Source organism: Bacillus sp. BS3(2021) (genome assembly GCF_021043345.1).
Taxonomy (GTDB): Bacteria; Bacillota; Bacilli; order Bacillales; family Bacillaceae; genus Bacillus; species Bacillus paralicheniformis.
The window spans coordinates 921316-978986 of sequence record NZ_JAJNDM010000001.1 but is presented as its reverse complement, the minus strand read 5'-3'; the positions used below and the strand labels follow the sequence as shown (position 1 = coordinate 978986).

The following is a 57671-nucleotide window of genomic DNA, read 5'->3' as shown; positions in this document are numbered from 1 at the left end:
GTAGGCGCCCACCTGATCGCAAGGGCCGCCTATAACACCGGCGTAAAAATGGAAAAGAAAAGCGTACAGGACGATTATGAAGGCTACAGAAATTTTCTGATTAAAAAGAAGGAAGATTCCTATTTATAAAAAGAAAACTCGCCCTAAAAGGCGAGTTTTTTTGGTTTACGATGAAGGGCGGCTGATGACCGCCATCGTGCACCTGGACGTGCAAATCAGGCTGTCTTGCTCATCGCGTATTTCAATTTGAAACACCATTGTTGATTTCCCTACATGCAGAGGCGTTGCGACCGCTTTAACCGTTCCGTCTTTCACCGATTTTAAATGGTTGGCGTTGATCTCAAGCCCGAAGCATGCCTGCTCTTTTGGATCGATATGCTGATATGCCCCGATGCTTGCCACCGTTTCAGCAAGCGCAACGGACGCACCTCCATGCAGATAACCGAATGGCTGACGCGTTCTTTCGTCGACAGGCATGACCGCAACACACCGCTCTTTGCTGCATTCCTTCAACTCGATTCCCAACGCTTCAAGAAGTGTATGTTTCGTTTCCATCACAATCGTCCCTTCATCAAAGTACGCCTTCAGATTTCGCGATTAAAACAGCCTCTGTCCGTGATCCTACATTCAGTTTGCTGAATACGGAAGTCAGACTGTATTCGATCGACCGCTTGCTTAAATGAAGCGCATCAGCGATTTCCTGATTTGTATAGCCTTTTTCGACTTCTTTTAAGATCAGGCATTCCCTTTCAGTCAAAAGATCGTGCTGGGTCTGCTGGCTGTTTGACTTCGATTTTTGCTGTGTAATCAGCTGCTTGAAATAATCATAATCGACGACAATTTTATTATCCAGTACCTGATATATGTACTCTATAATCTTTTCCTTCGATTCCGTTTTGCTGATGGCGCCGTGCATGCCGGAACGAATCGCCTCTTCAAAATAATCTTCGACTTCATAGCCTGTGTAAACGATAATTTTGCATGATGAACACGTCTCAAGGATTTTCTTAGATAGGTCCATGCCGTTGATTTCACCCAAATTTAAATCCATTAAGATCAGGTCATACGCAGAAAAATCATGCTTCTTGAGAAATTGTTCGCTGGCTTCAGGGCTGAGGCAATCGACAACAAAGTCCTGGTTCGTTTCAAGAATTGCCTTCGTCCCCTCCATGACAGCCGGATGATCATCGATCACAAGTAATCTTCTCATAATTTCCTCCCTTTTGCGTAACCTTGCCCTATCACCATTTTATAGAAAAAACTTGGCGGATGCCAAGCAAAAATGTTAACTAAACATTACAATTCCATTTCAATGGCGACCCTGAAGCCTTTCCCTTCTGCTGTCTGTATATCCAGACTGCCGTTCAGCGCGCGGACTCGCTCGCGAATACCCGACAGCCCCATGCTTGCGCTGTTTTGATAAAGCTTGTCCGGATCAAAACCGATGCCGTCATCTTCATAATGAAGAACAACTTTTTCTTTTATGCAGACAAGCATAATCAAAACCTCATTAGCTTTCGAGTGTTTAACCGCATTGCTTAAAAGCTCCTGCACAATTCTGTACAAATTCAGCTGCGTGTCCAGGTCGAGCACCTTTGAGAACCTTTCCGTATTGAGGCGGATCTTATCGATCGATGAGGACTCCTGATGCTGTGCCGCCAGTTTCGAAAGGGCTTTGACCAGTCCGAGATCGTACAACAGCTGCGGCCTCAGCTCCTGACACGTTTCCCTTGTCGTCTGGATGACGGTGGACATTTGCTCATTCATATTGATGAGCCTTTGCCTGATTTGATTCGTACAGACTTTATCTTTTTCAAAATCAGCCAGAAACATCTCGCTTTGATGCTTCAAGGAAATCATGTCCTGCAGCACAGAATCATGAAGATCACGGGCCAAATCAGATCTCTGCTTCTCTTCAATCGCAAACATCAATTTATTCAGCCACGCCGGATTCGGCCCTTCTTTTTTCACATGTTCCAGATGCTCCATCAGCTCGCCGATTTTCAAGACGTTTTCTAGGGAAACACTCGTATAAAACGCCAGCGTCTCAAGCCACGAAATCTCATCGCGCGTCAGCCTAGGCGTATTTAAAACCGACAAACACAGCATGACATAAGAAGTCCCGCCCCGTTCACCGATCTTAATCAAAAATCCGCGGTCGACTTCGACGATTTTGCCGATGTCGGTGATGACCTTGGTTACTTCTTGTTCGTACGGGATCCACGGTTTTTCTTCTGCATCATTCTCTAGCATCGATACCGATCCATCGTTTTTTACTTTGAGCATATAAATATTATTAACAAGAAGCACGTCCAAAACGATTTGTTTTAACTCCATTAAAACTTGATTTAAAGACGTAAATGTTCGAATGGTTTGAGTAAATTTAAAAATACTATCCTGGTAGTTAAATTTTTCTGAAAAGCGCTTTAGCCGAAAGCGGAAATCAATAATTTCTTTTAAATAGAAAACGCCTACCATGATAAGATATGTAAAGATTGTAACCTGTACTGTGAAAAATTCTCCTTCTTGATGCTTAACAATGGCTAAAATAGTAATAATTAAAGAAGTTGGAATTATCGCTAAAAAACTATAATATTTCAATCGACCAATTAAAAATTCAATATCATATATTTTATTAGACATAAATTGATATACCAAAGATAAAGGAATCAGCAACAGAAACGGGGACACAACAATGGCCGAGAAAATATAATCGCCAAAGACCAGCATAGGAAGTACATAGAAAAACAAAAAAGGTACCAATGCAATGAAGTTCATCAACATTAATATTTTCAATAAGTAGGACTGTTGAGAATACTTGAATTTAATTAAGGCATATGTAATCAGAATAAAAACAATGACCGTCGAAATAAAGAACGACAATAAGTTAATGCTTTTTAGAATACTTCCCTCAAATTCAAATAAGTATAAACCAGCTTCAAGTATGAGGTTTATAAATGGTATTAAATAAAGTAAAAAAACTTTATTACTGAAAAATGTTTTCCCTATCTCTTTAAAGTATCGATAAATAAAATGTAAGTAGCTAGTTGGAACAGCTAAAAAAGTAAGTATATTTACAAATCTACTGAAAGTGTCACCTCTTGCAACTGCGCCTGCACTAACATAAGCTATAGAAGTAATAAGCAGAAATAGGACTAATAAAAATGCTGAGAAAAGATTTTTAGATTTGTTTACTTTAAAAATAAAATACACACAAATTAAACATAAAAAGTAAAAGATCAACGGAATGATAAATATAAAAAAACTGTCATAACTGACTAAATCCAAATATATCAGAGAATCATTCTCAAATACTTTCCCATTTCTTTCAATTGTTAACGTTAAAACGTTTGACAATGTATATTCCTTATCTTTTTTAAATGGAACCTGCTGCCCATTTATTCTATGAATGATATCTCCTTCTTTTAATTCTGCATAATCAGCGGCTAAAGTGTGTTTTTTCACTTCCACAACTTCAAGACTGTATTCATCAAGATTTTTCACCTTTAACCCAACTAGATTATTATTAAAACTAAGATAGCAAACATAGAGAACATAAATAAAACTTAACAATATGAGAACTAGTGAAACCTTGTTATAATATGACTTCATTTAGAAATCCCTACTATTCATTATTTGAACCATAAATTAGGGTAAGGACCCCAACCTGCTTCAATTCTTTTAAAACCTTCAATTAAACTGAAAACTTGGTCTTTATCAACACCTATAAGACTGGCTTTGCCAGCAATAACCTGTTCCAACACTTCCGGGTGTTCAACCAAAAAACTCACGATCTCCTGCATAATACTCTCCTCGTAAAGACTCGTTTAAAAGCGCAGACATCAAACGTTCTTTCTCCATATCCCCCAACTGCAGCTCCCCAATTCCCTTTTTAAATTTCTGAATAGCGAGCTGATTCATAACATACATATACTGAGTGACGCCTGCTGCTTTCAATTTCTCTTTATAGCATTTTATTTCTTTATCGGCAATTTTATCCTCAGTTTCAAATGTTTTTAACAAATCAATCGATGGCTGGTTAAATTTTCTTGACAAATATAAGTACGCAAGCGTCCGCTTTTTCTTGGCGATATCGCTTTTTGAATCATAAAAAAGTGCTTTATAATCATTTTCGATTTGTGAAGCAATGCCCAGCTGATATGCGTACTTCTCCACCGCCGGGTCAAATTTGCCCGTGGCAAGCATCGCCCCAAGCACGCATGGCAGAGCCGTCAGCGCCCCGGACTTACGCTTGATCATGTCAAGGCATTCATCTTCAGTGGCAGGCCGGTTGCTGAGATCGTCATGCTGTCCCTGCATCGATTGAAGTATATATTCCATCAGTTTTTCAAAAAACACCGGTTCTTTCGACACCGAACTGATCACTTTAATGCTTATTGTATAAAGCGCAGTCGCCGCATTCATTGCGACTGAACGGTTTATTTTCATCCAAGGTTCATCGGGGCTGTCTTCATCCTCTAAATCATCGAATATATCAAACGCAAGAATCAAAAGTTCTATGCCCGCTCCAAGCGTTTCCGCCGCATCAGCGTCCGTGCCGCCGAAACTTTGGTAATGATAAAAAGCAAGCTCGCTGAAATGCAACTGGTCCTTTGCATCTAGAAAAGCGTGCAGCGTCCGATTTAAGTCCGCGTTGGGAATCTCAACGTCTATAAAATGATTCATTCTTTGCTTGATTTTACTGTGATCTAGACAAAAAAGCTTAGAGATGGTGCTCCCTCCTTTCTTAATATTTTACTAAATCAAATTCCCGATTGACAGAGCAATTTTTTTATTTAACAATTATATAATAATATATCCTTTTTTTGGATTTGTTTACAAAAAAAAAAAGACTTGTCTGAAACAAGTCTTTTTACGAGGTTTTTAGATATGTGTACTTATCGTATTGATCAATGCTTTTGTTAATCTTGCGCAAGGAGTCCTTTGTTTCTCTGATTTCATTCTCTAGCCGCCAAAGCAGTTGTTTTAATTCTTCAATTTGTTGCTTTTCCACCGATTCCACACTCCTTTTGGAAGATCAATCAATTTGTGTATAGTGAACGAGTCATAGGTATTTGATCTGTTAATACAAGTTTAAAGGGAATTGGTCTCTTTTTCACCGAAAAGTTGCATATAAATTCATGCGTTACACCGCAAACTTTAAATAGACCATAACACCCATTCTACACGACTTGCGATTAGTTCTCAATTCCTAATGAAACATAAAATTTTAGTTTGTTTTTAAAGGGATCAAATAAAGATCACTAATAAACCCCTTTAGCACCGCAAGTTCAGTTATTTTTTGTTCGTTTTGCGACATTGAGTCTAAAGTAATAACTAGCGGGGAATAGAAAAACTTGATTGTTCAAGGAACGCAGATCGGGTATGCACCACCGAAAAACACGCAATAGACCGACACGCATTTCGGCCCTTAAAAAAAACCGACCCTTCGCCTTACACCGCAAAAACCGCAATTTGACCCGTAAAAATTGAAACGAGGTGTTCATATTGCTTCCTTCTCATTGCTTTTGGATGCATCCATACCAACATATCCGCTGCCGGCAGGTCTATCCGGAAGTTGAAGCCAGCGCCTTTTCGCGTTCGGCAAAAGAAGCGGAGGGCTTGATGGCTGACGGACAAAGAATTTTAAGCAGGCTTTCAGCATCGCGTGCTTTGGCTCACCAAATCATGACGGCTGCCCAAAGCAACCAAAAAAATACCGTCCTTGCCCTGCTCAGACAAACCGGCGTCCGCAGCCAGCTTGATGCCTCTTTCGATCCCGACGGCATCCGCATCATGCTTATCAGCCCCCGCAGCAGAATATTCCTCCTCCTGCGTTGGTCTTAGCGCAAAAAAAATTCCGGTCCCTAAAAAGGAGCCGGAATTTTTTTATAAAAGTTTTTGACACCAATCAACGGCTTCAAGATAGCATTGATACGCTTCATCTTTTGTTAAGCCTTCTGTTTCTGGCGTGCTGTCTTCCCATTCGTTTCGTTCGATCGATTTTGCAAGCCGCAAGATTTTTCGATAATCGTTTTCTTTGCCGAGCAGTGCTTGTCCTACTTCGTCCGTCAGCGGCAGTTCGCTGATGACTTCCGCCAGTTCTTTGTGAAGCAGTGTATCGATAAATGAAAACATGCCTGTCAGCATATAAGAAGCCGGCTGAGGACGATTCGTTTTTTTCGCCAGCAATTCGCAAAGCTTCGCGCGGATCAGCGAAATCTTGACGACTTCGTTCTTGCTGGAGTTTTGTTTTTTCGTTAAATCCTTAAATGAGAGGATGAAGATCCACCTTTTGATTTCTTTAAATCCGAGAAGCACGATAGCCTGGCGGATGCTTTTAATCTTTTGAATCGGCCGATTGGCCGGAGAATTCAACAGCTTCAGCAGCTGGTAGGAAAGCGACAAATCGCGTTCTATAATATTTGTGACGTTTTCAATATCAGGCTGATCTTCGCTTAATTCATGCAGCAGCTCATAATAAGCATGGAAATGATATGTAATGTCCTGACCGTCAATCACAGCGGGCTCGCTGAAGAAATAGCCTTGAAACAGTTGAAATCCGTCTTTTGCAGCCTGCTCATAATCCTTTCGCGTCTCCACTTTTTCAGCGAGGAACGTCAGACGGTGGTTCCGGCATGATCGAAGGATGCTCTGTCTTTCCTGCCGCGTCGTTTTGAAAAAATCGATCTTCAAAATATCAATGGATGCCAAAAGCTGATGGAGCAAGTCCCTCTCCACGCGATGCTTTAAACAAAAATCATCAAGGGCAATCGTGTAGCCGAGGCTTTTCAAATGCCTGCACCTTTCGATAAGCTCAGGGGTGATCGGCACATCTTCAAGGATTTCTACAACGAGCTGGTCCGGATCAAAATAAGTCGGCAGCCCTGATGCCAAAAGACCTTCGGTAAAATTCACGTAATACCTTTTGCCTTCTGTCAATTTATCGATTCCAATGTTTAAAAAGCTGTTAATCATCAATTCTGTTGTCGCTTGATCACCGTCAATACCGGAAAAAAAGTTTTTCTCGCTTTCTCTGTATAAAAGCTCGTATGCGACAACTTGTTCTTTTCTGTTGAATATTGGCTGTCTGGCAACGAATACCCTCATTCTTTTTCCCCCTAGCGACTGAGGTGCCTTCGCTTTTAAGTATATCAATTAAATGAGCAAATCCCGTCCGCTTAAAAAATCCGCCCAAATATTGAACTTAATATTGAAAAACAGATAATCCCCGAAGAAATTATCTGTTTCAATCCCCAGTTATATTAAAAACTATCGTTTACAGAGTCAACCTTGATCCAGACCTTTTTTCGCCTTGATTTTTGCTTCGTGAATTTGCTGCATCTTGTTGTTCCAGCAAGCTTCGCTTAAATCGACAGGATATTCTTCGGGCTTGCTGATCCGCTTATACTCTTCCCAAAGCAAACTGAGATTTTCTTGAACATACCGCTTAATATCCTGAATGCTCGGATTCTCATAAACAAGCTCGCCTTTTTCAAAGATCGGCTGGTGAAGGTCTTTCGCATCAAAATTCGTCACAAACTTGCTGATAAACGTATGAACGGGGTGAAACATCTTCAGCCGCTCCTGTTCATTGACCTTTTCATAGTCCAAAGCGATATAATCGCCTTCTGAATGATGGTTCAGCTGATTGATGATTCTGTACACCTTTTTCAAGCCTGGAGTCGTCACTTTTTCCGGATTCGAAGAAATTTTAATCGTGTCTGCCATTTTTCCGTCTTCTTCGATGGAAACGAGTTTGTAAACCGCGCCGAGAGCCGGCTGATCATAAGCGGTAATCAGCTTTGTGCCGACGCCCCAGACGTCGATTTTTGCGCCCTGGGCTTTCAGGTTCATAATCGTATACTCATCAAGATCGCTTGAGGCGACGACTTTTGTATCTGTAAATCCGGCTTCATCCAGCATGGCTCTCGCTTTCTTGGACAAATAGGCGAGGTCTCCGCTGTCCAGGCGGATTCCCGAAAATTCAATTTGATCACCGAATTCCTTCGCCACTTTGATTGCATTTGGAATGCCGGAACGCACCGTATCATATGTATCGACCAAAAAGACACATTTTTTATGGGTTTCCGCATATTTTTTAAATGCCGTGTATTCGTCGCGGTAGGCTTGAACAAGCGCATGGGCGTGCGTGCCCGATACCGGAATGTCAAAACGTTTGCCGGCGCGGACATTGCTTGTCGCATCGAACCCGCCGATAATCGCGGCCCTTGCTCCCCACATCGCCGCGTCCATTTCATGCGCGCGCCTTGTTCCAAATTCGAGCGCCGTCTCATCTCCGATCACACTTTTGATTCTCGCGGCTTTTGTCGCGATCAATGTTTGGTAATTCACAATGTTGAGCAGAGCCGTTTCAATCAGCTGCGCTTCGGCCAAAGGCGCTTCGATCCTCATGATCGGTTCGTTTCCAAACACGATTTCGCCTTCCTGCATGGAATAAAGCGAACCGGTGAATCTCATATCTTTTAAAAAGCTGAGAAACTCATCTTTGAAGCCCAGCTCTTCTTTTAAATAAACTAAATCGCTTTCAGTAAATCTGAAATCCCGCAAAAACTCAATCGCTTTTTCAAGACCGGCAAAAACGGCAAAACCGCTGTCAAAAGGGAGCTTTCTGAAAAACAGTTCAAAAACGGCTTTCTTTTGATCAATGCCGTCGCGCCAATACGTTTCCGCCATATTAATTTGATATAGGTCTGTGTGTAGTGCTAGACTGTCGTCTGTAAAACGGTGTTCCAACCTTCATTTCTCCTTCCTCAATCTGACACTGAGGCTCCCAGGGTGTTTGCAAAATGAGAAAGAGCCCAGTCGTGCCCGTCCGGGTTAAAGCTAGCCACTGCGTTTTGATGAATGACAAGATTAAACCCTTTATTATAAGCGTCTACTGCGGTATGGAGCACGCATATATCTGTGCATACGCCAACGAGGTGCAGTTCTTTAATATCCCTTTCACGAAGCTTCAGCTCGAGGTTTGTCCCGGCAAAAGCAGAGTACCTTGTTTTTTCCATGTAATAGACATTCTGATCATGTTCGTGTTTTCGATAAAGCGCTTCAAGCCTTCCGTATAAATCCTGTCCTGATGTACCTTTTATATTATGTGGAGGAAACAAACGGGTTTCCGGATGATGCGAATCGCCGGCCTCGTGTGAATCGACTGCAAATACGACGTAATCGCCGTTTTGAATAAACGTTTCCGCGAGACGCGTCACGGCGTCTTCGATTTCCCGGCCTGGTTCTCCGCACGTCAGCTTTCCGTCAGCTGCGACAAAGTCATTTGTATAATCTATACATATAAGAGCTTTTTTCATTGCCGCCCTCCCCGCCTTTTGTATGATAGGTAACATTATAACTTATCTAAACGGACAAGTGAATGGCGAATCAAGCGGATATGGCTGCAAAGCCGCGCCAGCAGCGGGTTTTTTCTTTTTCAGAAAAAAACAAAAACCGCGGGTTTTCGCACGCCCTGTGGAAGACGCGTGCGAAAACCCGTGCCTCATCTCTTGTTTAAAACCGACTGCTCAAAGATGTCGTCCTGAACATAAATCGATTCTTTCTCTACAGCCTCGCGCGCTGCGAGGACAAGTCCAAGGGGAGTATCCGATTGCTGGTCGGACACGATGGAAAAAGGAACACCTTGTTTATTGGACTCCTTGATGTAAGGAGATAAATGAGAGTAGTCGATTTCACCGTTCAGCAATAATGTCGCATCCGCTTTTGAGCCAAGCGCATCAATGACTTCGCGGTATGCCTGCGGACGCAGCACTTGTCCTTTCGTCAATGCGATGATAACCCGTTCCCTCAGCGAGCCTAAAAACAGTCTGCGTTCATCCGGCTTCGTTTCGCGTGGTCCATACATTCCCTGCTGTAAATATTGATCCATTGATTGGTCGCTCACGTCTTAGACCCTCCAGTTTATCTTGCTGGCAGCTTGTTTTAAGCTGCGTTTTTTTATCAGTATGCCCATGAAAACAGCGGGCATGAGCCCGGGCTACATTTCGGTCACCCATTGTACAATCTTTTTGGACAGCTCCTCGGCCGCATCCGCTTCAGCCACTTTCGACAATGACCGGTCAAGCTTTTCGGCGAGCTCTGCTTTTTCTTCCTCATAAGAAATCAGCTTACTCCACTCCAGTTGCGGCACAGCCACAAGCGTATGAAATTCCTTTTTATTTTCATGGAGGTAAACGTCTGTGATCATCTGATCTTTGTTCAAGATGTTTGCCTTCCTTATTTTCATCTTTGTCACCTGCCTTATCTATCTTTTTTCCCATTATACTATAAAAAAGAAACAGCCTCTTTAAAAGAGGCTGTCACAGGTTCAATGACTTGAAACCGTCGATCACATCCGCATCTGTGAAGGATGTTTTATTGCTATTGTTTTGAATCAAACCGTAGTCCCCTGTTAAAAATGTACCCGCTCCTCCTCCGGAAACATCCGTGCACTTCGGGGAAATGGCAAACACATCTCCAAAGAAGGCTGCGCTGTCATCAACGACTTGCCTGATAAAAATCGGTCCGACGATCGCCGGCATCTTCACACCTCCGCCATTCAATTTATTAGCATCATATGTGAAAATGGGCAAAACGTTCAGACTTCAGCATTTTCCGCCGTTTCTTTTTTATACCTCTGCCTTAAACGGACAAGGCGGACGATATTCAATGTAAAAGCCTTGAGCAGGGCATAAGCCGGAACGGCCAGGATCATGCCGAGAATGCCTCCGAAGCTTCCGGCGCCGATTAATAAAAGGATGATCGTCAGCGGATGCGTATTCAGGCGGCGGCCGATAATCAGCGGCGACAGCAGATTTCCGTCAGTCTGCTGAACGGCAACGACGATGATCAGCGCGATGAGTGCTTTCGTCGGCGAGTCGAGAAAAGCGATAATGACAGCCGGTGTCGCTCCAAGAAACGGTCCGACATATGGAATAATATTCGTCACGGCAATAATCACGCCGAGAATCAGCGCGTATTTCACACCGGCGATCCAAAAACCGATGAAGCAAGCCGTTCCGACAAACATACAAACGATCAACTGTCCTTGAATGTAAGCCGCCAGCGTCTCATACAAATCCTTAAAAATTTTCAGTCCTTCATTTTTGTACTTGTCAGGCAGAATCTTGACAGCCAAATTCGGGAAACGGTTGCCGTCCTTCAGCATATAAAACAGGATGAACGGCACGGTAACAGCCGTGATCGCAATGTTGGTCACAACACCGAATACAGAAGACAGGCTCCCTGTAATATTCTCAGGCAGGCTCGTCAGATATTCGCCGATTGAGCTTTCGATTTTGGCAACCGATACGAAGTCCTGATTCATCATCCAAGTGAACCACTGCGAATTCGACATTTGCTTAATGAAAATCTGGATCTGTTTCACATAGGACGGGATGCTGTTAAACAGATCGGTCACCTGCTTTGTAAACACAGGACCGACAGCTGACAGCACAAACCCGATGAATGCCACAAACACTAAATAGATCAGCAGAATGGACAGCGTTCTCGGCAGCTTTTTCTCAAGAAACCGCACGATCGGATTGAATATAAAATACAAGATTCCCGCAATTAAAATCGGAGTAAATAAAGTCGATGCAAATACAATGATCGGTTCGAAAAGAAAAGACACTTTTGTCGACACATAAATAATAAGAAGAACCAATAAAATTTGCAGCGTCCAAAAATGGGTTTTTGATTTAAACAAGCTTTGTTTCCTCCCGGCTTTTTTCATTAATCTAAAAACTACTATTCCCACTAACGTCTGTCAACTGTTTTCCTTCCATTCATACGAAAAAGCTTTGACAGGGTTTCATTTCAACACCTTTTTGAGCAAAAAAGATTGACAGCTTCACCCGTTGTAAATACAATAATTACAACGGAAGGGTGATTTGATGAAGATCAGCAGCAGATTTACGATAGCCGTACATATGTTATCCTTGATGCAAGTCCGAAGCGACCATTTGACATCAGAGCAAATCGCAGACAGCGTCAATACCAATCCGGTCATCATCCGCCAAATCAGCAGATTGCTGAAAAAAGCGGGCTTGATTGAAGTAAAGCGCGGCACAGGCGGCGCGCACTTATTACGGGATGCCGGCGCCATTTCTTTGTATGATGTCTATAAAGCCGTCGAAGTTGTCGGTGAAGGCGAACTGTTTCACACTCACGAAAATCCCAATCCTGATTGCTGGGTTGGCGCGAATATCCACCAGGTTCTTGAGCTTATTTTATTAAAAGCGCAAACAGCCATGGAGACTATACTCAAAGAAATTTCTATAAAAGAATTGACTGATCTGATTATCCAAAAAAAGAATGCTTCTCAATGAGGCATGATTTTTTCCACCTTGTTGTAACACCCACGCTTACAACAGGCGTCTTGCATTATATTTTTTCGCCTCGTTGTAATATTGTTCATTACAACGGTGGGTACCATGTGATCAACACAGGCGAATTCGGATTTTCAACACATTAAGGGAGGACTTAACATGACGAATCATATAAAAGAAATCAACTGGGAGCAAAACACCAACTCTTACATTCAGCTCATACCGAATATTGAGTACACAAAAGTGAAAGACACTTCTTTGACATTACATTTGCTGGTGCGCCGCAATCCAATGGATGCGTTATTTAACCGGGAAGGCAATCAAGAAACATACCCGCTGATTATTTATCTGCAAGGGTGCGGATGGGGGTGGACAAAACAGGATACATCCGCCTTTATCCCCCAGCTGGTTCCATTTGTCGAGCAAGGCTATGTCGTGGCAAGCGTTCAATACAGAGGCAGCGGAGAGGCGGTGTTTCCGGCTCAGCTTCATGATGTGAAAACAGCTGTCCGCTTTTTAAAAGCAAATGCCGACCGCTATAACATCGATCCTGATAGAGTGGGAGTCTGGGGGGATTCTTCAGGCGGCCATTTGGCTCTTTTGCTTGGATTGACCGAAGGAATTGAAGAATTAGAAGGCCAGGACGAACACCGTCATGTATCGAGCAAAGTCGATGCGGTTGCGGACTGGTTCGGCCCGGTTGATCTTCTGTCCATGAGCAAGTATCCGTCCATCTTCGACCATGATTCACCCAATTCACCGGAATCCAAGCTGATCGGCGGACCTGTTCAAGAAAACAGAGAACAGGCGAAACAAGCGAGTCCGATAAGCTATGTTCACAGGGACGCGCCCCCCATTCTGATCATGCACGGGGATCAGGACGATGTCGTCCCTTATGAACAAAGCGTCCAATTGTTTGAAGCCTTAATAAAAGAAGGCCATGAAGCCCTTATGTATAAAATAAACGGGGCCGGACATAACGGTTTTACCCAGGCTCATACCCTTGACATCGTCAAATCGTTCTTCCGCAAACATTTAAAACATGGAAAAGCATGAACATTGAAGGCCGGATATCCGGCCTTTCAGTGTATATTCCTATCTTTTATGAATATTTTCTAAATTTTTTTCAGTATATCGGTATAAAGTTCACCTTCAGAAAATAAGATGAAAACGCTTACAACAAAACCATGAGGTGAACAACGATGAAAAAACTGGTACTGCTCATGCTTGTTTTGCTGGTCGTGTATCCGCATGTATCGAAAGCGGGAGGATTTAAAGGAGGAGGAGGCGATCCGGGTCACTGGTTCGCGGGAGACCCTGTTGAACATCCTGATCCCGCAAAACCGCCGATTGTATTTGTCCATGGATTAAACGGCTCTTCAAGCGCTTGGTTTGACGAAAATGACATGGCGGAGCAGGCGTGGAAAAACGGATATGATGCGGCTTTTATCGATCTCCACCCCGATAAAGACATGCAGGATAACGGAGCGATGCTGGCCGCGAAACTGCGCGAAATCTACCAGCATTTCGGCCGCAAGGTCATTCTCGTTTCCTACAGCAAAGGCGGAATTGACAGTCAGTCGGCGCTGATTCATCACAACGCATACCATTATGTCGAGCGCTTGATTACGCTCGGAACCCCCCATCACGGTTCGCAGCTGGCAGACCTTGCCTACAGCAGCTGGGCAGGATGGCTCGCCGATATTTTAGGCCAGAAAAATGACGCCGTTTACTCTCTCCAAACAGGGTTTATGAAATCGTTCCGCGATCAGACCGACAATCATCCCAATCGATCGAAAACCAAATATTTCACCTTGGCAGGCAATAAAATCGGCGGGTTCGGCAGCGTTTTATTTTTTGGAGGCGTCTATTTAAACATGTTTGGCGAAAATGACGGAGCCGTCACCGAAAAAAATGCGAGACTCCCTTACGCCACAAACCTGAATACAGGGAAGTGGGATCACTTCTCGATTATTAAAGGAAACCTCACATTTCCTGTATTTATGCCTTTATTGACGGTTCAGGCATATGCAAATGAAACAGCGGCCATCAAGGAAAACCTATCGTACCCTTTCATCAGAGGAGGGGAAAATCATGGATTGAGAGAAGAGGAATTCGCCGTTGAAAAAGGCGTCAAGGAAATAACCGTTCACTGGCTGAGCAATCATTCCTCGGGAAATATCAAATTGACAGATCCGCACGGCAAGCCGCTCAAAGATTTTTCAATAGCAAAGACGGCGGATGTTTTTGAAGGGGGATTCGTCCATTCCGCTGCCATTAAAAATCCGGCAGCAGGTACATGGAAGATCGCATCATCTGTCAAACAAAAAGAGGCGTTTTTGTTCATTGTGACGTTCGATTCTCCTCTGAACCAGCAAATTAAAAACGCAGTCACCAGGGAATCGGCAAATCTTGCGAATGTTAAGGCGTCCGTTCGTTCTATCCGCTATAAAAACGGAAAACAGGCCGAGAAAAAGTCGCTGAAACCAGCTTCCATCAATGCGCTGCAAAACAGCCTGTCATTCAAAAAAGCGGGCTTGTATTCGGTGACGATCGACCTTTCAGGAAAAACGGCAGACAACTCGCCGTTTAACAGGACGATCATCCGCTCTATTTATGTAAATGACAAAGGGGAGAAGTTTGAAAACAGCCCTTTGTCCGATTAAACCGTTCTTTTCATGGGAGATAAAGATTCATCGACCATGCGGTCAAGTTTTCTGATCTTTTCAAGCGCCAGCTTATGATCAATTTTGCGGTAATGGTGGTTTCCGCCCGGCTCTTCATCCAGCTCATCCGCTTTTTTGACGATTTCCTGCAGCTTGTTTTTATCGAGGTCCCCTTCTGGCAAATAGGAATCCGTATGAAGCAAAATCGCCAAAGCAATCTCTTTTGCCGCTTTCCGATCTTCGCCGAGGCGGATCAGCAGCTTGTGAGCGCGCTCGGCACCCTTTATCGCGTGAATGTCGTTTTGCTTGTATTTTTCATAATCCCATTCCCCGTCGGTATACCATTCATAATGACCGATATCGTGCAGCAAAGCCGCTTTTGTCGCGATATCAGGGTCTACTCCCGCTCGCACCGCCAGGCGGTATGCGTGGTAAGCGCAGGCTACGGCATGAGCTACACCGGAGCGTGTTAAATATTTTTGTGCGATTGGATGGGTGAATACATCCACTAATGTTACGTTTCTCATGTAAACCCCTCCTTTATATATTTTTAGAATCCTAACATATTTTCATGTAAATCTCAATTGATCTGACACATCATATTTAAAATTCCGCTATATGAGCCGGCGCCATAATAAAATAAAAACAAGCACAATCGATTTGATGTGCTTGTTTTTTTATTTTTCACAAAAACTCTTTAATGTCATACACTCTGCCGTTTTCAAAGTCGGTCTCAAGCAGATCGAGCAGAACGCCGGCGACGTAAGGCGTGCTTCTCAGCTTTCCTTCTGTTTGATAGGTTTTGAATCGTTCAATTTCATGAAAGTCTTTTTTCGATGATGAACGTATTACCTCTTGCATGCCGGTATCCATGATCCCCGGTGAGAAAGAAATCATTTTCACCGGATCAGATTGATCTTCCTGTTCAAAGCCGAATGTTTTCGTGAACATATCGAGCCCCGCTTTTGAACTGCAGTAGGCGCTCCATCCTTTATAAGGGTTTTTGGCCGCACCTGATGATATATTGACAATCGATTTTTTGCCTTTGTATGGCTTGAGCCATTTGGTAAACAGCTGGCTGAGAATCACCGGAGCTAACAAATTCAAGTCATAATGCAGCCTCAGCTCTTCCGGTTCAGCTTCACCGGCGCGCTTGATCGGCGTCACCATACCCGCATTGTTGATCAAGGTGATCGAAGTAAAATCGCGGGCTTGGACAGATTCTGTCAATTGCCGAAACCACTTTTCTGTTTCGGCGAGCTGTGTCAGATCAGCCTCATGCCGGATCAGCCTCTCATGACTGACTTCAGACTTGGTCCTTGAGACAGCGTGAACAATATGGCCTTTTTGCAAAAGCCCTTCGGCAATCGCGGCGCCAAGCCCTTTTGACGCTCCGGTAACAATGGATAAATGCATACGGCGTCCCTCCTTATCCATTATTGTACTGATTCATCAGCCTGCTTCTCAAGTGCAGCGGTTTTCTGTTCCGGAAGAAACGCGGCGAGCACGTAAAAAACCGCCGTCAGTAAACTGAACCATTCGAACACAATCAGCTGGAGAGCTGCCCCAAAAACAAGCAGACCTTGCGTCCATGAACCGCATTTCCCTTTTAAAATGCGAATCAAAGCAAAGATCATGATGGCGAGTGCTACACCCGAGCCTAGCAAGCCATAACCGTAGTGGACAAAGTCCGCCATTGCCTGATCGTGTCCCTCCCTCATCGATGGGTATATCAGTAAAATGATGCCTAATGTGCAGATGACCACAATGTAATAGAAAATGGATTCTAATATGAGCAGCCCGTGTACTGCCACAAGCATTAATAACCAAATCGACGCCAATGCAAAAGCTAACCATGCAGATAGCACCTTATAGAACCTCGGATTTTTCATTGTTGAGCGCTCCTATTTTTTCTGCTGTCCGCTGACTTTCGGAATCAAAAAGAACAGACCTGCGATGCATAAGAGGATCAGCAGACCGTATAAGATGGGCAGGAAGATGGATTGCCGACTTTCCGCAGCGTCATCTTCCCGTCCCGATAAGGACGGGTTTGCCGAGAATGACAGGTCAAGCTGCTTCAGCTTTGACGCCACGGAATTGCTTTCATTCGTGAAGCTTCCGGACAGGCTTTTCAGCTTTTCGATGGCATCTTCTTTTTTCGAATCTGTAAATGAGAATTCCTTCAGTTCTTCTGGAATTGATATTTCTTCCTTGTATTCCGTCTCTTCTTCCTGAAGATAGTCCGTCTCGATTTTAATATCCTGCTTTTCATACTCGTTTGGCTTTACATCGACTTTATCGGTTTCCTCCGCCTTCACGAACGGAGTGAAAAGAAAGAAGGAGAGCATGACTGCCATGATCCCCTTCTTTCCCCATTTCGCATTAAGCATCATGGTCAGTCTCGCTTTCTTCTGTTCTTGATTTTGCAAAATCGATAATAAAAGGAACAGCAATCGCGATGATCGTGATTAAAATTAATGCTCCGATTCCGAGTGCAAACTGGCTTCCAGTTCCGTACTGAATCGACATATATACGGTTGATACCGGATTGTTAAAGCTGAAGTTCGGCATCGCCAAGTCAAGCAGCGGCGCTACATAGAACAGCACCATAGCGGCTGTTGCGATTCCGCCTGCGATCGATCCCAGCATAAACGCCGTCCGGATGATGGCTGAACTTGCGACCAGCAGCAAGATCGTAAAGACCGACCACATGACAGCCTGATCGTCTGCGAGTGAGTAAATGTTCAAACCGAACAGACTGATCATCAGTCCGACAATAATATTCAAAATGCCAAACAGCGCGCCTCTGACTAAGAGCGGAGCATTTTGATAATGGTGGCTGAAATATCCGATCAGCAAGCTGGAAAGCATCACAATCACGAGAATGACGACCGGCGGTACGTTTTGCGCTTTCGACTCTGGAACATCCCCGCTGATTTTCACCGGACTTGCCAGATGATCGTATACATATCCGTCGTTTCCTCCGAACGCATTGCCGAGAATGCCGTACACGTCTCCGCGGATCAGCTTTGTCGTCGCGACATTTTGGCCCCAATTTGAATTCAGGGTATCCGCTTTTTTCTGAACATCGTTCACACTTTCCTGAATATTGCCCGTGTACTCGATGACGCCTGATTGCGTTTCCGACAAGGAACCGAGCATGTTAGACAGCTGCAAAATGTCATTTCCGAGCGTATCCTGCATGCTGATGACCATCGTTCCATCTGTCGCGTCTCCCTGCATGACCGTTGTTCCGGCGCCTTCCGGATTGCGCAGCTGTTCAGATACGGCATTTGCTCGTTCTGAAATCGTGCTGAGTTCATTCAGCACGTCAGTCTGCTTCTCACTAATGAAATCGCCGTAGCTTTTGACGAAATCGGTCATGTCTGTTGTGTAATTTTCAATGTCTTCATTTGTAGACAGCATATTATTTTTTAAATTGCTCCATTTTTCCGCTTCGGTTTCACCGATTTTAAGGACGGTATCCACGCTGTCTTTTTGCGCGGAGATAACATTGCTCTTAATTGAATAATCTACTGATCCGTATAGCGTTGTTCTATATACAGACAACGTATTATGATATCTGAGAAGGTCGCGGACATCTCTTGTATTGATTTTAGAAGCAAAAGCCTCTTTTAATGCTTCTTTTCTCTCAGTACCCATCGGGTAGCTTAATATTTCGTTTTCAAGTGTTTCGATTTGACTGTAAATCGTCTTAAAGTCTTCATTCTGGCTCTCTTCAAGCTTTGTAATTCGCCCGTTCAGCTTTTCGACATTTTGATTTAAGTCTTTAATCGTATTCGTTAATTCAGCGACTTTATCATCAAATTTTTCTAGCTGTTTTTTCAACTCTTCATTATGCGTTTCCTGTTTTTCGCGAAGATCTGTTTCCACCTTTTCAATTCTAGCGGCGGCTTCATTGAGCTGTGCTTTTAACTTGGTAATTTCGTCTTCAGGCTCGTCTCCCGGGTTCTCCGTTTGGCCGTCTTCGCCTGTTCCCTTATCGCCTGCATCATCTGCAGAAGTTGAACCGTCCTGCTGACCGTTTTCCCCGGTTTCAGGAGAAGGTTCTTGACCCTGATTCGGCTCTCCGGCAGATGGTTCTTGATCTCCTGAATTGCCGCCATCATTCCCTGAGGAATCCTTTAGCCCGTCCGATAATTCTTTAAGATCAGCCGCAATGTTCTTCAATTCATCTTGCTGTTCTTGAAGATCGATTTTTAAATCTTTCGGCTGTTCTTCGTCGTCATTTTGATCTTCATCATCGTTATCTTGATCATCACCAGGATTTGTGGTGCCTGGATCTTCCTGTGGAACGGTTAACACTGAGCGCCTCTCTATTAATTTAGGTTGAAGCACGCTCAGATTATAGCTTCTCGTTTGGGCCTGATAATCATCGATCAACTCATTCTGAATCCTGTCAATTCCGCTCATTTGTAACGGCACCTGATTTTCACGCGTCGTTTGCAGGTTTTGAAAAGAGTTCGCAGTCAGGCTGAATTGATTTTGCAAACCGTTGAATGAAGCGGCCATGCCGCTCATTTGTTCATTGAAACGGCTCGTTGCGCTGGACTGCTTTTCCTTAATCACCGTAAGGCCGTCTTGAATTTGCTTTTCACTGTCCGCTTGTGCAGCTTGAAGCAGTTCCGACTGCTTTTCTTGATATTGTTTGTACTGATTGACGTTGTCGACGAAGCTGTCCAATTGTTTTTTGGATTCTTCTACGCCTGCGTTGCGCTCTTTTGATGTGCCTTCTGTTTCATTGATCGATTCTTTTAGCCTGTCGATCATCTCTTTTTGTCTTTCTACTTCGCCCGCTAAATTGTTGGAGCTCGGCTTGTAAAAATTGTACATCGCGTTTTGGAACTCTGATTCTTTGTTTACGATGCTGTCAAACTCTTTTCTGACCTTTTTGACTCCCTGTTTGACAAAGCGCCAATACAGGGAAGACATTTTTTTGCTCACCGTTTTTTGCGCGTCTTGAAGTTCGCGCTGGACTTTTTCCTTGTTGACGGCGTCAAGCTGGTCCTGAATTTTAAATTCCAGCTCCGCTTTTTGTGGACGCTCATGGTTGTAGCTTAAAATGTTTTGCGAAAAGTCCGACGGAATGTAGACAATCGCATCGTATTGCTTCTCCGAAAGTCCGCTTTCTGCTGCGCTCCGGTTGACGACCGTCCATTTATAGTCCGGACGGTCAACCAGGGAAGCCGAGATTTCGTTCCCCAGCAGCGCATCTTCATCAACGGTTCCGTCATCTTTCAAAATGCCGGTATCTTCATTGACGACAGCGATTTCCCTTGTCGCGTTCGATACCTTTTTCGTCGGGTTCTCACCGATGAAATGAAAGAACAAGACGGGCAGCAAGATGATCGTGACGAAGGCGCTGATAATTTTCAGCGTGCTTTTTTGTTGTTCCGTCATTTCGTTTTCTTCCTTTCTACGGCACATAAAGGAATTTGAATTTTCCTCTCTTTGCCGTTTTCAACGATATAGCCAAAGCCCGGGAGAATTTCCGGCTCCTGGCGTTCATATGGGAGCTGAATCAAATTCTGCTCGGATTTTTTCATCAATAGCATGGCGTGTCTGACCTGCTTGACTTCGCTTGTCAGCGAATCATAGCCTTTTGTGAACTCGCTGTGATTTCCGGCAGGTATAAAGTGGAAGCCTAAATGGGCGTATGACTTCATAAACATCGCCATTTTATCCTGAATAGATGCGTCGATCGTCTGCTGGAACCGTGAAAGTCCGTCGACGATAAAGACCATCGGTGAAAAATCAAGGTTGGCGATTTCGCCTTGTTTAACGGCTTCCAAATACATCGCTTCTCTTGTCCGGCAAATTTCTTCCGTCTCAGCCAGCCAGAGCATAATGTCGTCTTTTGTTTCAAGATAGCTGATTTGATCCTCTGTCGCATATTGAGAAAGCCCTCTGTCTATCGAATCAAACACGGCAATTTTTTTCGTGTCATGGTCAAGCAGGTGCTCGAGCATGATCTTGATGACGTTTGTTTTTCCGCGCTGCGTCTGACCCATGATGAGGCAGTGCTTATTTTTCTCAAGGTTAAAGTATACCGGTTCGACAGATTCTTCATCGAGTCCCATTGGAATAAGGCCTCTTTCAGGCTGAAGCGGATAATCTCTCACAAACTGCGTAACGGAAAGCTCCAGCGGCAGCATCGGCACAGGCGCCGGCTTTCTCATGCCTTCCGACCGTTCTGCGATCGCCTGAATGTCGGATTTGATCCGTTCAAACAGCTCGATATCATTGTCCGCTTCCACAGGCATAAACATTTGTGCGAAGTATTGGTTTTCTTTATTGATAATGACGCGTCCAGGGATCGGTTCAAGGCTGAATTCCGGCCTTCCGATGATCGAATATGCTTCAGACTGATCCATCAGGTAGTGGACAACCCTCGTTTTCAGGTTGTTCAAGAGCGACTGTCTGATCGCATTGACCCTTGTCGCGGTCAGGATTAAATAAATTCCAAGCGACTGGCCGTCGCGTGAAAACTGGATAAATTCGCTTTCAAGTTCATGCATTTCGTCTTTAATGATGTCAAAGTTGTCGACCGTTATGAAAATAAACGGCAGCTTTTCCTCATTCAGCGCATTGTACATCTTGATATGGCTGATTTCTTTTGCGCGGAAAAGATTTTTCCGGTGCTCGATTTCCGCCTTGATCCGGATCATGAATTTCTCGATTTTTCTCGTTTGGTCCATCAAGAAATAATCCGCGGTATGCGGAAGCCTTGCAAGCGGAAGCAGCGTTCCGTTGCCAAAGTCGAAAATGTAGTAATGCAATTCTTCCGGTGTATATTGTTCGGCAAAGCTCATCATGAACGTCGTAGCGGTCAGGGATTTTCCGTAGCCTGACGATCCGACGATGCCGATATTGCCGTCATCCATCATGCGATAGCTGATCGGCTCCTGGCTTTGCTTTTCAGGTTCATCGATATAAGCAAAGTTAAAGGCATCCGCTTCCTCAGACGGGTAGCGTGTTTTAGGTATGCGCTCTTCAAGAGGCGGCAGCCAAGGGCTCGGAAGCTTCTCGATTCCCATTTCCTCTTGAATCCGTTCAATTTGTTCGACGACTGCGGAAATTTCCGTTACGGCCTCTTTTTTCGCAGTATGATCGGCGTCAACGTCTGACAAAGGAATTAAACCGGTGTCTGTGACGATCGCCACTTCATCCTCTGTGCCGTAGCCGTCCTCCATGTAAGGGGCGCCGCTCCATGCAGACTGGAACAGTTCATACACCTCATTGTTGCCGACTTGCAAATAACCGCGGCCCGTTACCGTGATGGTAGCCGCATCCCCATTTTTAAGGATTTCTTTACTGTCATTCGCATCCTGAACCTTCAAGGCGACCTTGAATCTGGAGTTACTCCAAATCTGGTCGTCGATGATGCCGCCCGGTTTTTGCGTCGCCAAGATTAAGTGCACCCCGAGACTTCGGCCGATCCTTGCCGCGCTGACAAGCTCGCGGATAAATTCCGGTTCTTCGCTTTTCAGCTCGGCAAATTCGTCTGAAATTAAGAAAAGGTGCGGCATCGCCGTTTTCGCTTTTTTCTGTTTGTAAAGCTTTGTATAGTCATTGATATGGTTGACTTTATACTGATCAAAGAGCCGCTGCCTTTTCTTCAGCTCACTCTTAATGGACGCCAGCGCCCGGTTGCTGAAGTTCTTGCTGCCTTCAATGTTAGTAATCGTTCCGAGCAAATGCGGGATGTTCCGGAACGGCTGCGCCATTCCGCCCCCTTTGTAGTCGATTAACAAAAATGCGACTTCATGCGGGTGGAAGTGAACGGCCAAAGACAAAATATAAGTCTGCAAAAATTCACTTTTACCCGAACCGGTCGTTCCGGCAAGCAGCCCGTGGGGGCCGTGGGCTTTTTCGTGAAGATTTAAATGAACAATGTCGTCTTTTCCTTTATAGCCGATCGGTACGGCCAAAGATTTGGCCGATTCGCTTGTCAACCATTTTTGGCCAATACCGATGTCATCGACTTCCTTCACTTGGAACAGTTCGAGAAACGATACGGTATCAGGAATCGAATTCGTCATGCCCGTCTGGTGGTCAAGCGTTCTCAGCGTCCGGGAAAACAGTTCGTTGTCTTCCCTGTTGTGGTGATCCAGCTGAAACGGGATCTGGACGGCTTTCTTTTGCTTGATCAAAATGTCGCCTTCCTGTTCAGTAATATAACGAACAAGAGTATGAATGTTTTCGGACAGGCTTTCTTTCGTCTCTGCCGCCACGATTGTCGACACTCCGAGGTTTTTCTGCTTGCCTTCCAAATATTCTAAAATGACGTGTTCCGCGATGAGCTGCTGATTTGTGATGATAAACACAAAGTGCGGCTTATACAAAGTTTTCTTTTTGTTTTCATCTAAATCCCGTTCTCTCAAAATTTCATATATGCTTGAAAGGAGCTGATCTCTTGTCTGTTCGTTGTAAATAAACCCTTTCGCATAAATATGAGGCATCTGAAAATGCGGAAGCCACTTCATCCATTCCCATTCTTGATACTCGGCTTCGTCAAAAATAAAGACAAAGCGCAAATCATGATAGCTGTGGAAAAATGCGAGCTGGCCGACAAGCTGATGAATTTCATTTTTGACGACGGACAATTTTCCGACGACGCCCATCGGGCCTTCAGCAAGATTCACGGTGATCGGTGCATTTTTCAGTTCTCTGTAGACCTCTTCCATTTTTTGCGTTTGTTCAAGGAGATGGTCTGTATCGCGATTGGCCAAATCTCCGCCGTTCAAATTGATTTGGTATGAAGATGCAACATTTCCCGTTCCAAGGCGGATTTGCAGAAAATCGGCGCTTTCAATCGATTTTTCCCAAATCCGTCCGCTGATCTCCTTTGTTAAATATTTCATTCTCTCGAATGTAGGAAAATGGAAATCAAGGACGAACTTTTGCCTTTCTGCAAGTTCGTGCAGCTCTTTCTTTTTGTTTTCAAGGTAAAGGGTGTAGACCCGCTCTCTTTTTTCTTCTCTTTTTTTACGCTGATTTTTGTCGCGGAAGTACTGCACGGTTGACGTAATCAGCGTCATCATAAACATCGCAAGGGAGACGATGATAAAAATTCCCCGCGGCTGAATGAGCGCCACGATCCCCATGACGAGCAACATGACGATCGGAGGCAGAATCATCAGCCATAAGCCTCTGTTGTCTCCGTCGCTTTCCTGTGCCGGGAAGCTGAAGGATATCTTTTCATCCGGCAGATCGTAAATCATTCTCGGCGGCCTGCGGTATTGCGGATATTTATTTTTTGTCTCCGAGCTCGGCTTGAGAATGTTCTCCAAAGACGTATCATATTGCCCGAACCCCTCGATTTCCAAGAGGTCATCTTCAATGATGCGAAGAATATTCAGTCCAAATGCGATTTCGTCTCCATTTTGCACGGAGACCGAAGCGGACACTTCTTCTCCGTTCAAATAAATTTTGGCGCCATTCGGCAGGACATTCCATCGCCCGTCGAGGCGGATGAAGGAGAATGTACCTTTTTCTCCAAAGAATGAATCCGTTTCATTGAAATAAACATCCGCTTCTTGATCAAGGGAAGAAATGACGACTTCCTGTCTCTCTCCTAAATAGTAGGCGGGAACGCTGTCGGATTCTTCGGCTAAAAAAAGTGTCAGCTGTTCAGCGCCGCTTTGGACGGACGCCTTTCCGCCAAGCTTTAAAGAAGAAACAGTCTCCCCTCCCAGCTGCACGTTGAAAGCGTCTGAGTCCTTCTGCTTTTCCAGTACCACCGGGCCTTTTTCAAACGAAAAATGCTTGATCGTGACAGAATGTTTCAAATCCGGCCCGATGGTGAGCGTGCGGCTGTTCTGATCATCCAGTTTTATTTTTTGATAGTTTTTATGATAAAAAATCCATAACAGACTCATTTCCCCGCCTCCTGCCAACAACAGGTGTTTTCGCTTTTATTTATCATCTTTTTTCTTTTTGTCTTCCTTTTCTTTATTTTCTTTTTTCGCCTGCTCTTGCTCGGCTTTCTCCTTTTCAGCCTTTGCGGCTTCTACGTCCGCCTGGCTTTGCTCGGTGTTTGCCTGCTGGTTTTCATCAGTTTTAGCTTTCTGTTCATCTGCTGTCCGCTTCAATTCTTCAAGTTCTTTTTCGAGCGGTTCCAGCTGTTTCTGCCTCTCATCACTGGACAATTTATCATCAGCTTTAATGTCATCTGTATATTTCATAAGTGCCAACATAATCTGTGCATTGTTTTCCAGCTTACGGGCCGTCTCAAGCGCTTCTTTATTGGCGCCGCGTCCGATCTGAATCCAATAAAGGAAGTTATTCGGATCGACTTGAAGCGTCAGGCTCTTCATAGCATCTTCCTGTAAATCCGCTTCCTTCAGTACATTGTCAACGATGATATACGAATAAGCCAGCTGATATTGAACAGAATCAGGCATCTCGCCGGCATCATATTTATCAAGCGTACTGATGACTTTGCTGTACTGTTTATTTAAGAAGTAGCGGTTGCTTTCGATAAACGCCTGCTGTTTCGGTTGTGCAAAGAATAATGAGTAGAAGGAAAATAAAACAGCCGGTATTAAGCATAAAATAAGTCCTAACCCTATGTACCTTTGAATCTTCCATTTCTTCTTCGGAAGATGGACAAGCGTTTTTTCTTCGGCATCCAGTTCATCGATCCTCTTTTGAATGACGGCTTTCAAATCGCCGTACGTCCCGCTTGTGATGATGTCTTTTACCTGATCTGAAAACTTGATGGTTTCGCTGTATTTTAAATACTCTTCAAAAGTAAACTGCCCGTCGACAGCAAGCGCAGCAGCGGCTTTCACTTCATTGAAAAGTCTTTCTTCGTCGTCTTCATATGGCGGAATGCTTTCTTTCACTCCATAATGTAAAAATTTAGGTGTTAATCCTTTGTCAAAAACAATGTTTTCAGGCGCAGCGATCAGGTGCAGCCTTTTAATTGAATGTTCTTCGACGGCTTTCACGAGCTGGTACGCAAAAAGCCATTTGCTTTTTTTATTTTTTCCTTTTATATAACGAAATTCTTTATATTCGGAAGGAGGCTGAATCAAAATTTGGACTTCATCATCGGTCATGACGGTTTCTTTATTAAAGGAAGGATCGACTTCTTTGATGACGTTTGCTTCCAAGCCGTTCACAAGATTGATCTTTTCTCTTTGAAAACGAAAGATATATGAACCGTCTTCTTTCGTCATGACGGCCTCTAATTGGTCTTCGAGATACGTTTTCTTTTTCTCTGCCATTCACCCAGATCCTTTCATAAAATTTCCAGGCGGTCACCTGTCGTAATTCCACATTGCGATAATGTATATTCGCCTGAAAAAACGGCATCTTTATTTGTCACCCTTACCCAGTAGCCTTCCCGGGGAGGTACCGGTATGCTTTTGGCTTGCCACGCGATGTCGATTACCTTTTTAACAGAATGGTAATCTGACAGTCTGAGGTCAAAGGCGCTGCCGTCGTAATGTTTTAAATCGATGGTAATGTCAACATACACCAGTTCATCACCTCTCAATAGAAAAAGCGCCGTCATCTTCTTTTGAATTAGGCGCTTCTCTCATTCTTCTAATCTGTAAATTAGCCGCGGATTTGGCTAGCGATGTCTTGGTCAGTGCTTTCAAGAGTGTTAGCAGTCTGATGAAGTTGTTTAGAAACGTCGCTTAGAAGTTCAGCCATTTTAATAAAAGAAGGTCTTAGCTCTTGATATTGCTCTGAGAACGCACGGCTTGATTCACCTTCCCACATATCTTGAAGCTGGTTGATCATTTGATCAAGGCGCTGATTGACCTGTTCAGTCACATCTCCGCTTTCTTTTTGATATCTGTCAGCCATTTGCCGCAATTCAGCCGGCGTAACACGAATGATTCCTGACATATTCCTTATACCTCCTGCGCTATTCGCCCTAGATATGGGCTAAATAACTTATTTTTTTGAACGCTTTTATTATAAAAACAAGATTGAGGCACAGTCAAACAAATCTGTTGTTATTTTACAAAATGAGTCTAAAGGTTTATCATTCCTCTATTTCCACCCAGCAAAAATTATAGAAATCTAGTAAAATTATCTCAATTTTCTTCTCTCGTAACATTTGAATCAAATGGCATGGTTCTGTTTACCCACTTGAGTCTGAACCGTTTCCATAGGATAAAGGAAGGATTGCATAAGCGCAAAAAAAGCCCGCCTCTAAGAGAGGCAGGCTTGTCTCGATCAGCCCGCTTTCAAGCCGGCTGATTTTTGTTTTTCCTTATTATAATGGTGCAAAAAGAAATCGTCAGTTTCCGCCCGAATGACTTTCCATAAGAGCACAAGGGCGATTAAGTTCGGGATCATCATTAATGCGTTCGCCATGTCGGCAAAAGCCCATACAGTATTGAGGCTTGCGACTGCACCGTAATATGCAGCGATGACATAAACGACACGGTAAACCGGCACCCATTTTAAACCAACTAAATATTCCAGACATTTTTCTCCATATACATACCAACCGACAATGGTTGAATAGCCGAAGAAAATAACTGAAAACGTCACAATGTATTTACCCGCGGCTCCGAGCGAAGAAGCAAACGCGGCGTTTGTCAGCGCGCCGGCGTCAAGCGATGTATCGTGGGCAACACCAGAAAGCAGACCGCCTGAAGGATCCCAAAATCCCGTAATAATGAGGACGAGCCCGGTCATTGTACATACGATCAATGTGACGATGAATGTTCCCGTCATCGCAACCAATGCAGCCTTGACGGGGTGATCGGATTTCGCGTTTCCTGCGATCAAAGCAGCGGTACCAAGACCCGCTTCATTTGAAAAGATTCCTTTCGACATGCCGTTTCTGATCGCCTCAGACACGACTACACCTGTAAAGCCCCCAGCGGCTGACACCGGATTGAAGGCGTGATAAAAAATCAGCTGGAACGCCGGAATGATTTGATCATAATGAAGGAAAATAATGATCAGTGAGCCGCCGATATAAAGAATCGCCATGACCGGCACGAAAATGCTCGCCACCGTGCTGACACGCTGAAAACCGCCGAAGATGATCGCGGCTGTCAATATCGCGAGCACAAGACCGATGATCCAGCCTGGAATTCCGAAGCTGTGTGTGACGACTTCCGAAATCGTGTTGGACTGGACGGAATCCCCGATTCCAAAAGAGGCAAGCACACCTGACAATGCAAATAAAACGGCAAGCGGCTTCCACTTCTTCCCGAGCCCTTTTTCGACATAGTACATCGGTCCGCCCGAATATTCGCCCCGCTCATTTTTGACGCGGTATTTCGTGGCGAGCAATGCTTCGCTGTATTTCGTAGCCATCCCTAAAAGACCGACGAGCCACATCCAAAACAAAGCCCCCGGACCTCCAACCGTAATCGCCGTGGCTACACCGGCAATATTCCCGTTTCCGATCGTTCCGGCAAGCGTCGTCATCAGCGCCTTGAAATTGCTGACATCACCGTCTGCTCCGGCTGATTCTTTCTCTTTCCCGAATGCAAGTTTGAATGCATATATCAATCTTTTAAATTGAAGCCCCCGCAGGATGAACGTCAAAAATAAACCGGTTCCCACAAGCAGAATGATGCCCGGGACTCCCCATAAAAAGCCGTTGATTTTCTCTAGAATCGCCAATGTTCCTACTCCTCTTATTTCAGAATAATTAAATTTGGTGTAATACATCGCTACGTTTATGAAAAATAATAAATCGTCAGCGACTTTTTTGTTGATTTTAACAAACAACTATATTCATAATAAAAGTAAGATGGGTATATGTCAAAATTTTTTCATGCAAACATAAAAGTAGGGGTTTTTTTATGAACAATCGAAACAATCCTTTTAAATATCAATATGACCGTTTAGAAGATGTGGCAGATCACATCAGCGAGGTGCTGGACTGTCCGATTACAATAGAAGACATCAACCACCGTCTCCTTGCTTACAGCACCCACAGCGACTACACGGACCCGGCGAGAACGTCAACGATCATCGGAAGACGCGTGCCGGAAAAGGTCATCAACAAGCTTTGGAAAGATGGAACGATTCCCGCCTTGATGAAAACCGACGAACCGATCAGGGTTGAGCAAATCGATGAAGTCGGCTTGTCGAGCCGCGTGGCGATATCAATCTGGAAAAACAGCGAGGTTATCGGTTTTATCTGGGCGCTGGAAAGCCAAAAAACGCTGTCGGAAGACGAGCTTCATCTTTTGAAGCTGGCTGCGGATTCCGTCAAAAACAAGCTGCTGCCTTATCAAGTCCGAAAAAGAAAAAATGAACAGCGCAGCCAGGAATTTTTCTGGAAGCTCTTAACCGGGCATATTTCGGAAGATCAGGAGATCTCCGACGGCTTTCATCAGCTTGGTATCGGGGTACCTTCAACTTACTCGGTCATCATCATCCGGCTGAAAGACGAAATCGAAGAAAAAACCGAAAAACAGCTCCACTACTTGCTGGAGACGACGCAGCAGGTGCAAATTCTTCTGGCTACAATCGATTATAATGAGCTGATTGTCCTCGCTTCGCCAAAAACGGGGCAAAAGGGACAGCCGTTCAATGATTTAAAGCAATTTGCCGCGAATATACAAAAGCAGCTTGAAGAGCGCTATAAACTGAACAACTGCACGATTGCGATCGGCGGAATGTACAGCTTGATCACCCTTGTACACCAGTCTTATCAGGAAGCGCTCTCGGCGCTGAAGGTCAAGGAGCGTTTTCCCGAAGAAACAAGGCAGCTCGTCAGCTTTTCAGAACTCGGCATCTATCAGTATCTCGACGTGCTCAGCGAAAAACGAAAACACGCAAGCTATCCAAACTATTCTTTAATGCAGCTTGAAGCATATGACAAGGAGCACCACTCCAATCTTGTCGAGACGCTTGAGCAGTTTATCGAATGCGACAGCAACGTCAACACCGCCGCCAAAAAGCTGAACATTCACGTCAACACGCTGAACTACAGGCTGAAGCGCATCAGTAAAATCGCCGAAATCGATTTAAAAAACATCAATGAAAAATTTACGATTTATCTGGAAATCAAGCTTCGCAACATGCATTTGTGAAATTCCACAAATGCATGTTTTTTTATTTTTCGATCCAAACAAAGAAAATTCTAAAAAGTCAGTATAAACTAAAACAACAGCATTTTTACAGAAAAAGGAGGAATGATGGGATGATTATCGGCGTACCGAAAGAAATCAAAAACAATGAAAACCGTGTTGCCTTGACTCCCGGTGCAGCTTCTCAACTGATCGCGGCAGGACACCGCGTCATCATCGAAAAAGACGCGGGGGCTGGAAGCGGGTTTGAAAATGAAGATTACGTCTCAGTGGGAGCGGAGATCTCAGAACAGGCGAAAGCCGTCTGGGAAGCAGCTGATATGGTGATGAAAGTCAAAGAGCCGCTTCCTGAAGAATATCCGTATTTTAGAGAAGGGCTTATCTTGTTCACTTATCTGCATCTGGCCGCAGAGCCTTCCCTGGCTGAAGCATTAAAGCAAAAAGGCGTGACAGCCATTGCCTATGAAACGGTCAGCGACGGCCGCTCCCTTCCTTTACTGACGCCGATGTCAGAGGTAGCCGGGCGGATGGCCGCTCAAATCGGCGCCCAGTTCCTTGAAAAGCCGAAAGGCGGAAAAGGCATACTATTGGCCGGGGTACCAGGAGTCGCGCGCGGGAAAGTGACGATCATCGGCGGAGGCGTTGTCGGCACAAATGCGGCAAAAATCGCGGCGGGTCTGGGAGCCGACGTGACGATGATCGATTTAAGCGCGGAACGTCTGCGCCAGCTTGATGATCAATTCGGCAACCAAATCAAAACTTTGATGTCCAATCCGGTCAACATCGCTGATGCCGTCGCTGAAGCCGATCTCCTCATCTGCGCGGTGCTGATCCCGGGTGCCAAAGCGCCGACTTTGGTGACGGAAGAGATGGTCAAACAGATGAAACCGGGCTCGGTGATCGTTGACGTCGCAATCGATCAAGGCGGCATCGTCGAGACGGTGGATCACATCACAACCCACGACAATCCGACCTATGTCAAACACGGAATCGTCCATTACGCCGTTGCCAACATGCCCGGGGCCGTTCCGCGGACATCCACAGTCGCACTGACGAATGTAACGGTTCCGTACGCGCTTGAAATCGCAAATAAGGGCGCGGAAAAAGCGATACTTGAAAACCGTGCGCTAAAAGCCGGCGTAAACACAGCAAACGGCCATATCACTTATGAAGCCGTAGCCAGAGACTTAAACTATGATTACGTTCCGGCAGAGCTTGCGATCGAAAATTCGTCGTCAACCACCGGTGCATAGCATCAAAAAGACAGAGCCTCGGGAAACAGCTCCGAGACTCTGTCTTTTTCTTTTATTCCGTTTTCCGCCGATCCTGAATCAATTTTGCGGTAATCACAGAAACAGGGATCGCCGCAAACAGAACGATTCTCCACAGCGTCCTGTCTGAGGCATCGCCGGCTGCGGCAAACAGCGGCAAAACCGCCGCAGCTGTCAGCGCAAATAAAACAGCAAAAGCCTTTTTCTTGAATGATGCGATCAAAAGCCAAAAACATACGGTCAGCATGCAAAATATGAGCAGCTGTACGAAAAACATTTCATCCTCCCCCCGTTAATCAAAGCTGTACCTTTCTTCTTTCCAAGGATTTCCCCTCATATGGTACCCGTTTTTCTCCCAAAAGCCCGGATGGTTTTCCTTTGTAAACTGAATGCCCCTCAGCCATTTGGCGCTTTTCCAAAAATACAGATGCGGCATGACCGCTCTGAGCGGAAAACCGTGCTCCGGTGTGAGCGGGGCGCCGTTGTGGGAATGAGCCAAAAGAGACGAATTCTTTAAGAAGTCTTCGAGCGGAACATTCGTCGTCCAGCCTTCCTCTGCATGCAAGATGACAAATTTGGCTTCGGGAAGCGGCTTTACTCTTTCAGCGATCTCCTTTGTTTTGATCCCTTCCCAGACATTATCGAGCCTGGACCAGCCTGTTACACAATGAATATCATTGGACACTTCGCTCTGCGGCATGTCATGCAGATCATTCAAAGACAGCAGGAGCGGCTGTTCGACAAGTCCGTAGACTTGCAAATTCCATTTTGAGAGGTCTTTGTATTCCGGAACATCGCCTGCATGAAGAACAGGAAAAGATGTCGTGACATTTTGGTTTGGAGGCACCCTGTCGGACTTGTGCGGTTTTGTTTTTCCAAAAAACACGAAAGACCCCCCTTTGTTAACTTTGTTCAAAAAGCGGTTGACAAACTATTTTACGATCTCTTACGATAAGGTTGTGTTGAATCACTGAGGAGGAACAAAGATCATGAATAAAAAGAAACTTCGCGCCGCTGATATGGCGCTTGTCGGAATGTTTGCCGCCCTCATGGGGATCGGCGCTAATATCACTTCGTTTGCCCCGTTTCTGCAAATCGGCGGTATTCCGCTTACGATGCAGCCTTTCTTCTGTCTGCTTGCCGGGCTTCTGCTCGGCCGCAAATTAGGTGCGCTATCCATGATCGTTTATGCGTTAGTCGGCTTTGTAGGCGCTCCTGTATTCGCTTCTTTTTCAGGCGGTATTTCCGTTCTTTTCAAAGGAAGCGCCGGATTTATTCTATCCTACATTCCTGCCGCATATGCCGCGGGCTGGATCACGGACAAAGTATCAGAACCGAGAACAGGCCACTTTTTCACAGCTTCATTGATCGGTACACTAATCATTTATCTGATTGGCGTCAATTATACGTATCTCGCGTTTTCAACTTGGCTCAATACACCGTTGTCTTATTCAGCCGTTTGGAAGATGATGACCTGGTTCTTCGTGAAAGACTTGGCATTCTCCGTTCTGCTCGCCGCGCTCACCTCAAAGGTTTTCCGGGCGGTTCAAAAAGGCGCAGGCTTCAGAAGAAACCCGACCTATTGATTAAGAGCAGGCGGTGCGGTTCTCTTTTTATTTTAACAAACATAGAAAAAAATTCCCCTCAAAGTGAGGGGAATTTTTTTAAAGAACAATCGCCGCGATCCAGCCAAACAAAATCAGCGGAATATTATAAAAGATGAATGTCGGAACACAAGTGTCCCAAATGTGGTGGTGCTGTCCGTCTGCATTTAATCCTGATGTCGGGCCAAGCGTGCTGTCGCTCGCAGGTGAACCGGCGTCTCCGAGAGCCGCTGCCGTCCCGATAATGGCGATGGTCGCCATCGGACTGAAGCCAAGCTGCATGCAAAGCGGCACAAATATCGTTGCGATAATCGGAATCGTCGCAAATGATGAACCGATCCCCATTGTGATCAATAAACCGACAATCAGCATCAGCAATGCGCCGATCACTTGATTATTGCTGATGAAACCTGTTGACGCTTCAACAAGGGCTTTGACATCGCCCGTTTTCTCAAGCACATTGGCAAAACCGGCTGCGGCCAGCATCACAAATCCGATAAACGCCATCATGTTCATGCCGTTTGTGATCAATTCGTCCGCTTCGCCGCGCTTCATCGCTCCGCTTAAAAACAAGACCGCCAAACCGCTGAGCGCGCCGAAGATCATTCCGTCGACGTCTAAACTTTGAGACAAATAAAGCTGTACGCTTAGTGATACAGCGATGGCCAAAGCGGCAATCGAAAGGCTTTTTTTCGTATAAGCCGCCGATTTTTGACCGGCGATTTCCTTCATTTCGTACGTGCGCGGTTTGCGGTACACAAAAGCAGCAGCAGCCAAACCGGCAATCATCCCGGCGATCGGGATGATCATGGCGATCGGAATATCAGCCAATGTGACCGAAAGGCCGGCATCTTTCATATTGTCTTTCAAAATCCCCTGGAAAATCTGACCGAAGCCGACGGGAAGCAAAACATACGGAGCTGTCAATCCGAATGTCATCGCACACGCAATCAGGCGGCGGTCCACTTGCAGCTCATTCAAAATTTTCAATAGCGGCGGTATTAAAACAGGGATAAATGCGATATGAACCGGAACGATATTTTGAGACATACAAGAAATGATTAAAATCACGAAGACGATCAGCGCTTTTGAAAGGGTTTTGCGCCTTGTATCGCCTTCTTTGCCGATCAGCTTGACAGCAGCTTCAACCATGGCATCCGGAAGACCCGTTTTCGTCAAAGCGACCGCAAATGCGCCGAGGAGCGCGTAGCTGACAGCGACGGTTGCGTTCCCGCCGAGTCCTTCCGTGAATACGCTGACCGTCTGGCCGAGACCGAGACCGCCCGTCAGACCTCCTGCAAGAGCGCCCACAATCAAGGCAAGAACAACATTGACTCGCAGCAGGCTTAATATAAGCATGACAATAACAGCAATCACAACTGCATTCATATTTGAAACCTCCGAACAAACGCTTTAGTTTGCTAATGTAGTAGATAATTAAAGTAATGAACGTATATTACCACATGTTTTATGAATGCGTCAATGAGGCTCTTCTGTATTTTTCATAAAAAAAATCCCCTTCTGTCAAAGGGGATAAAAACCTACAATTGATCCGAAAACCGCTCGACAAACGTGACAAGCGTCCTTACCATCACGCCCGTTCCGCCTTTCGGTCCAAAGCATGAACTTTGAGATGTCGTTGCCGTTCCGGCGATGTCAAGGTGAACCCATGGCGTCCGCTCGGCGAATTCACCGAGGAACGTTCCGGCCATAATCGCATGGCCTTCCCTGCCCGGTGAATTGTTAAGATCGGCCATTTGGCTGTTTTTTACTCTTTTTTTGTCTTTTTCTGTAATCGGAAGCTGCCAAATCGCTTCTCCCGCTTCTTCAGCCGCCTGTCTCACCTGCTGATAAAGCGGATCATGATTTGTCATCGCGCCTGTCGTTTCCGTTCCCAAAGCTACGACGACACCTCCGGTCAGTGTCGCGACATCGATCAACACGGAGGCTCCGTGGTGCTTTGCATATGTCAGTCCGTCAGCGAGCGCCAGCCTTCCTTCGGCGTCCGTATTCAAGATCTCAATCGTCTTGCCGCTCAAGGAAACGATAACATCGTCCGGCTTCATTGCGCTTCCCGAAATCATGTTATCAGTCGATGGGATCACGGCAAGCACGTTTTGTTCCGGCCTTAATTCACCGATCGCTTCCATCGCTCCCAAAACGCTGGCGGCTCCGCCCATATCTGACTTCATGCCGACAATGCCGCTCTTCGTCTTAATCGAATAGCCGCCGGTATCAAACGTGATCCCTTTGCCGACTAAACCGATGACATCATCCCATGCTTCCTTTCCCTGATATTTTAAGACGATCATTTTCGGCGGCTCTTCTGATCCTTGGTTGACCGCGAGGAGACCGCCCATCCCGAGCTCTTCCATTTCAGCCTTTTCGAGAATTTCACATTCAAATTCGTATTTTGCTGCCAATTCAGCGGCGTATGACGCGAGATCCGCCGCTGTCAGCATGTTCCCCGGCATGTTCACGAGGGTTCTCGCCGAATTCGTCGCATTTCCGTACACCTGCCCGACATGCAGACTCGCCTGAATTTCCTTCAGGTCATGGTCTGTCAAAACATAGACGCTTTGCAGGCATTGATCAGGTACATTTGCTCTGTGCTTGTAATCCTGCACTTCATAGCATGACAGCATGCACGATTCAGCCAATGCATGCGCGGCGTCAGCGGCTGGTACCTCTTCAGATACGAAGCTGTCGAGCATGACGGTTAACTCCTGCTTTCGATCTTTGTGAATCTGCTGAACAGCTTCGGCAAAGCACTGTTTCGCATCCTCGAAGGTAAATTCCGCTTCACGGCCCAATCCGACGATATAGATGCGTTTGACTCCCTGAAGGGAAGGGGTAAATATTTTAGACACTTTCGTTTTTTTGGAAGATACATCCCCGTCTTTCAGCAGCTGAGAAAGCTGGCCGTCCAAAAGGCGGTCGATTTCTTCCGCCTTCCCGTACAGCTGGCTTTTTTTAAACAGTCCGATTAAAAGCGTTTCTTTTTTTTCGAAGTCTTTAAAGGCATAAAACATGCGTTCACAGCTCCTTATCAGCAAAGTGAGTAAAATTGAAACAACAATGTTATAATAGGAAAAACATTTTTTCCCGATGGGGTTTCATATTATATATTTTAGCAAATAACTGCGTGCTTTTTTGAATTCATCTCTATTTTCTTTATAGAAAGGATGTTCTGCAAAATGGAAATCCTCACAAACTTTCCTTTACTGGCGAGCTTTGCCGCGATCTTTTTCGCTCAGTTTATCAAGGTGCCCATTTACTTTGTCGTCTCTAAAAAATGGGATTGGCGGCTCGTCACAAGCACTGGCGGAATGCCGAGCTCACACTCAGCAGCCGTTACGGCGCTTTCAACCGGCGTGGCTCTTGATCACGGGATGGATTCTTCTTTGTTCGCCGTTTCCGCAATATTTGCCGTTATTACGATGTTTGATGCAACCGGAGTGAGAAGACATGCCGGAGAACAAGCAACAGTGATCAACCGGCTTGTCCGCGATTTCAACCGCTTTGTCAACGAAGCGAAGGATTTCCCTAAAAGCCATCAGGAAGAAAAACAGAAGAAGCTGAAGGAACTGCTCGGCCATCAGCCGATTGAAGTTTTTTTCGGCGGTTTGACCGGCATTGCCCTGACGCTGCTTCTCGATTACTTATTGATGTAGAGCAAAAAAACGTTTAAGACGCACAGGTCTTAAACGTTTTTTCTTATTCTTTCGCCATTTTATATTTTTGTCTGAATACTTGCATCGATTTATTTTCATTCAGTTTCAGGAGATCCTCTTCGGTAATGGTGCCGTTTCCTTTTTTAATGACATACACATCAAGTGTTTTTTTGCCCCACTCTTTATAAACATCTTCAACCGTCTCATAGTACAAATCAAGCCGGTTCCCTTTGATGGCTGATCCGGTGTCCGCAACAACGCCATAGCCGTAGTCCGGTATGAACAATATCGTGCCGATCGGAAAGACCGACGGGTCGGCAGCAACGGTTGAATATAAATCTCTTTTAACTTTGACTCCCGAATATGTAATCCCGTAATCTGGATGATGAGGCTGTTTTCCCGTCGATTCCGCCCCTGCTGTATATCCGGTCGCGGTGACTTTTTGCTTCGGATACTTGGTCCAGTCAAAGGCATCTTCAAGCGATTTCGGTTTGTTTTTAATTTGTTCTGCGGCAGACAGAGACGTTTTTTCCGCTTTTTCTTTCGGAAGTGATTTAAAGGTGAGCATCAGCTGTTTCAAGGACAGATCGCGTTCTTTCGCCCAGCTGGATATGTCCTGTGCTTCCACGCCTGAAACGGCAAAGAAGGTCGTCATAAAAGCAAAGACAAACAAAACTGTCATCAAGAAACGCCGGAACATTGTCATCACTTTTCTCAAATCTTCCACTCCTCTCACCATCTAGTTGTTTCCAAGCGGAAACAGAAATATTCAGATGGCGGAAAAATTTTAAGAAAAGTGAAAAAATTAAATTCAAAAAAACCCTCTCCCTTGAAGAAGAAGGCTTAAAACATTTGATATCCCCTTTTTCGCAACGCTTTAATCGTAACACCCGACAACAGGGCTCCCGCCATTCCGCTGGCTAAAATGATGATATCGGCAGCAGCCAATGAAGCCACTCTGTCAAAAAGGCCGGAAAATGCCTCTCCCGGCGCCTCTACATAGCGAATCAGCTTTTCTTTATTCACAATGAAAAGGCATACAATTGGATAAATGACAGCCATGATCCATGACATCCTGAGCAGCATATTCAGCAGAAAACCGATGCCGAAAAACAGGACGAAAAATAAGACAACTGAAATGATGACAACTGGTAAACTAATCAAAGCCTCCACCCCCAATTCACCTCTTTTAGTGTACATTGGGGAAGGAACTTGAGTCAATCATTGGAAAGCGGCGATCAGCGGTCTTTTCCCGTTCCCTTGCAGTTGTTGCACGTTTCCGAACCACCGAGCAGAAGCTGAAAATAGCCTTTTCCCGAACAAAATGGACAGGTTGATTCAAGGCGATGGGTTGATGTCGTCTTCATTAGATACTCACCTTTTTCTTAATTTTCTGATAATATATCATGAACATTGTCAATAATAAAGTCAGAAAATATAACAGATCATTTGATGTAAGCGCTTAAAAGCTAAGCTTTCTTCCTTTTTCTTTCGTTTTTGAAGTTTTTAACCCCGAATAAAAAGCCCGCAGCTTCCGCTGCAGGCTTCGATTCCGCTTAGAAAAATTTAAACTTTCCTTTTTTCAGAACAAGTCCCGGCCCGCCGATCAGGAACAGCGAGCGGTTGTCGATAATTTTTTTCATCATGGACGCCGTCGTTCCCGTCATCTTTCTCCCGAATGCGACGCCGATTGCATCATGTTCGCCGAGAGAAGCGACAGAGCCTTTATTATCGAATGAGAACGTTTCCGTTTCTTTGCCGTGAATCAGTGCGGCCAAATTGTTTGCGCACGTTTCGCCCTGCTGCATGGAAATCTGCGCAGTCGGCGGATAAGGCCTTTCGGTTTCTTCATTTATGATCAGCGAGCAGTCTCCGATTACAAATATATCATCATGGCCTTCAACGCGCAGATCAGGTTTTACCTTCACACGGCCGCGCATGTTTTCAAAGCCTGATTCTTCTATGATCGGGTTGCCGCGGACACCTGCGGCCCATACGACAGTGCCTGCTTTGATTTCTTCGGTCTGATCGTCTTTTCCACAGATGATTCCGTCAGGCGTGCATTCTTTCACAGCCGTGCCGATTTTGAATTCAACGCCTTTTCCTTCAAGGTAGTTGACCGCATAATCGACAAGCTCAGGATCAAAGCCCGGGAGAACGGACGGCGCGGCTTCCACGCATATTAAACGAACCTGCTGGCGATCGATATCGTATTCGCGGCACAGCTCAGGAATGCGGTTGCCCAATTCGCCCAAAAATTCAATGCCGGTAAAACCCGCTCCTCCGACAACGATCGTCAGGCGTTCCGGGCGCTTCTCGGCTTCTGTGTTATACGTCGCAAACTGATATTCAATGTGCTCGCGAAGCTGCCGGGACGAGTTGATGTTTGAAATGGAGAAAGCATACTCTTTCAATCCAGAAATTCCGAAAGTTTCAGGGACGGCCCCCAGCGCTACGACAAGATAGTCGTAACTAAGCTCGCCGGTTTCAAGGACGACTTTCTTTCCTTCTTTATCGATTTTCTTTACCGTATCCTGAACGAAATTGACACGGGATGTATTGATGACGTCTTTAATCTGATAGCGGCATCTGTCATGATGAAGTGTACCTGCGCTCGCTTCGTGCATCCAGGTTGTCTCATAATGATAATTGTGCTTGTTGACAAGCGTAACATCCGCTTCATTGACGCCGATTTTTTTAACAAGTCTCGTAACGGTCATTAATCCACCATAACCTGCACCTAATACTACTACTTTTGGCTTATTCAACGGAATCACATCCACCTTTTCTGTATTTTACTGCTAAGCCGGATTAAAAATAGCCTTTGGGTTATCTTCTGCCGGCTTCAGGCTTTTTATGAAAAAAAGTTTGTGAAACCCTTCACTTTAATTTGCCGAACAACGGAATGTTTTTCGGCTGTGCGTCGAAAAATATTCACGAATCTTTAACAAAATGTTCACAACTACATCATAGCCGCTCGCTTTTGCTTTTTCAAGGTTAAATATGCTCGGGCGGCAGACTTTAGATCAGACGGTAATATTTTCCGATCTTAAAAAAACAGACGCGCTCGTATTTATTTTATGTGATATGATATAATTAAGAACAATTTTCATTTAGGGGGCATTATTTTCATGCGTGAAGACTCAAAAGTATATGACATTACAATTATCGGGGGCGGCCCTGTCGGCTTGTTTACCGCATTTTACGGCGGAATGCGGCAAGCGAGCGTCAAAATTATCGAAAGCCTGCCGCAGCTAGGCGGTCAGCTGTCCGCTTTGTATCCCGAAAAATACATATACGATGTAGCCGGGTTCCCTAAAATCCGCGCTCAGGAGCTGGTCGACAATTTAAAAGAGCAAATGGCGAAATTTGATCAGACCGTTTGTCTGGAACAAGCTGTCGAAAGCGTTGAAAAACAAGCAGACGGCATTTTCAAGCTCGTCACCAACAAAGAAATCCACTATTCTAAAACGGTGATTATTACTGCCGGAAACGGAGCATTCCAGCCGAGAAAGCTCGAGCTTGAATCTGCGGCTCAATACGAGAATGCAAACCTTCATTACTTTATAGATGATCTGAATCAATTTGCGGGCAAACGCGTTGCGGTGTTGGGCGGCGGCGACTCCGCCGTCGACTGGGCGCTCATGCTGGAACCGATCGCTAAAGAGGTGTCAATTATTCATCGCCGCGATAAATTCCGCGCACATGAACACAGCGTCGAAAACCTGCACAATTCAAAAGTCAATGTGCTGACACCGTTTGTTCCGACCGAACTGATCGGCGCCGAGCGGATTGAACAGATCGTCATCGAGGAAGTGAAAGGCGAGAGAAAAGAAATCATCGATGTCGACGATGTGATCGTCAACTTCGGCTTTGTTTCATCTCTCGGACCAATCAAAAACTGGGGGCTTGAAATCCAGAAAAATTCGATCGTCGTCAAGTCCACAATGGAAACGAACATCGAGGGATTCTATGCAGCCGGCGACATCTGCACATACGAAGGAAAAGTCAAGCTGATTGCCAGCGGATTTGGAGAAGCACCGACCGCTGTCAATAATGCAAAAGCTTACATGGATCCTAAAGCGCGCGTGCAGCCGCTGCACTCTACAAGCATGTTTGAAAACAAATAAAAATGAAAAGGAGCCTGACACCGGCTCCTTTTCATTATATGATATTCAAATATGAGAAGATCGTTCCCAAAATCAGCACAATCGTTAAGATACCGACCACTCCCGCCGCAGTCAAGACAATCCGGTCCGTAATTTTCTGTGCTTTTGGAAGCGGTTTTTCGCAGCCGCATGCTTCACAGACTTTTGAATCGTAAGGCGTAAGCCCGCCGCAGCTTCTGCAGTTGATTTTTTCCATGGTTGAACCCCTTTTCTTTACTGGGCTTGGACTCTAAATAAACCTGTCCAGTATAGAATAACAAATTGACGAATAGAATGTCTTAAGATTCACAAAATATTCTTAAATGAACTCCAAAAAACCCTTGTTAGGAAGTGACGATATGTCTTACTACAACAATCGCAATCAAGAGCCTTTGCCAAAGGAAGATATCAGTACGTGGGAATGTACCGCTGAGGACTGCAACGGATGGATGAGAAAAAATTTCACGAGCAGCGATCGCCCTCTATGCCCTCTGTGCAACAAGGAAATGGTAAGCGGAAGCCGCTATATCACCTCAATCACCAACAACACGAGCAATCTCAACCGAATCTTTAACCAGAAATAAACACGATTGTTCCGGAAGCCCCGTTGCAAAAACCTTGCTCAGCACTTGAGCGGGGTGGCTGCATTGCTTCCTTCCGGCATTTCCCGAGCGAAGCGGAAAACAGATTATGTTAAATCTTTTACCAAAAGAATCTCATCCCGAATCGGAATGCCGTTATCAGCGGCAAAGGGAATTTCAGGCTTTACTTTTCTTGCTTCTTCAACTGCGTTTACATACAGCTCGGCCATTGTATAGCCTCTCTTTTGATAAAACATAAACGCCCGCATATTATCGTTCGTCGTGATCAGTTTAATCGATTGACACTGTTTTCGCTTTGCAGCACGTTCCACTTCGTTTAAAAGGAGTGAGCCGATCCCTTTGTTTTCGGCAATACTGTCCAAGGAGACGACTTCACATTCGTTTCCGGCGATGAAGTACGTAATCAGGCCTTTTATATCGCCTTTTTCATCTGTCACAGCGAATCCTTCCAATTCATCGCAGCGGAATGTTCCGTGTGAATTGACCATGTCCGGACTTCCCCAATGCTTATGAAAAAACGCGGTAACGTCCGCTTTTGACAAGCCGAGCGTTGATACGAGTTTCATTTCTTTCCCCCCAGATCATAATAAAACGCCTTTTCGTCACGATGATGCATCGCAATGAAAGGCGTTTTTCTCATTCCATATCGTTGACCTGATGCCAATATGTCAGCACTCTTCAGGCTTCCCTGCATTCACTGCGGTTCTGAATGATGATCCGCAGCCGCATGAAGCGATGGCATTTGGATTATCGATGGTGAAGCCTCCGCCCATCATCGATTGTTTAAAATCAATGACCGTACCGTTCATAATATCCAGGCTTTCTTGATCTACAAGCACTGTGATTCCATGCTGGACGAATTCATTGTCGTCTTCGTTTTTTTCGTGTTCAAAACCCATGCCGTATGACAGACCGCTGCATCCGCCGCCTTTTACTCCGATTCTCAAGAATGCGTTCTCCTCTTCATGCTCTTTCATCATATCCTTGATATGAAGAGCAGCCGCTTCCGTGACCGTAACTGTTTTTTCGCTCATAACATCACACCTCCTAAAAGCTCATGTGTACTTTATTATAAAGTCGCACGTCCGATTTCTCAAACGGACCGACTCATGATATAAAAAACTCGCCTTCACATACCGTTTCAGCGGGTCCTGTCATCATGACACGACCGTCATTTTTCCAATTAATGATCAGATCGCCGCCGGCGAGATGGACGATAATGTCCGTGTCTCGTTTGGAATAGCCGTTGAGTATCGAACTCACTGCGGCTGCGCAGGCGCCCGTTCCGCATGCCTGGGTAATTCCTGAACCCCTTTCCCATACACGGAAATGGAGTTCTTTGTCGTTTTCGACTTCAACAAATTCTACGTTAACCCCTTCCGGAAACCTTTCATCTTTTTCAATGAGCGGTCCCATCGACGTAAGCGGCGCTTTTTCAATATCGTCTAAATAAAAGACGATGTGGGGATTGCCCATGGATACAGCGGTACCTTTCATTTCCCGGCCGCCGAATATCATCTTTTCATTGATCGTCTCCGACCCCTGTTCACCACGCATTGGCATATCTGATTTGAGAAGACGCGGTTCACCCATATCGACTGTAGCCGATACAACTTTTCCTTCCTTCACTTCAATCTCAGCCTTTACCAAGCCTGAAAGAGTTTCAATTAAAAAGGATGTTTCCTTCACCAGTTTATGTTCATACGCGTATTTTGCAACGCAGCGCAAACCGTTTCCGCAGTTTTTGCCTTCAGATCCGTCGCTGTTGAAAATCCTCATTTTAACCGGCGCTTGATCTGAAGGACAGATGAGTATCATTCCGTCTGAACCGATTCCGGTGTAAACGGAAGACACTTTGACGGCCAAATCTGACAACAGCTCCTCAGGGAGATGTTCTTCAAACTGATTGACGTATATATAGCTGTTTCCTAAGCCGTGCATTTTAGTAAAACGAAAAGAATTCATAGCCGCCTCCACATTTTTTTACTTTCTTCTAGTATAAAAGCTGAAAGGGATGGATACAATATGGCTATCCCCCGTTTTTCATACATAAAAGCTCCCTGCGTTCATTTGCAGGGAGCTTTTATCATGTTATCCGATAAACATACCGGCGATCGCCGCGCTTGTAAGGTTGGCCAATGTTCCGGCAGCAACGGCTTTCAAGCCGAGACGGGCGATATCGGAACGGCGGTTCGGCGCCATTCCTCCCAATCCTCCGAGCAAAATCGCCACAGAAGACAGGTTTGCGAAACCGCACAGCGCAAAGCTGATAATCGAAGCGGTTTTGACGGAAAGCTGATCAAACATCGGAGCAAAATTGGAATAAGCGACAAATTCATTCAGTACGAGCTTTTGACCGATAAAGCTTCCGGCCTGAACTGCTTCATCCCAAGGGACGCCGATGACAAAGGCGAGAGGTGCAAATACATAGCCGAGAATGAATTCAAGCGAAAGGTCTTTAAAACCGAACCATCCGCCGATTCCTCCAAGAATTCCGTTTAAAACGGCAATCAAAGCAACAAATGCAAGGAGCATCGCACCGACATTCAAAGCAAGAGAAAGACCTGTTGATGCCCCTTTTGCAGCGGCATCGATGACATTTGCTGCGTCTTCGTCTTCAGCCATTTGAATATCTTTTTCTTCAATTTTCGATTTTTCAGTTTCGGGAATAAGCATTTTTGCCATAATCAAGCCCGCGGGTGCAGCCATAAAGCTCGCTGCAAGCAAATATTCGAGAGGAACCCCAAGAAGGGCGTAACCGAACAAAACAGAACCGGCCACTGATGCGAGTCCGCCTGTCATAACGGCAAACAGCTCCGACTTTGTTAAGTTTGCAATAAACGGCTTAATCACAAGCGGCGCCTCAGTTTGTCCGACAAAGATATTGGCAGCTGCAGAAAGAGATTCCGTTTTGCTTGTTCCGAGCAGTTTTGCCAATCCGCCGCCGATAAAGCGGATGATGACTTGCATGATCCGTAAGTGGTAAAGAACCGCAATCAGCGATGAAAAGAAGATGATAACAGGAAGAACGCTTAAAGCGAAGGCAGCGCTGTCGCCTACTTGCAAGAGAGGCCCGAAGAGAAAGCTGATTCCTTCATTCGCATAATTGACGAGATGCTGAACGGCTTTCGTAAACGAAAGAAACACTTCCCGCCCCATTTCCCATTTGAGAACGATGAATCCGAACAGGAGCTGCATCGCCAAACCGATTAAAATCGTTCTTATGTTAATTTTACTCTTGTGCTCAGAAAGCAGAAAAGCAATCGCGAAAATCGCCAGAATACCAAGAAGTCCCCATAAAATGTTCATGACCACACCTCTTATTATTTTTTAAACTTTTATTAAGATAACAATTAATGATTGGCCTGTCCACAAAAATTTTTAAGAATTTTTTCTCTTTTTATGTAAACCCTTTCAAACGAAGGCTTTGCATGAAAAAACGAGATCACCAAGATGACCCCGTTTTTAAATAAGTTCATTTTCATCAATGAACTTGTATATATTTTCGACCAATTCAGCCGGATTATTCGCTGTCACCATTTCTCCGTTTACAAGAGCATACATGGTCTGCATGCATTGTCCGCAGTAACTCAGGCAGCCGTATTCGACGACGTCCAGATTCGGATCTTTCTCCAATATTTCTTTTGCTTCCTGAGAACCTTGGGCAAGATTGCTGACGCAAAACTCAACGATTGGAAACACTTTATTTCACCTCACATCGCTTTTTTATCGTACCCTATTTACGTTTCAATAGTCAAAGTTTTAGGCTGAGGAATAAAGCTTTTGTAACATATTAATACCTTAAAGGGTTTTACTAATTATCGATTCAAGGCGGATATGTAGGTTATTTTCCCGAGAAATATTGTGATTTTACATCAAATTAGATATAATTCTAGAGGGTATTTACATAGTTTTTTAATTTTGCAATGAAAAAGGTTAGTTTCTTAATCTGAGGGGAAAAGGGGAATTACCAATGAGAAATTTAGTCTTGCTCGGCGGCGGGTACGGAAATATGCGGATCATTCATCGTTTACTGCCTAACCAGCTGCCAGATGATGTGATGATCACTTTAATCGACAAAAACCCTTACCATTGTTTGAAAACGGAGTACTACGCACTGGCTGCGGGGACGATTTCCGATCATCATATCAGAGTGTCCTTCCCGGATCACCCGAAGTTAAAGATTGAATACGGGACGATTTCGTCTGTTGATTTGGAAGGAAAAAAAGTTTTGTTTCATGACAGGGAGCCGATATCTTATGATGACGCCGTCATCGGGCTGGGCTGTGAAGATAAATATCACAACGTTCCCGGCGCGCCTGAACATACCTACAGCATTCAGACAATTGATCAATCACGCAGCACTTACCAGGCGCTCAACAACTTAAATGCGGAAGCCACCGTTGCGATCGTCGGGGCAGGACTGAGCGGCGTTGAGCTTGCGAGCGAGCTGAGGGAAAGCCGAAAAGATTTGAACATCGTCCTTTTTGACCGGGGAGAATTAATTTTGTCGAGCTTCCCGAAGCGTTTGAGCAAATATGTTCAAAGCTGGTTTGAAGAGCACGGCGTCAAGATTATTAATTGCGCCAACATCACAAAGGTGGAAGAAGGCATCGTCTACAATCATGACGATCCGATACAAGCTGACGCCATCGTCTGGACAGCGGGGATACAGCCGAACCAAATCGTTCGGGATCTCGATGTGGAAAAAGATCCGCAAGGGCGCGTCGTCCTGACGCCGCACCATAACCTGCCGGGAGACGAACACGTGTATGTTGTCGGCGACTGCGCAAGCCTGCCTCACGCGCCGAGCGCACAGCTGGCCGAAGCTCAGGCGGAACAAATCGTCCAAGTGCTTGAACTGCGCTGGAAAGGCGAACCTCTTCCTGAAGCGATGCCGAAATTCAAGCTGAAAGGCGTGCTCGGTTCACTCGGCAAAAAAGCCGGCTTCGGTTTAGTTGCCGAACGGCCGTTGATCGGCAGAGTGCCTCGCCTGCTGAAATCCGGCTTGCTTTGGATGTATAAGCATCATAACGGATAAGATTACTCGAAACCTTAGCGTTTTTTAATTAGGGCGCTCTCTCGCCTTCAATGAGAGTACGCCCTTATTTTTGCGTTTTTTTATTTCCGCCAAAAAGTTGAACAGTCCGCCTTATCCGCAAGATTAAACTCGATCATTTTTTTAAGTAATGAGAAATCAAGCGGACGATCCCACGGGAAACGGACAAGCTGCTTCGTATGATCATAGCCGGCCTGCACGATTTCTTCAGAAAAACGATCAATTCCCGCGCTTTCAGGGGCAACAGCCAGGTGATGTTTCGCTGTGCTGAAACCGATAATAAAAGTGCCGTGATCGGTAAACATAGGCTGATTCCAGGCGATTTTCGGCGTTAAATTTGGAAATGTCTCCGCTGTCCAATTCAACACTTCCTCCATCCGGGCTCGATGTTCCGGGTGATCAATTCCTTCTAAATATTCTGCAAAAGCTTCCATGTTGCTCCCTCCTAAAATTAAAATGATGCTAGAACTTTGTTTCGCAAATGAACCCTTTGTAATAAGTCTATCCTTGGAACAGCTTCATTCGAATTCCCCCAGATAAGATTCTACTCAAAAAAGCCCCCTTGTCATCGGCGAGCTTTCTTGAATTGAGCGTCATACCTATTATAGCGTTTCCATGCCTGTCCGCTTTTTATAAAGCTATTAAAAACTCCATCATCGTTTCATAAGCAATTTGCGAGGACTGCCGGTTGTATTTTACGGAATACGGGTCGCTAAATCCATGCTCACCCTTCAGCTTCACCGTTTTGACATTCTTTGATTCCAATTGGGATATACACGCGGCAACGTCAAAGGACTGCTCTTTTTCCGGGAAAAAAAGCAGTGCCGGACATGAAGGCGATATGTTCAGATAGTCTCTTATCCGGGAGCCGTAGTATCCGGCGATCCCATTGACACGCTCATCTTCGCTGCAAAGCCAGGCAGCGGTTGCTCCGACGCTGAACCCGAGTAAGATGATCTTGCGATATTGACGATCCAGCTTGGATATGATTGTATTTATTTTGCGCAAAAGACCGGGGAAACCGACGTTTTCCATAAAAAAAAGATAAGCCGCTTTTTCTTCAGCGTATTCAAACGGTTGATCCCGATTTAACAAATTGGGGCAAATAACATCAAAGCCCTGCTCAGCTATCAATTGGCAAACATCGTGCATGTGCCGGTTAATCCCGTATATTTCGTGCAGCACGATAACCGCTGTATCGGATTTATTTTGAATATGTATCATGTTCTGACTCCTTGTCTCTCATTGCTGCATAAAAAAAGGGCGCCGCCTTCGGCGCCAGTTTAACAGCTTGTACGGCAACAAATCAGGTTATGCAGTCTTTTGCAAAGCTGCAGGCGCTTTACCATCAAAGCTGTCGAGAAAAATCGCTCTGCCCGCCATCAGCTGGGCCGGCTTATCGTCAAGAAAAATGGCGCGACCGGCAAACTCGGCATTTCCCTTCGGCTGAGACGAAAAACTTAAAACGACAAGGCTGGCAAAGACGGCAGTCAACGCAACGGCAATCATCTTTTTCACTTTAGCTCCTCCGTTCTTTTAAGAATTTGGTCTCTTGCATGATGAGATTCTTCAAAATATTCGGCAGCTTTGTCTGCATCTCCATTTTCTTTATAGTAAAGTGCGATATCAAATGTTAATTCCGCTACATCCGTCCAGAGATTGATCGTTTTAAGATATTCTAAAGCATGTTCAACCGTAAGTGGATCCTGTTCATCATACAGAGCATGAATAAGTTTAAATTTCGACAAATATTCCCTTTCTCCTGCTTTTTCCGCGCGGAAAAATCCTTTTTCATACAATTTGCGGGCTTCTTTGACAACATTTGATTTGTATAGCACATGTGTCAGTTCAAACATGGAGTGGATGCCGTAAACCGATTCTTCATGCTCTTTGATAAGCAGCGCTTCTTTGAAATGATGTTCGGCCAAGGTGAGGAGATTGCGATTGACATAGCTCAATCCTAAGTTGTGGTGAGCCATGCCGAGGAGAACGTGGTGCTTGATCAGTGCCGCGTCTTTTAGGGCTTGCTTGTAATGCTGTTCGGCTTCATCAAAACGAAATAAATCGAGTTTATTTGCTCCGATCAGCATATCGTTGCTGATCGCTTTTTGAATATAGTCATCATGTGTTTTGAAGGTTTTTAGAGCTGTTTTTGCATGGTTTAAGGAGAGGAAATTCTGTTTGATTTGATAGTAGGCGATAGCCAGTTTGTAATGGAATTCGGCGATTTCGATTTGATCGGGGATTGTTCTGAGCTTTTCTTCGGCTAGTTTATAATAATTGATGGCATTTGTATAATCCTTTTTATGAAATTCGTACATGCCTGCGAAAAAGAAATAATAATATTCGATCATGTCATCTGTGCTTTGCATATCTGCTTTTTGCTCCTGAATATCTTCGAACAATTTGGTGGAAGCTGCAAACTCTTCTGTCAGCAGTTTGTGCCGATAGTCTAAAAGATTAAAATAAAGAAGCAGATCTTGATTTTCTTCCATATTCGGCAGCCGGTGCTCAATGTCGTATTTAATCGAGACCGCTTGTGCCACTTCATGGCGCTTGATCATGACATACCATTGATTAAGCATTCCCGCGACTTCCTCATAAGCAATTTTTGTCTTCAATCGTTTATCCTTCCTTTCCTCCCATGTCTCTTCCTTTTTATGGGTTGTTTTTCATTTTACAGAATCGCTTATTTTTTGACAATCACTTTTCTAAATATTGGCTTAATTTCCTAAAATAACTCAAAATTCTGACATCAATCGTAACCATTTTCTGTATTGTTGCAAATCTCTCAGAAAGTATTTTCGTTTGACATTGTTTTTGATGACATTTTATAATTATATATGTAAATATCAACATGTTCGATCTTACAATAAACAAATAAGGAGCGGTTCATATGAATCAAGATGTCAAAGAGTTTGTCGGAAGCCATATGATCTATACGTATGAAAACGGATGGGAATATGAAATCTACATTAAAAATGACCATACCATTGATTACCGCATTCACAGCGGAATGGTCGGGGGACGCTGGGTTCGCGATCAAAAAGCCGATATCGTCAAGCTGACTGAAGGCGTCTATAAAGTATCATGGACAGAACCGACAGGGACTGACGTTTCCTTGAATTTCATGCCCAATGAAAAGCGGATGCACGGCATCATCTTCTTCCCTAAATGGGTTCATGAACGCCCTGATATCACAGTCTGCTATCAAAATGACCACATCGACTTAATGGAAGAATCGCGCGAAAAATATGAGACGTATCCAAAATATGTCGTACCGGAATTCGCCGATATCACATTCATTGAAAATGCCGGAATCGATAATGAAGATCTGATTTCAAAAGCCCCTTATCCCGGAATGACGGATGACATCAGAGCCGGAAAACGAGTATAAATGGGAAAAGGGCTTTTCATTAATGATATAATGACTGGACTTTTGTTAAGTCATGCAGCAAGGCTTTAATATCATCTTGCGATAAAGGGACAAGCATTTGATCGTAGAGGGTGATGATCTGTCCTCCCTCGTCATGCTCATGCTGCCTTAAATACTGCTGCAAAGCCCTGAGCTGGTTTTCTTTCAAGCTGGTCTGCGTTTGAAACTGCTTGATTTTCTTTAACGAAAAAACATTCATTTCGTCATCAAAATCGCCTGACATGATTTGACCCTCAATGCTGGACATGCTGGCTATCCCTCCTTATTGACGATTCGGCTGGTAGTTAGTCTGTCCGCTTTAAGAAAAGTACAATCATAAAAAATAAAACAGCAAGGGACAGATCTGTCCCTTGCTGTTTATCATGCAGGCTTATAACCTTGCTTTTCCATTTCTTTATACACGTCTTTCAGCTTCGGATTTCCTTCGCCGACTACTTGATCACCGACCATGATGAGCGGATAAAAATATTCGTCGTTCAGGATTTTTTCGGAGATTTCCTGTTTTTCAGGATCGTTTTCCGGCGGCTGATGGATATCAATGTACGTGATCGAGAAAGGCTGGTCGGGATATTTTCTTTTCAGGGCGGCTTCGAGCCACTCATACGTTTCTTTTGATGACGGAAGGTTGACACAGCTTGGACAAAGAACGTCGGCACCGTAAACAAAAAGCTCGGCTTGTTTTTTCATCAGCGGCAGCTCCTTTCTCTTTGTCTTTTATTTTATTCTATTTTGTCCTTTCGCTCCATATTGAAATGAAAATCGCTTTTTGTCTTTGCCGGCAAATATGATATAATATGTGGGAAAACGAGTTGAAACCAAACAATAGCTTTTTATTGTTCGACTGAATATAATGGTTGTATGATTTGAAAGGAGCGATACGAATGACGACAGAGGTCGAAATGAAAGAACAAGTACAGGAAGTGCTGGACAAACTTCGTCCATTTCTACTCCGCGACGGCGGTGACTGTGAACTCGTCGATGTTGAAGACGGCATCGTCAAGCTTCGCCTGCTCGGCGCATGCGGAAGCTGCCCAAGTTCCACGATCACCCTTAAAGCTGGAATTGAGCGCGCCCTTTTAGAAGAAGTTCCGGGCGTCATTGAAGTTGAACAAGTATTTTAATTTGAGGCGGCTGCCGTTCATTACGGCAGCCGCCGATTGTTGACAAAATCCCAAAACGACTTTTAGTTTTGGGATTTTGTCATCCTTTCAGCGTGATTGAAAACCCTTGCAGTCTAGGAAGGCCGAGCATCGGAGCAGACTTTCACAGGAGGTGATGACGGCGGCGTTCAGGCAGGACGCCTGGGCGGTTAGCCGCCGATCCTTCCTCTATTCGTGAGCACCGACGCGCAGGCCTGACAACGAATGCGAGGGTTTGTCGACACGCTGAGGCTGCCGTTCATTACGGCAGCCTTTTCTTTTTTATAAATACGCTTCAAACCAGCCTGCAATATACTCAAGCCGTCTGATCCGCTGCTTCGGATGCCCGCTTCTTGATAAATCGTGCGACGCATTCGGGAATCTGACGAGTTTTACTTCTTTCCCCATTTTTTTCAATGCCGTAAACAGCTGCTCCGCCTGTTCAATCGGGCACCTGTCGTCCCGTTCGCCATGGAGGATGAGAAGAGGAGTCTCCACCTTGTCCGCATATTTGAGCGGCGAATGCTCCCACAGTTTGCCGGGATTTTCAAAAAGGTCCGCTCCGATCTGCCAGTCTGTGAAAAAATAGCCGATATCGCTTACCCCGTAAAAACTGATCCAATTGGAAATGGACCTCTGCGTCACCGAGGCCTTAAACCGATTCGTGTGGCCGACAGCCCAGTTTGTCATAAAGCCGCCGTAGCTTCCTCCTGTGATTCCGAGCCTTTCTTGATCGATGAAATCATATTGTCCCAGCGCGTGGTCAACAGCTGCCATTACATCTTTAAAATCTCCCCCGCCGTAGTCGCCTCTCACCCGGTTGACAAAATCCTGTCCGTAGCCGTGGCTTCCCCGCGGATTGACATATACAACGGCGCTTCCCTTTGCGGCCAGCACTTGAAATTCGTGAAAATAAGCATTCGCATACATGGCGTGAGGACCGCCGTGCACTTCCAGAATGAGCGGATACGTGTTTCCTTTTTCATATTGAGCAGGCTTTATCAGCCAACCGTGAATTGTCAAACCGTCCGCTGTCTGAAATTGAAGCTCCTCCGGTTCCGATATGATATGCTCTTCCGTAAACGCTTGGTTGGCATCTGTTAATCGCTCCGCTGTTTCTTCACCCAATGGGAGATGGTAAAGTTCGCTCGGCCGGACAGGCAGGGCTATCGATGCCGCAAAACTTTTTTCATCCGGATGCAGGCTGAATCCGTTCAGATGCTCTTTTTCCAACCGGACCGGATAAGCAAGACCTTCGATTGATATGTAGTAAATGCCTGTCGAACCTTTGTCAGATCCAATGACATAAAAGCCGTTTCCGTCTTTGGTCCAGGCCGGTTTCGGAAGAACGCCTCCGACAAGGCTGTCCCCTGCCACTGCATCGCTGAGATGGACATCAAGCATTTCCGTCAGACACGTTAGTTTTCCTGTTTCGATATTATACAGCCATGCTTTATCAAGCGTGGCGTTTTGAAATTCCTTTTCGTTTCCGATGAATGCAAGGTGTTTGCCGTCAGGAGAAAACGATAGTGAAGAAAAAACGCCGTTTTGACCTGTCAGGCGCTTCAAATCACCTGTCGAAAGGTTCATCAAATAGACATCGTTCACACGCATATCCGTCTGATTGGCACAAAATGCAATCCTGCCTCCGCACGGTGAAAATGCGTGGCTGAAATGGTCGCGTTCTAGATCGGTCAGCTGTTTTATCTCCCCGGTTTCCACTTGAACGAGGACAAGCTGCGTATACTTTCCCCTTTTAAACCCTTGGCCGTCTAATTTATACGACAAAGAATCGACTTCCAGCGGTTCGTGATCTTCAATCTCCGTCTTTTTCTCATCGTCGACGCTTTCCTCTTTCGTCAGCCTCACTGAACAAAGCAATGACTTGCCGTCAGGCGACCATTCAGGCTGTGATACATCATAGGGAATATCGGTCACTTTTCTCGCTTCTCCTCCGGCGGCGCTTATTACGTAAAGTTGTGTGGTTTCCTCGCGATTAGACGTAAATGCAAGGGATTTGCCGTCGGGCGACCAGCGCGGATGCTGGTTTCTTCCTTTTCCAAACGTCCATTGTACTGACGCTTGTTGTTTGCGGTCGTAGACCATGATATGCGAATCATAAGAGTCCTGTTTTTCGTTTACTTTTGTTTGTACGTAGGCGATTTTTGCACCGTCAGGCGAGTACTGCGGGTCGGTAATGGATACAAGCTTGATGAGGTCTTTTTCGGTTATCAGCTGCTTCATGTTCGTTTCTCCTCCTCTATATGTTTGTCATACTATTTCGACTTTCTAAATAAAAATCCTTGTTTTGAAGGCAAACAAAAAAAGAGCCGAAAAAGCTCTTTTATCGTTAAACACTGTTTACTGATTTTCTTTCAACGATAATGCCTGTATCCGGGACATGAAGGCAGTCCACTTCACAATGTGGAAACTTAGAAGCAAGCTGATCTCTCAGCGCGTCTCCCTTTCCTTTTTCAATAAAGGAAAGGATCGTCGGTCCTGCTCCGCTTAAAGCGGTCCCAAACGCGCCGTTTTTGCCTGCTTCATGCTCCACTTTAGAAAGCTCAGGGACGAGCGCCCTTCGGTAAGGCTGATGAAAGAGGTCTTTTTGCATCATGCGGCCGACAAGCTTCCAATCTTTCGCCATCAGTCCGGCGACGAGCATATTGCTGACCGCGCTTGCTTCCACCGCTTTCGGATAAGAGAGGCTTTCGGGAAGAACATCCCGCGCATCTTTTGTCAGCACTTCATAAAAAGGAATGACGACAACGACATCCAAATCGATGTCTTTCATCGAAACCATCTCTGTTTCATCTTCTTCATGAAGTCCGATGACAAGCCCGCCGAAAAGCGATGCTCCGGCATTGTCAGGATGGCCTTCTTCAAGGCTTGCAAAATGGAGTTTCTCGCGGTCAGAGAGTTTTAAATCGGCAAGTTCGTTCGCCAGCTCAATCGCAGCGGCAATTGCGGCTGCGCTGCTGCCGAGACCGCGCGCCAGCGGAATATCGCTCCACACTTTGACGAGGCTTGGCGGAATGTCTTTTCCGAAGTGTGCAGCGGTCCGTTTGGCCACCTGGTAAATTAAATTATCCGTCCCTTCAGGAATTCCCGCTACGACTTCTGTTTCAGCCTCAAAACGCCACTCATCATGAGGAAAAACAGACAGTCTCAAATAACGGGACAGCGCCATGCCGACTGAATCAAAGCCCGGGCCCAGATTGGCCGTGCTTCCGGGAACCGTAACGGAAAACAGCATGTCAGCCTCAGTCATACACGAGCGGCTCCTTTTAAGTGTTCGAGAATGGCTTCTTCATCTGTCGGCAGTGTGACAGGTTTGATCTGCGACACATCAACGGCTGTGTTCGGATCTTTCAAGCCGTTTCCGGTTAAGACGGCGACAACTTTCGCCCCCGGCTGAATCTCTTTCGTTTCCAGCTGTTTCAGTACGCCGGCAATAGATGCGCACGATCCCGGTTCTGCAAATACGCCTTCTTCTCTTGCCAGGAGCTGATAAGCGTGCAGGATCTCTTCGTCTGACACTTCATCGATTTTTCCGTTCGATTCTTTTGCAGCATTGACCGCTTTGTCCCAGCTTGCCGGATTTCCGATTCTGATCGCTGTCGCAACGGTTTCCGGCTTTTCAATTACTTTGTTTTTGACAATCGGGGCCGCGCCTTCCGCCTGAAAACCTCTCATGACCGGCAGGCCTGTGCCGTTTTTCTCATGATATTCTTTAAAGCCTTTCCAGTAAGCCGTAATATTTCCGGCATTCCCGACAGGAATTGCAAGGATGTCAGGCGCTTCGCCCAGCTGTTCACAAATTTCAAAGGAAGCGGTTTTCTGTCCTTCAATCCGGTAAGGATTCACAGAGTTGACGAGTGCAATCGGCTCTTTCTCGCAAATGCTGCGCACCATTTTCAGGGCATCGTCGAAGTTTCCGTCGATCGCAATGATTTTAGCGCCGTACATGACGGCTTGGGCCAACTTTCCGAAGGCGATTTTGCCGTCCGGAATAATGACGATGCACTTCATGTTGGCGCGGGCCGCATAAGCCGCAGCAGCAGCTGACGTATTGCCGGTCGAAGCGCACATGATCGTATCATTGCCTTCTTCTTTCGCCTTGGCGACCGCCATGACCATCCCGCGGTCTTTAAAGGAGCCTGTAGGATTGACACCCTCTGTTTTGACATAAAGCTCGATTCCGAGCTTTTTCGAAAGATTTTGCAGATAAATGAGCGGGGTATTTCCTTCGTTCAGCGTCAATTCCGGTGTTTTGTCCGTTACTGGCAAATATTCTTTATATTGATGGATGAGTCCTTTCCACATTAGCTCCAACCGTTCCCTTCTACTCGATAAGTGCTTTTCACCTGATCAACAACCTCAAGATCATTCAGCTTTTGCAAGATATCCGTAAAATCCTCTTCTGACGTATGATGTGTCACAATGACAATCTCAGCCAGGTCATCATGGCCTTTAATCGGAAGCTGCAGAATTTTTTCAAAACTGACGCCTCTTTCCGAAAAAATCGATGTGATTTTTGAAAACGAACCGACCTGATCTTTAACATGAATTCTTAAAAACTGCTGGGCGAAGATTTCAGAAGGTGCCTTGATCTTTTTTTCAAATTGCGGATCGACAAAGCTGCTGCCGTTCACGCCGAGACGCATGTTTTTCATGACGGAAACCAAATCTGATACGACGGCGGTCGCAGTCGGCATGCTTCCTGCGCCAGGCCCGTAAAACATCGTTTCCCCGACGGCCTCGCCATACACGTAAACCGCATTGAATTCATTATGGACGGAAGACAGCGGATGATGCTCCGGCAACAATGTCGGCTGGACGCTCACTTCGACTTTTTGTCCGTCGCGCTGGGCGATGCCGATCAGCTTCATCGTATAGCCGAGCCGTTTGCTGAAATTGATGTCTTCATCAGACACTTGGGAAATGCCCTTCACTTTGACATCGTCAAGATCGACATTCATTGAGAAACCGAGCCTGGCCAAAATCGCCATCTTTCTCGCCGCATCAAGACCTTCAACATCAGCTGTCGGGTCCGCTTCGGCGAAGCCGAGCTCCTGCGCTTCTTTCAGCACATCAGCATAAGGCGCGTTTTCTTTATTCATCTTCGTTAAAATGAAGTTGGTCGTTCCATTGACGATACCCATCATTTTCGTAATCCGGTCTGAAGCCAGCCCGTCTTCCAGGCTTCGCAAAATCGGAATTCCGCCGGCGACGCTCGCTTCAAAATAAAGGTCGCAGCCGTTTTCTTTCGCGGCAGCCGTCAGTTCCGATCCATAGAGGGCGATCAAATCTTTATTCGCTGTCACGACATGTTTTTTCGCCTGAAGCGCGTCAAGCAAATAGCGTCTTGTCTCCTCGATTCCCCCGATGACCTCAATGATGACATCCACTTCCGGATCTTGAATGACATCATAAGCTTCCGTCGTCAGAACATCTTTGGAAAGGTCGACATCCCTCTTCTTATCTTTATCTTTTACAAGAACTTTTTGAATCGTAACAGGGCATCCGACTTGGTGTGTCAGCTTATCCTGGTGATCCTGAATAATCTTCACCACACCGCTCCCGACTGTTCCTAATCCTAGCAGCCCCACTCGTATCGCCTTCAATGAAATTCCACCTTTCTCTCTCTTATCGTCCTCTCTCTGAGGACATTTGTAAACACAACGCAGACATTTAAGTTACAAACATTATAATGGGGGATTCTTTTTTTGACAAGATGACATTTGCTGAAAAACAAATCATGAAAACGCTTTATACATTGATATAATAAGATTCTATATATTCAGAAATATTTTCGTGAGAAAATCTTCCGACCCGTCAGGCCGGCCGGAAGAAACATCAAATCTCGGTCTTTGCCGGCTTCCCTCCCAGGACAAGCGCAATATTTTCCGCACAAAGCCTCATCATGGCTTCTCTCGTTTCGACAGTGGCGCTGCCGATGTGTGGCAGCGCGGTCACTTGCGGCAGATTGGCGAGCGGGTGATCCTGCTGCACGGGTTCTTCCGCAAAGACGTCGAGTCCTGCGCCGGCAATATCTTTTTCGATCAGGGCTTCATATAAATCGTCTTCATTCACAACCTGTCCTCTTGAGACGTTGATAAAAATAGCGGAGCGCTTCATCCTTTTGAATGCGCTGCGGTTAAACAGATGCTTCGTTTCCTCAGTCAGAGGCGTCAGGCATACCACAAAATCCGCCTGTTCGAGCAGTTCGCCAAAGGATAGATAAGTTGCCCCCAGTTCGGCTTCCGCCTCGGGATTGCGGGTACGGTTATGATATAAAATCTCCATGCCAAAGCCTTTCGCCCGCCGGGCGACGGCTTGTCCAATGCTCCCCATCCCGACGATGCCAATCGTTTTATGATGGATATCCGCTCCGGCCAAAAGCAGCGGCCCCCAGCCCGTCCAGTTACCTTGTCTAATCCAGTCGCTTGCCTCGACGATTCTGCGCGCGGATGCCATCAGCAGAGCAAACGTCAAATCTGCCGTTGACTCTGTCAGCACGCCGGGCGTGTTGCAGCAGATGACGCCATGCTTTTTCGCAGCCTCCACATCGAGGTTGTCATAGCCCACCGCCAAATTGGCCACCACTTTTAAATGCGGCGCACCTTTTAAAAGCTCCTCATCAACTGTGTCGGAAAGCATCGTCAACAGTCCGTGCGCCTTTTT

At 45.4% G+C, this 57671-nt stretch carries 61 protein-coding genes and 1 pseudogene (2 of these 62 only partly in view); 14 read left to right on the top strand and 48 right to left on the bottom strand.

Annotation, left to right across the window (positions count from 1 at the left end; all coding sequences use genetic code 11):
* Positions 1–129, top strand: partial view of a monovalent cation/H(+) antiporter subunit G gene (gene mnhG / locus LQ247_RS04835; protein WP_075751277.1) — the end only. It extends 246 nt beyond the left edge of the window; the window shows 129 of its 375 coding nt (coding positions 247–375); the start codon falls outside the window, past its left edge; it ends in the stop codon at positions 127–129.
* A gap of 36 nt (positions 130–165) precedes the next feature.
* Here the strand turns inward: mnhG and LQ247_RS04830 are convergent, their stop codons facing one another.
* The 6 genes from LQ247_RS04830 to degQ form a co-directional block, all read right to left on the bottom strand.
* Complete coding sequence (locus LQ247_RS04830) at positions 166–555, bottom strand: hotdog fold thioesterase (protein WP_144498842.1); 390 nt, start codon at positions 553–555, stop codon at positions 166–168.
* 16 nt (positions 556–571) lie between these two features.
* A complete protein-coding gene (locus LQ247_RS04825) occupies positions 572–1210 on the bottom strand; it encodes a response regulator transcription factor (RefSeq protein WP_003184849.1) in 639 nt (212 codons plus the stop codon).
* Between the two features lie 86 nt (positions 1211–1296).
* Positions 1297–3612: a sensor histidine kinase gene (locus tag LQ247_RS04820; protein WP_020452789.1), complete on the bottom strand. Its 2316-nt coding sequence runs from the start codon at positions 3610–3612 to the stop codon at positions 1297–1299.
* Between the two features lie 20 nt (positions 3613–3632).
* Complete coding sequence (gene comX, locus LQ247_RS04815; RefSeq protein WP_020452790.1) at positions 3633–3803, bottom strand: competence pheromone ComX; 171 nt, start codon at positions 3801–3803, stop codon at positions 3633–3635.
* Positions 3775–4686, bottom strand: a complete 912-nt coding sequence (locus LQ247_RS04810) for a polyprenyl synthetase family protein (protein ID WP_035337591.1) — start codon at positions 4684–4686, stop codon at positions 3775–3777. The genes comX and LQ247_RS04810 overlap by 29 nt, the downstream gene beginning before the upstream one ends.
* A 187-nt stretch (positions 4687–4873) precedes the next feature.
* Positions 4874–5014 (bottom strand): degradation enzyme regulation protein DegQ, encoded by a 141-nt coding sequence (gene degQ, locus LQ247_RS04805; protein ID WP_003184860.1) that lies wholly within the window; start codon positions 5012–5014, stop codon positions 4874–4876.
* A 485-nt stretch (positions 5015–5499) separates the two neighbouring features.
* Here degQ and LQ247_RS04800 point away from each other — a divergent pair, with 485 nt between their 5' ends.
* The gene (locus tag LQ247_RS04800) at positions 5500–5847 is read left to right on the top strand and encodes a hypothetical protein (RefSeq protein WP_223254849.1); all 348 of its coding nucleotides are present in this window, start codon (positions 5500–5502) and stop codon (positions 5845–5847) included.
* A 42-nt stretch (positions 5848–5889) separates the two neighbouring features.
* Here the strand turns inward: LQ247_RS04800 and LQ247_RS04795 are convergent, their stop codons facing one another.
* From LQ247_RS04795 to LQ247_RS04765, 7 genes are all read right to left on the bottom strand, one after another.
* On the bottom strand, positions 5890–7110 hold the full coding sequence (locus LQ247_RS04795) for an EAL and HDOD domain-containing protein (RefSeq protein WP_035337594.1): 1221 nt from the start codon (positions 7108–7110) through the stop codon (positions 5890–5892).
* 177 nt (positions 7111–7287) lie between these two features.
* On the bottom strand, positions 7288–8757 hold the full coding sequence (locus LQ247_RS04790) for a nicotinate phosphoribosyltransferase (RefSeq protein WP_145625262.1): 1470 nt from the start codon (positions 8755–8757) through the stop codon (positions 7288–7290).
* Between the two features lie 17 nt (positions 8758–8774).
* The gene (locus LQ247_RS04785) at positions 8775–9326 is read right to left on the bottom strand and encodes a cysteine hydrolase family protein (RefSeq protein WP_231005627.1); all 552 of its coding nucleotides are present in this window, start codon (positions 9324–9326) and stop codon (positions 8775–8777) included.
* Positions 9327–9511: 185 nt separating this feature from the next.
* Positions 9512–9913: a YueI family protein gene (locus LQ247_RS04780; RefSeq protein ID WP_025809741.1), complete on the bottom strand. Its 402-nt coding sequence runs from the start codon at positions 9911–9913 to the stop codon at positions 9512–9514.
* 93 nt (positions 9914–10006) lie between these two features.
* Positions 10007–10255, bottom strand: coding sequence for a YueH family protein (locus tag LQ247_RS04775; RefSeq protein ID WP_020452797.1), 249 nt, complete (start codon positions 10253–10255; stop codon positions 10007–10009).
* A 73-nt stretch (positions 10256–10328) separates the two neighbouring features.
* Complete coding sequence (locus tag LQ247_RS04770) at positions 10329–10550, bottom strand: spore germination protein (RefSeq protein ID WP_020452798.1); 222 nt, start codon at positions 10548–10550, stop codon at positions 10329–10331.
* A gap of 56 nt (positions 10551–10606) precedes the next feature.
* Positions 10607–11716: an AI-2E family transporter gene (locus LQ247_RS04765; protein ID WP_023856161.1), complete on the bottom strand. Its 1110-nt coding sequence runs from the start codon at positions 11714–11716 to the stop codon at positions 10607–10609.
* Positions 11717–11903: 187 nt separating this feature from the next.
* Between LQ247_RS04765 and LQ247_RS04760 the strand changes: the two genes are divergently transcribed.
* The 3 genes from LQ247_RS04760 to LQ247_RS04750 all read left to right on the top strand — a co-directional run bounded on the left by LQ247_RS04760 (position 11904) and on the right by LQ247_RS04750 (position 15004).
* Complete coding sequence (locus LQ247_RS04760) at positions 11904–12338, top strand: Rrf2 family transcriptional regulator (protein ID WP_020452800.1); 435 nt, start codon at positions 11904–11906, stop codon at positions 12336–12338.
* Between the two features lie 159 nt (positions 12339–12497).
* Positions 12498–13394: a prolyl oligopeptidase family serine peptidase gene (locus LQ247_RS04755; RefSeq protein WP_025809744.1), complete on the top strand. Its 897-nt coding sequence runs from the start codon at positions 12498–12500 to the stop codon at positions 13392–13394.
* A gap of 146 nt (positions 13395–13540) precedes the next feature.
* Entirely contained in the window at positions 13541–15004 is a 1464-nt protein-coding gene (locus tag LQ247_RS04750; protein WP_231005625.1) for an esterase/lipase family protein, read from the top strand.
* Here the strand turns inward: LQ247_RS04750 and LQ247_RS04745 are convergent.
* From LQ247_RS04745 to LQ247_RS04700, 10 genes are all read right to left on the bottom strand, one after another.
* On the bottom strand, positions 15001–15531 hold the full coding sequence (locus tag LQ247_RS04745) for an HD domain-containing protein (RefSeq protein WP_020452803.1): 531 nt from the start codon (positions 15529–15531) through the stop codon (positions 15001–15003). The genes LQ247_RS04750 and LQ247_RS04745 overlap by 4 nt on opposite strands.
* Positions 15532–15688: 157 nt before the next feature.
* Positions 15689–16420, bottom strand: a complete 732-nt coding sequence (locus LQ247_RS04740) for a (S)-benzoin forming benzil reductase (RefSeq protein WP_101561515.1) — start codon at positions 16418–16420, stop codon at positions 15689–15691.
* A gap of 20 nt (positions 16421–16440) precedes the next feature.
* Positions 16441–16896, bottom strand: a complete 456-nt coding sequence (locus tag LQ247_RS04735; protein ID WP_023856164.1) for a hypothetical protein — start codon at positions 16894–16896, stop codon at positions 16441–16443.
* Between the two features lie 12 nt (positions 16897–16908).
* Positions 16909–17397: a type VII secretion protein EssA gene (gene essA, locus LQ247_RS04730; RefSeq protein WP_025809752.1), complete on the bottom strand. Its 489-nt coding sequence runs from the start codon at positions 17395–17397 to the stop codon at positions 16909–16911.
* Complete coding sequence (esaA, locus tag LQ247_RS04725; protein ID WP_231005623.1) at positions 17387–20425, bottom strand: type VII secretion protein EsaA; 3039 nt, start codon at positions 20423–20425, stop codon at positions 17387–17389. Before esaA ends, essA begins: the two co-directional genes overlap by 11 nt.
* Entirely contained in the window at positions 20422–24906 is a 4485-nt protein-coding gene (gene essC / locus LQ247_RS04720) for a type VII secretion protein EssC (RefSeq protein WP_144498848.1), read from the bottom strand. Before essC ends, esaA begins: the two co-directional genes overlap by 4 nt.
* A 36-nt stretch (positions 24907–24942) precedes the next feature.
* Positions 24943–26259: a type VII secretion protein EssB gene (essB, locus tag LQ247_RS04715; RefSeq protein ID WP_035337611.1), complete on the bottom strand. Its 1317-nt coding sequence runs from the start codon at positions 26257–26259 to the stop codon at positions 24943–24945.
* A gap of 14 nt (positions 26260–26273) precedes the next feature.
* Positions 26274–26513 carry an EsaB/YukD family protein gene (locus LQ247_RS04710; protein WP_020452810.1) on the bottom strand — a complete coding sequence of 80 codons (240 nt, stop codon included), beginning with the start codon at positions 26511–26513 and terminating at the stop codon, positions 26274–26276.
* Positions 26514–26593: 80 nt separating this feature from the next.
* Positions 26594–26890 carry a WXG100 family type VII secretion target gene (locus LQ247_RS04705; protein ID WP_003184900.1) on the bottom strand — a complete coding sequence of 99 codons (297 nt, stop codon included), beginning with the start codon at positions 26888–26890 and terminating at the stop codon, positions 26594–26596.
* Between the two features lie 333 nt (positions 26891–27223).
* The gene (locus LQ247_RS04700) at positions 27224–28681 is read right to left on the bottom strand and encodes an alanine/glycine:cation symporter family protein (protein ID WP_043054604.1); all 1458 of its coding nucleotides are present in this window, start codon (positions 28679–28681) and stop codon (positions 27224–27226) included.
* Between the two features lie 134 nt (positions 28682–28815).
* Between LQ247_RS04700 and LQ247_RS04695 the strand changes: the two genes are divergently transcribed.
* The gene (locus tag LQ247_RS04695) at positions 28816–30054 is read left to right on the top strand and encodes a PucR family transcriptional regulator (protein WP_020452812.1); all 1239 of its coding nucleotides are present in this window, start codon (positions 28816–28818) and stop codon (positions 30052–30054) included.
* 110 nt (positions 30055–30164) lie between these two features.
* Positions 30165–31304 carry an alanine dehydrogenase gene (gene ald / locus LQ247_RS04690; protein WP_144498850.1) on the top strand — a complete coding sequence of 380 codons (1140 nt, stop codon included), beginning with the start codon at positions 30165–30167 and terminating at the stop codon, positions 31302–31304.
* Between the two features lie 52 nt (positions 31305–31356).
* On the opposite strand, the gene LQ247_RS04685 is transcribed toward ald, so the two are convergent.
* A complete protein-coding gene (locus LQ247_RS04685) occupies positions 31357–31599 on the bottom strand; it encodes a hypothetical protein (RefSeq protein WP_144498852.1) in 243 nt (80 codons plus the stop codon).
* 15 nt (positions 31600–31614) lie between these two features.
* Entirely contained in the window at positions 31615–32208 is a 594-nt protein-coding gene (locus tag LQ247_RS04680) for a sulfite oxidase-like oxidoreductase (protein ID WP_059231512.1), read from the bottom strand.
* A gap of 103 nt (positions 32209–32311) precedes the next feature.
* On the opposite strand from LQ247_RS04680, the gene LQ247_RS04675 reads away from it, so the two are divergent.
* The gene (locus LQ247_RS04675; RefSeq protein WP_144498854.1) at positions 32312–32908 is read left to right on the top strand and encodes a biotin transporter BioY; all 597 of its coding nucleotides are present in this window, start codon (positions 32312–32314) and stop codon (positions 32906–32908) included.
* Positions 32909–32986: 78 nt separating this feature from the next.
* Here the strand turns inward: LQ247_RS04675 and LQ247_RS04670 are convergent, their stop codons facing one another.
* Together LQ247_RS04670 and LQ247_RS04665 are read right to left on the bottom strand one after the other, a co-directional pair.
* The gene (locus LQ247_RS04670; RefSeq protein ID WP_025809768.1) at positions 32987–34315 is read right to left on the bottom strand and encodes a Na+/H+ antiporter family protein; all 1329 of its coding nucleotides are present in this window, start codon (positions 34313–34315) and stop codon (positions 32987–32989) included.
* Between the two features lie 152 nt (positions 34316–34467).
* Positions 34468–35958 (bottom strand): leucyl aminopeptidase, encoded by a 1491-nt coding sequence (locus LQ247_RS04665; protein ID WP_020452817.1) that lies wholly within the window; start codon positions 35956–35958, stop codon positions 34468–34470.
* Between the two features lie 165 nt (positions 35959–36123).
* On the opposite strand from LQ247_RS04665, the gene LQ247_RS04660 reads away from it, so the two are divergent.
* Positions 36124–36600, top strand: coding sequence for a divergent PAP2 family protein (locus tag LQ247_RS04660; RefSeq protein ID WP_003184918.1), 477 nt, complete (start codon positions 36124–36126; stop codon positions 36598–36600).
* A gap of 43 nt (positions 36601–36643) precedes the next feature.
* Here LQ247_RS04660 and LQ247_RS04655 read toward each other — a convergent pair whose 3' ends face one another.
* From LQ247_RS04655 to LQ247_RS04640, 4 genes are all read right to left on the bottom strand, one after another.
* Positions 36644–37309, bottom strand: a complete 666-nt coding sequence (locus LQ247_RS04655) for a 3D domain-containing protein (protein WP_023856175.1) — start codon at positions 37307–37309, stop codon at positions 36644–36646.
* 134 nt (positions 37310–37443) lie between these two features.
* The gene (locus tag LQ247_RS04650) at positions 37444–37764 is read right to left on the bottom strand and encodes a YuiB family protein (protein ID WP_011198260.1); all 321 of its coding nucleotides are present in this window, start codon (positions 37762–37764) and stop codon (positions 37444–37446) included.
* A gap of 74 nt (positions 37765–37838) precedes the next feature.
* Positions 37839–37967 carry a YuiA family protein gene (locus LQ247_RS04645; RefSeq protein WP_023856176.1) on the bottom strand — a complete coding sequence of 43 codons (129 nt, stop codon included), beginning with the start codon at positions 37965–37967 and terminating at the stop codon, positions 37839–37841.
* A gap of 189 nt (positions 37968–38156) precedes the next feature.
* Entirely contained in the window at positions 38157–39374 is a 1218-nt protein-coding gene (locus LQ247_RS04640; RefSeq protein WP_026580067.1) for an NAD(P)/FAD-dependent oxidoreductase, read from the bottom strand.
* A 357-nt stretch (positions 39375–39731) separates the two neighbouring features.
* On the opposite strand from LQ247_RS04640, the gene yumC reads away from it, so the two are divergent.
* Positions 39732–40730: a ferredoxin--NADP reductase 2 gene (gene yumC / locus LQ247_RS04635; protein ID WP_035337619.1), complete on the top strand. Its 999-nt coding sequence runs from the start codon at positions 39732–39734 to the stop codon at positions 40728–40730.
* A 34-nt stretch (positions 40731–40764) separates the two neighbouring features.
* Here yumC and LQ247_RS04630 read toward each other — a convergent pair whose 3' ends face one another.
* A complete protein-coding gene (locus tag LQ247_RS04630; protein ID WP_020452822.1) occupies positions 40765–40965 on the bottom strand; it encodes a hypothetical protein in 201 nt (66 codons plus the stop codon).
* A 142-nt stretch (positions 40966–41107) separates the two neighbouring features.
* On the opposite strand from LQ247_RS04630, the gene LQ247_RS04625 reads away from it, so the two are divergent.
* Positions 41108–41332, top strand: a complete 225-nt coding sequence (locus LQ247_RS04625; protein ID WP_020452823.1) for a cold-shock protein — start codon at positions 41108–41110, stop codon at positions 41330–41332.
* Between the two features lie 104 nt (positions 41333–41436).
* On the opposite strand, the gene LQ247_RS04620 is transcribed toward LQ247_RS04625, so the two are convergent.
* The 5 genes from LQ247_RS04620 to LQ247_RS04600 form a co-directional block, all read right to left on the bottom strand.
* A complete protein-coding gene (locus LQ247_RS04620; protein ID WP_020452824.1) occupies positions 41437–41916 on the bottom strand; it encodes a GNAT family N-acetyltransferase in 480 nt (159 codons plus the stop codon).
* Positions 41917–42018: 102 nt separating this feature from the next.
* Complete coding sequence (locus LQ247_RS04615; protein ID WP_020452825.1) at positions 42019–42384, bottom strand: HesB/IscA family protein; 366 nt, start codon at positions 42382–42384, stop codon at positions 42019–42021.
* Between the two features lie 73 nt (positions 42385–42457).
* Complete coding sequence (gene dapF / locus LQ247_RS04610; RefSeq protein ID WP_079289236.1) at positions 42458–43315, bottom strand: diaminopimelate epimerase; 858 nt, start codon at positions 43313–43315, stop codon at positions 42458–42460.
* A gap of 126 nt (positions 43316–43441) precedes the next feature.
* Entirely contained in the window at positions 43442–44659 is a 1218-nt protein-coding gene (locus LQ247_RS04605; RefSeq protein WP_020452827.1) for a NupC/NupG family nucleoside CNT transporter, read from the bottom strand.
* 156 nt (positions 44660–44815) lie between these two features.
* On the bottom strand, positions 44816–45052 hold the full coding sequence (locus LQ247_RS04600; RefSeq protein WP_003184941.1) for a YuzB family protein: 237 nt from the start codon (positions 45050–45052) through the stop codon (positions 44816–44818).
* 271 nt (positions 45053–45323) lie between these two features.
* Here LQ247_RS04600 and LQ247_RS04595 point away from each other — a divergent pair, with 271 nt between their 5' ends.
* On the top strand, positions 45324–46391 hold the full coding sequence (locus tag LQ247_RS04595) for an NAD(P)/FAD-dependent oxidoreductase (protein WP_020452828.1): 1068 nt from the start codon (positions 45324–45326) through the stop codon (positions 46389–46391).
* Between the two features lie 80 nt (positions 46392–46471).
* Here the strand turns inward: LQ247_RS04595 and LQ247_RS04590 are convergent, their stop codons facing one another.
* The 4 genes from LQ247_RS04590 to LQ247_RS04575 form a co-directional block, all read right to left on the bottom strand.
* Positions 46472–46843, bottom strand: a complete 372-nt coding sequence (locus LQ247_RS04590) for an iron chaperone (protein ID WP_048350786.1) — start codon at positions 46841–46843, stop codon at positions 46472–46474.
* A 196-nt stretch (positions 46844–47039) separates the two neighbouring features.
* Positions 47040–47633 carry a dienelactone hydrolase family protein gene (locus tag LQ247_RS04585; RefSeq protein ID WP_105981203.1) on the bottom strand — a complete coding sequence of 198 codons (594 nt, stop codon included), beginning with the start codon at positions 47631–47633 and terminating at the stop codon, positions 47040–47042.
* A gap of 87 nt (positions 47634–47720) precedes the next feature.
* Positions 47721–47918, bottom strand: coding sequence for a hypothetical protein (locus tag LQ247_RS04580; protein WP_154495611.1), 198 nt, complete (start codon positions 47916–47918; stop codon positions 47721–47723).
* A gap of 5 nt (positions 47919–47923) precedes the next feature.
* On the bottom strand, positions 47924–49030 hold the full coding sequence (locus LQ247_RS04575; RefSeq protein ID WP_020452833.1) for a Rap family tetratricopeptide repeat protein: 1107 nt from the start codon (positions 49028–49030) through the stop codon (positions 47924–47926).
* Positions 49031–49305: 275 nt separating this feature from the next.
* On the opposite strand from LQ247_RS04575, the gene LQ247_RS04570 reads away from it, so the two are divergent.
* Positions 49306–49806 carry a phenolic acid decarboxylase gene (locus tag LQ247_RS04570; RefSeq protein ID WP_009329528.1) on the top strand — a complete coding sequence of 167 codons (501 nt, stop codon included), beginning with the start codon at positions 49306–49308 and terminating at the stop codon, positions 49804–49806.
* A gap of 19 nt (positions 49807–49825) precedes the next feature.
* On the opposite strand, the gene LQ247_RS04565 is transcribed toward LQ247_RS04570, so the two are convergent.
* Both LQ247_RS04565 and LQ247_RS04560 read right to left on the bottom strand, forming a co-directional pair.
* Positions 49826–50092, bottom strand: coding sequence for a hypothetical protein (locus LQ247_RS04565; protein ID WP_023856183.1), 267 nt, complete (start codon positions 50090–50092; stop codon positions 49826–49828).
* Between the two features lie 113 nt (positions 50093–50205).
* Entirely contained in the window at positions 50206–50532 is a 327-nt protein-coding gene (locus LQ247_RS04560; protein ID WP_075213854.1) for a YuzD family protein, read from the bottom strand.
* Positions 50533–50667: 135 nt separating this feature from the next.
* Between LQ247_RS04560 and LQ247_RS04555 the strand changes: the two are divergent.
* Positions 50668–50966: pseudogene (locus tag LQ247_RS04555) on the top strand (NifU family protein).
* Between the two features lie 300 nt (positions 50967–51266).
* Here the strand turns inward: LQ247_RS04555 and LQ247_RS04550 are convergent.
* From LQ247_RS04550 to LQ247_RS04530, 5 genes are all read right to left on the bottom strand, one after another.
* Positions 51267–53228, bottom strand: a complete 1962-nt coding sequence (locus tag LQ247_RS04550) for a S9 family peptidase (protein WP_231005622.1) — start codon at positions 53226–53228, stop codon at positions 51267–51269.
* Positions 53229–53334: 106 nt separating this feature from the next.
* A complete protein-coding gene (gene thrB, locus LQ247_RS04545) occupies positions 53335–54255 on the bottom strand; it encodes a homoserine kinase (RefSeq protein ID WP_023856185.1) in 921 nt (306 codons plus the stop codon).
* Complete coding sequence (gene thrC, locus LQ247_RS04540; protein ID WP_023856186.1) at positions 54252–55310, bottom strand: threonine synthase; 1059 nt, start codon at positions 55308–55310, stop codon at positions 54252–54254. The genes thrB and thrC overlap by 4 nt, the downstream gene beginning before the upstream one ends.
* Positions 55310–56611, bottom strand: a complete 1302-nt coding sequence (locus LQ247_RS04535; RefSeq protein ID WP_020452839.1) for a homoserine dehydrogenase — start codon at positions 56609–56611, stop codon at positions 55310–55312. Before LQ247_RS04535 ends, thrC begins: the two co-directional genes overlap by 1 nt.
* A gap of 232 nt (positions 56612–56843) precedes the next feature.
* On the bottom strand, positions 56844–57671 hold the 3' portion of the coding sequence (locus LQ247_RS04530; RefSeq protein WP_231005621.1) for a 2-hydroxyacid dehydrogenase. The gene runs 135 nt beyond the window's last position; 828 of the gene's 963 nt are visible here — the last part of the coding sequence; its start codon lies off the right edge, out of view; its stop codon occupies positions 56844–56846.

Coding starts and splice junctions, on each gene's coding strand:
- LQ247_RS04590 (WP_048350786.1), bottom strand. CDS start 46,843: ATGGAAGCTTTTGCAGAATATTTAGAAGGAATTGATCACCCGGAACAT.
- LQ247_RS04605 (WP_020452827.1), bottom strand. CDS start 44,659: ATGAACATTTTATGGGGACTTCTTGGTATTCTGGCGATTTTCGCGATT.
- LQ247_RS04770 (WP_020452798.1), bottom strand. CDS start 10,550: ATGCCGGCGATCGTCGGACCGATTTTTATCAGGCAAGTCGTTGATGAC.
- LQ247_RS04760 (WP_020452800.1), top strand. CDS start 11,904: ATGAAGATCAGCAGCAGATTTACGATAGCCGTACATATGTTATCCTTG.
- LQ247_RS04820 (WP_020452789.1), bottom strand. CDS start 3,612: ATGAAGTCATATTATAACAAGGTTTCACTAGTTCTCATATTGTTAAGT.
- LQ247_RS04755 (WP_025809744.1), top strand. CDS start 12,498: ATGACGAATCATATAAAAGAAATCAACTGGGAGCAAAACACCAACTCT.
- LQ247_RS04735 (WP_023856164.1), bottom strand. CDS start 16,896: ATGAAAAATCCGAGGTTCTATAAGGTGCTATCTGCATGGTTAGCTTTT.
- LQ247_RS04810 (WP_035337591.1), bottom strand. CDS start 4,686: ATGAATCATTTTATAGACGTTGAGATTCCCAACGCGGACTTAAATCGG.
- essB (WP_035337611.1), bottom strand. CDS start 26,259: ATGGCAGAGAAAAAGAAAACGTATCTCGAAGACCAATTAGAGGCCGTC.
- essA (WP_025809752.1), bottom strand. CDS start 17,397: ATGATGCTTAATGCGAAATGGGGAAAGAAGGGGATCATGGCAGTCATG.
- essC (WP_144498848.1), bottom strand. CDS start 24,906: ATGAGTCTGTTATGGATTTTTTATCATAAAAACTATCAAAAAATAAAA.
- LQ247_RS04740 (WP_101561515.1), bottom strand. CDS start 16,420: ATGCATTTATCCATTGTTACCGGAGCGTCAAAAGGGCTTGGCGCCGCG.
- LQ247_RS04660 (WP_003184918.1), top strand. CDS start 36,124: ATGGAAATCCTCACAAACTTTCCTTTACTGGCGAGCTTTGCCGCGATC.
- LQ247_RS04630 (WP_020452822.1), bottom strand. CDS start 40,965: ATGGAAAAAATCAACTGCAGAAGCTGCGGCGGGCTTACGCCTTACGAT.
- LQ247_RS04550 (WP_231005622.1), bottom strand. CDS start 53,228: ATGAAGCAGCTGATAACCGAAAAAGACCTCATCAAGCTTGTATCCATT.
- LQ247_RS04795 (WP_035337594.1), bottom strand. CDS start 7,110: ATGAGGGTATTCGTTGCCAGACAGCCAATATTCAACAGAAAAGAACAA.
- yumC (WP_035337619.1), top strand. CDS start 39,732: ATGCGTGAAGACTCAAAAGTATATGACATTACAATTATCGGGGGCGGC.
- LQ247_RS04750 (WP_231005625.1), top strand. CDS start 13,541: ATGAAAAAACTGGTACTGCTCATGCTTGTTTTGCTGGTCGTGTATCCG.
- esaA (WP_231005623.1), bottom strand. CDS start 20,425: ATGACGGAACAACAAAAAAGCACGCTGAAAATTATCAGCGCCTTCGTC.
- LQ247_RS04825 (WP_003184849.1), bottom strand. CDS start 1,210: ATGAGAAGATTACTTGTGATCGATGATCATCCGGCTGTCATGGAGGGG.
- LQ247_RS04785 (WP_231005627.1), bottom strand. CDS start 9,326: ATGAAAAAAGCTCTTATATGTATAGATTATACAAATGACTTTGTCGCA.
- LQ247_RS04565 (WP_023856183.1), bottom strand. CDS start 50,092: ATGTCCAGCATTGAGGGTCAAATCATGTCAGGCGATTTTGATGACGAA.
- LQ247_RS04830 (WP_144498842.1), bottom strand. CDS start 555: ATGGAAACGAAACATACACTTCTTGAAGCGTTGGGAATCGAGTTGAAG.
- LQ247_RS04595 (WP_020452828.1), top strand. CDS start 45,324: ATGAGAAATTTAGTCTTGCTCGGCGGCGGGTACGGAAATATGCGGATC.
- thrB (WP_023856185.1), bottom strand. CDS start 54,255: ATGACTGAGGCTGACATGCTGTTTTCCGTTACGGTTCCCGGAAGCACG.
- LQ247_RS04705 (WP_003184900.1), bottom strand. CDS start 26,890: ATGTCAGGAATCATTCGTGTTACGCCGGCTGAATTGCGGCAAATGGCT.
- LQ247_RS04645 (WP_023856176.1), bottom strand. CDS start 37,967: ATGAAGACGACATCAACCCATCGCCTTGAATCAACCTGTCCATTTTGT.
- LQ247_RS04745 (WP_020452803.1), bottom strand. CDS start 15,531: ATGAGAAACGTAACATTAGTGGATGTATTCACCCATCCAATCGCACAA.
- LQ247_RS04675 (WP_144498854.1), top strand. CDS start 32,312: ATGAATAAAAAGAAACTTCGCGCCGCTGATATGGCGCTTGTCGGAATG.
- comX (WP_020452790.1), bottom strand. CDS start 3,803: ATGCAGGAGATCGTGAGTTTTTTGGTTGAACACCCGGAAGTGTTGGAA.
- LQ247_RS04625 (WP_020452823.1), top strand. CDS start 41,108: ATGTCTTACTACAACAATCGCAATCAAGAGCCTTTGCCAAAGGAAGAT.
- LQ247_RS04665 (WP_020452817.1), bottom strand. CDS start 35,958: ATGTTTTATGCCTTTAAAGACTTCGAAAAAAAAGAAACGCTTTTAATC.
- LQ247_RS04570 (WP_009329528.1), top strand. CDS start 49,306: ATGAATCAAGATGTCAAAGAGTTTGTCGGAAGCCATATGATCTATACG.
- thrC (WP_023856186.1), bottom strand. CDS start 55,310: ATGTGGAAAGGACTCATCCATCAATATAAAGAATATTTGCCAGTAACG.
- LQ247_RS04695 (WP_020452812.1), top strand. CDS start 28,816: ATGAACAATCGAAACAATCCTTTTAAATATCAATATGACCGTTTAGAA.
- ald (WP_144498850.1), top strand. CDS start 30,165: ATGATTATCGGCGTACCGAAAGAAATCAAAAACAATGAAAACCGTGTT.
- LQ247_RS04670 (WP_025809768.1), bottom strand. CDS start 34,315: ATGAATGCAGTTGTGATTGCTGTTATTGTCATGCTTATATTAAGCCTG.
- LQ247_RS04580 (WP_154495611.1), bottom strand. CDS start 47,918: ATGATTGCCGTTGCGTTGACTGCCGTCTTTGCCAGCCTTGTCGTTTTA.
- LQ247_RS04620 (WP_020452824.1), bottom strand. CDS start 41,916: ATGAAACTCGTATCAACGCTCGGCTTGTCAAAAGCGGACGTTACCGCG.
- dapF (WP_079289236.1), bottom strand. CDS start 43,315: ATGAATTCTTTTCGTTTTACTAAAATGCACGGCTTAGGAAACAGCTAT.
- LQ247_RS04700 (WP_043054604.1), bottom strand. CDS start 28,681: ATGTATTACACCAAATTTAATTATTCTGAAATAAGAGGAGTAGGAACA.
- LQ247_RS04615 (WP_020452825.1), bottom strand. CDS start 42,384: ATGAGCGAAAAAACAGTTACGGTCACGGAAGCGGCTGCTCTTCATATC.
- LQ247_RS04685 (WP_144498852.1), bottom strand. CDS start 31,599: ATGTTTTTCGTACAGCTGCTCATATTTTGCATGCTGACCGTATGTTTT.
- LQ247_RS04775 (WP_020452797.1), bottom strand. CDS start 10,255: ATGAAAATAAGGAAGGCAAACATCTTGAACAAAGATCAGATGATCACA.
- LQ247_RS04585 (WP_105981203.1), bottom strand. CDS start 47,633: ATGATACATATTCAAAATAAATCCGATACAGCGGTTATCGTGCTGCAC.
- LQ247_RS04560 (WP_075213854.1), bottom strand. CDS start 50,532: ATGAAAAAACAAGCCGAGCTTTTTGTTTACGGTGCCGACGTTCTTTGT.